60 protein-coding genes and 1 riboswitch (2 of these 61 running past the window's edge) are annotated in these 57671 nt (G+C 45.5%); of the genes, 48 read left to right on the top strand and 12 right to left on the bottom strand.

The window, feature by feature from the left end; translation table 11 throughout:
- Positions 1–8: 8 nt before the first annotated feature.
- Both SC79_RS15545 and SC79_RS15540 read left to right on the top strand, forming a co-directional pair.
- Positions 9–2093, top strand: coding sequence for a BglG family transcription antiterminator (locus SC79_RS15545; protein WP_039075827.1), 2085 nt, complete (start codon positions 9–11; stop codon positions 2091–2093).
- Between the two features lie 211 nt (positions 2094–2304).
- Complete coding sequence (locus SC79_RS15540; protein ID WP_039075826.1) at positions 2305–3816, top strand: class I adenylate-forming enzyme family protein; 1512 nt, start codon at positions 2305–2307, stop codon at positions 3814–3816.
- Between the two features lie 17 nt (positions 3817–3833).
- On the opposite strand, the gene SC79_RS15535 is transcribed toward SC79_RS15540, so the two are convergent.
- Positions 3834–4430 (bottom strand): class I SAM-dependent methyltransferase, encoded by a 597-nt coding sequence (locus tag SC79_RS15535; protein WP_039075825.1) that lies wholly within the window; start codon positions 4428–4430, stop codon positions 3834–3836.
- Positions 4431–4580: 150 nt separating this feature from the next.
- Here SC79_RS15535 and SC79_RS15530 point away from each other — a divergent pair, with 150 nt between their 5' ends.
- The 6 genes from SC79_RS15530 (at position 4581) to amj (ending at position 10226) form a co-directional block, all read left to right on the top strand.
- Positions 4581–5441, top strand: coding sequence for an SDR family oxidoreductase (locus tag SC79_RS15530; protein WP_039075824.1), 861 nt, complete (start codon positions 4581–4583; stop codon positions 5439–5441).
- Between the two features lie 14 nt (positions 5442–5455).
- Positions 5456–5959: a D-lyxose ketol-isomerase gene (gene lyxE, locus SC79_RS15525; protein WP_039075823.1), complete on the top strand. Its 504-nt coding sequence runs from the start codon at positions 5456–5458 to the stop codon at positions 5957–5959.
- 996 nt (positions 5960–6955) lie between these two features.
- Positions 6956–7735, top strand: a complete 780-nt coding sequence (locus SC79_RS15520) for a sulfite exporter TauE/SafE family protein (RefSeq protein WP_039075822.1) — start codon at positions 6956–6958, stop codon at positions 7733–7735.
- A 131-nt stretch (positions 7736–7866) separates the two neighbouring features.
- Positions 7867–8418, top strand: a complete 552-nt coding sequence (locus SC79_RS15515) for a GNAT family N-acetyltransferase (protein WP_039075821.1) — start codon at positions 7867–7869, stop codon at positions 8416–8418.
- A gap of 77 nt (positions 8419–8495) precedes the next feature.
- Positions 8496–8918 carry a pyridoxamine 5'-phosphate oxidase family protein gene (locus tag SC79_RS15510; RefSeq protein ID WP_039075820.1) on the top strand — a complete coding sequence of 141 codons (423 nt, stop codon included), beginning with the start codon at positions 8496–8498 and terminating at the stop codon, positions 8916–8918.
- A 498-nt stretch (positions 8919–9416) separates the two neighbouring features.
- On the top strand, positions 9417–10226 hold the full coding sequence (amj, locus tag SC79_RS15505) for a lipid II flippase Amj (RefSeq protein WP_039075819.1): 810 nt from the start codon (positions 9417–9419) through the stop codon (positions 10224–10226).
- A gap of 35 nt (positions 10227–10261) precedes the next feature.
- Here amj and SC79_RS15500 read toward each other — a convergent pair whose 3' ends face one another.
- Positions 10262–10552 (bottom strand): DUF3817 domain-containing protein, encoded by a 291-nt coding sequence (locus tag SC79_RS15500; protein ID WP_019257503.1) that lies wholly within the window; start codon positions 10550–10552, stop codon positions 10262–10264.
- Positions 10553–10735: 183 nt separating this feature from the next.
- On the opposite strand from SC79_RS15500, the gene lrpC reads away from it, so the two are divergent.
- From lrpC to SC79_RS15450, 10 genes are all read left to right on the top strand, one after another.
- Positions 10736–11170: a transcriptional regulator LrpC gene (gene lrpC / locus SC79_RS15495; RefSeq protein ID WP_039075818.1), complete on the top strand. Its 435-nt coding sequence runs from the start codon at positions 10736–10738 to the stop codon at positions 11168–11170.
- Positions 11171–11234: 64 nt separating this feature from the next.
- Positions 11235–13421 carry a DNA topoisomerase III gene (locus SC79_RS15490; RefSeq protein ID WP_039075817.1) on the top strand — a complete coding sequence of 729 codons (2187 nt, stop codon included), beginning with the start codon at positions 11235–11237 and terminating at the stop codon, positions 13419–13421.
- A gap of 403 nt (positions 13422–13824) precedes the next feature.
- On the top strand, positions 13825–14913 hold the full coding sequence (locus tag SC79_RS15485) for a glycosyl hydrolase family 8 (RefSeq protein WP_039075816.1): 1089 nt from the start codon (positions 13825–13827) through the stop codon (positions 14911–14913).
- On the top strand, positions 14894–15745 hold the full coding sequence (locus SC79_RS15480; RefSeq protein WP_039075815.1) for a diguanylate cyclase domain-containing protein: 852 nt from the start codon (positions 14894–14896) through the stop codon (positions 15743–15745). Before SC79_RS15485 ends, SC79_RS15480 begins: the two co-directional genes overlap by 20 nt.
- Before the next feature lie 10 nt (positions 15746–15755).
- Positions 15756–17465 carry a DUF2334 domain-containing protein gene (locus tag SC79_RS15475; protein ID WP_082022785.1) on the top strand — a complete coding sequence of 570 codons (1710 nt, stop codon included), beginning with the start codon at positions 15756–15758 and terminating at the stop codon, positions 17463–17465.
- Entirely contained in the window at positions 17458–18720 is a 1263-nt protein-coding gene (locus SC79_RS15470) for a glycosyltransferase family 2 protein (protein WP_039075813.1), read from the top strand. Before SC79_RS15475 ends, SC79_RS15470 begins: the two co-directional genes overlap by 8 nt.
- A 5-nt stretch (positions 18721–18725) precedes the next feature.
- Positions 18726–20837, top strand: coding sequence for a cellulose biosynthesis cyclic di-GMP-binding regulatory protein BcsB (locus SC79_RS15465; RefSeq protein ID WP_039075812.1), 2112 nt, complete (start codon positions 18726–18728; stop codon positions 20835–20837).
- A 138-nt stretch (positions 20838–20975) separates the two neighbouring features.
- Positions 20976–21818 (top strand): manganese catalase family protein, encoded by an 843-nt coding sequence (locus SC79_RS15460; protein WP_039075811.1) that lies wholly within the window; start codon positions 20976–20978, stop codon positions 21816–21818.
- A 233-nt stretch (positions 21819–22051) separates the two neighbouring features.
- Positions 22052–22501, top strand: a complete 450-nt coding sequence (locus tag SC79_RS15455; protein WP_039075810.1) for an NUDIX hydrolase — start codon at positions 22052–22054, stop codon at positions 22499–22501.
- 66 nt (positions 22502–22567) lie between these two features.
- On the top strand, positions 22568–24292 hold the full coding sequence (locus SC79_RS15450) for a pyruvate oxidase (protein ID WP_039075809.1): 1725 nt from the start codon (positions 22568–22570) through the stop codon (positions 24290–24292).
- Between the two features lie 299 nt (positions 24293–24591).
- Here SC79_RS15450 and SC79_RS15440 read toward each other — a convergent pair whose 3' ends face one another.
- The 4 genes from SC79_RS15440 to SC79_RS15425 all read right to left on the bottom strand — a co-directional run bounded on the left by SC79_RS15440 (position 24592) and on the right by SC79_RS15425 (position 27257).
- The gene (locus SC79_RS15440; RefSeq protein ID WP_039075808.1) at positions 24592–24858 is read right to left on the bottom strand and encodes a hypothetical protein; all 267 of its coding nucleotides are present in this window, start codon (positions 24856–24858) and stop codon (positions 24592–24594) included.
- 105 nt (positions 24859–24963) lie between these two features.
- The gene (locus SC79_RS15435; protein WP_039075807.1) at positions 24964–26241 is read right to left on the bottom strand and encodes an Nramp family divalent metal transporter; all 1278 of its coding nucleotides are present in this window, start codon (positions 26239–26241) and stop codon (positions 24964–24966) included.
- Between the two features lie 228 nt (positions 26242–26469).
- Positions 26470–26727, bottom strand: coding sequence for a GlsB/YeaQ/YmgE family stress response membrane protein (locus SC79_RS15430; RefSeq protein ID WP_039075806.1), 258 nt, complete (start codon positions 26725–26727; stop codon positions 26470–26472).
- A gap of 77 nt (positions 26728–26804) precedes the next feature.
- On the bottom strand, positions 26805–27257 hold the full coding sequence (locus SC79_RS15425; RefSeq protein WP_039075805.1) for a DUF2188 domain-containing protein: 453 nt from the start codon (positions 27255–27257) through the stop codon (positions 26805–26807).
- A 117-nt stretch (positions 27258–27374) separates the two neighbouring features.
- Here SC79_RS15425 and SC79_RS15420 point away from each other — a divergent pair, with 117 nt between their 5' ends.
- The 3 genes from SC79_RS15420 to SC79_RS15410 all read left to right on the top strand — a co-directional run bounded on the left by SC79_RS15420 (position 27375) and on the right by SC79_RS15410 (position 29234).
- Positions 27375–28193, top strand: a complete 819-nt coding sequence (locus SC79_RS15420) for an EcsC family protein (protein WP_039075804.1) — start codon at positions 27375–27377, stop codon at positions 28191–28193.
- A gap of 128 nt (positions 28194–28321) precedes the next feature.
- A complete protein-coding gene (gene gsiB, locus SC79_RS15415) occupies positions 28322–28693 on the top strand; it encodes a glucose starvation-inducible protein GsiB (RefSeq protein WP_039075803.1) in 372 nt (123 codons plus the stop codon).
- A 181-nt stretch (positions 28694–28874) separates the two neighbouring features.
- Positions 28875–29234 carry a DUF4937 domain-containing protein gene (locus SC79_RS15410; protein ID WP_039075802.1) on the top strand — a complete coding sequence of 120 codons (360 nt, stop codon included), beginning with the start codon at positions 28875–28877 and terminating at the stop codon, positions 29232–29234.
- 36 nt (positions 29235–29270) lie between these two features.
- On the opposite strand, the gene SC79_RS15405 is transcribed toward SC79_RS15410, so the two are convergent.
- Together SC79_RS15405 and SC79_RS15400 are read right to left on the bottom strand one after the other, a co-directional pair.
- Complete coding sequence (locus SC79_RS15405; protein WP_039075801.1) at positions 29271–30092, bottom strand: manganese catalase family protein; 822 nt, start codon at positions 30090–30092, stop codon at positions 29271–29273.
- 84 nt (positions 30093–30176) lie between these two features.
- Entirely contained in the window at positions 30177–31229 is a 1053-nt protein-coding gene (locus SC79_RS15400; RefSeq protein WP_039075800.1) for a TRAP transporter substrate-binding protein, read from the bottom strand.
- A gap of 71 nt (positions 31230–31300) precedes the next feature.
- On the opposite strand from SC79_RS15400, the gene dctS reads away from it, so the two are divergent.
- The 9 genes from dctS (at position 31301) to SC79_RS15355 (ending at position 41137) form a co-directional block, all read left to right on the top strand.
- Positions 31301–32908: a two-component system sensor histidine kinase DctS gene (dctS, locus tag SC79_RS15395; protein ID WP_039075799.1), complete on the top strand. Its 1608-nt coding sequence runs from the start codon at positions 31301–31303 to the stop codon at positions 32906–32908.
- Complete coding sequence (gene dctR, locus SC79_RS15390) at positions 32898–33578, top strand: two-component system response regulator DctR (protein ID WP_039075798.1); 681 nt, start codon at positions 32898–32900, stop codon at positions 33576–33578. The genes dctS and dctR overlap by 11 nt, the downstream gene beginning before the upstream one ends.
- A gap of 119 nt (positions 33579–33697) precedes the next feature.
- Positions 33698–34963, top strand: a complete 1266-nt coding sequence (dctP, locus tag SC79_RS15385) for a C4-dicarboxylate transporter DctP (protein ID WP_082022760.1) — start codon at positions 33698–33700, stop codon at positions 34961–34963.
- A 148-nt stretch (positions 34964–35111) separates the two neighbouring features.
- On the top strand, positions 35112–36164 hold the full coding sequence (locus SC79_RS15380; protein WP_039075796.1) for an AI-2E family transporter: 1053 nt from the start codon (positions 35112–35114) through the stop codon (positions 36162–36164).
- 46 nt (positions 36165–36210) lie between these two features.
- A riboswitch (cyclic di-AMP (ydaO/yuaA leader) is annotated at positions 36211–36342 on the top strand.
- Positions 36343–36413: 71 nt separating this feature from the next.
- Positions 36414–37652: a dicarboxylate/amino acid:cation symporter gene (locus tag SC79_RS15375; protein ID WP_039075795.1), complete on the top strand. Its 1239-nt coding sequence runs from the start codon at positions 36414–36416 to the stop codon at positions 37650–37652.
- Positions 37653–37744: 92 nt separating this feature from the next.
- Positions 37745–38671 carry an ABC transporter ATP-binding protein gene (locus SC79_RS15370; protein WP_039075794.1) on the top strand — a complete coding sequence of 309 codons (927 nt, stop codon included), beginning with the start codon at positions 37745–37747 and terminating at the stop codon, positions 38669–38671.
- Positions 38664–39431 carry an ABC transporter permease gene (locus tag SC79_RS15365; protein ID WP_039075793.1) on the top strand — a complete coding sequence of 256 codons (768 nt, stop codon included), beginning with the start codon at positions 38664–38666 and terminating at the stop codon, positions 39429–39431. Before SC79_RS15370 ends, SC79_RS15365 begins: the two co-directional genes overlap by 8 nt.
- A 94-nt stretch (positions 39432–39525) precedes the next feature.
- The gene (locus SC79_RS15360; protein WP_019257527.1) at positions 39526–39861 is read left to right on the top strand and encodes a hypothetical protein; all 336 of its coding nucleotides are present in this window, start codon (positions 39526–39528) and stop codon (positions 39859–39861) included.
- Positions 39862–39991: 130 nt separating this feature from the next.
- Positions 39992–41137: an acyl-CoA dehydrogenase family protein gene (locus SC79_RS15355; protein ID WP_039075792.1), complete on the top strand. Its 1146-nt coding sequence runs from the start codon at positions 39992–39994 to the stop codon at positions 41135–41137.
- Between the two features lie 228 nt (positions 41138–41365).
- On the opposite strand, the gene fbpB is transcribed toward SC79_RS15355, so the two are convergent.
- Positions 41366–41512 (bottom strand): Fur-regulated basic protein FbpB, encoded by a 147-nt coding sequence (fbpB, locus tag SC79_RS20175; protein WP_003225154.1) that lies wholly within the window; start codon positions 41510–41512, stop codon positions 41366–41368.
- Complete coding sequence (locus SC79_RS20170; RefSeq protein ID WP_052245616.1) at positions 41499–41663, bottom strand: Fur-regulated basic protein FbpA; 165 nt, start codon at positions 41661–41663, stop codon at positions 41499–41501. Before SC79_RS20170 ends, fbpB begins: the two co-directional genes overlap by 14 nt.
- Positions 41664–41907: 244 nt before the next feature.
- Between SC79_RS20170 and SC79_RS15350 the strand changes: the two genes are divergently transcribed.
- Positions 41908–42780: a cation diffusion facilitator family transporter gene (locus tag SC79_RS15350; protein WP_010331260.1), complete on the top strand. Its 873-nt coding sequence runs from the start codon at positions 41908–41910 to the stop codon at positions 42778–42780.
- 14 nt (positions 42781–42794) lie between these two features.
- Here SC79_RS15350 and SC79_RS15345 read toward each other — a convergent pair whose 3' ends face one another.
- Entirely contained in the window at positions 42795–43115 is a 321-nt protein-coding gene (locus SC79_RS15345) for a thioredoxin family protein (protein ID WP_039075791.1), read from the bottom strand.
- 153 nt (positions 43116–43268) lie between these two features.
- On the opposite strand from SC79_RS15345, the gene SC79_RS15340 reads away from it, so the two are divergent.
- From SC79_RS15340 to SC79_RS15320, 5 genes are all read left to right on the top strand, one after another.
- Positions 43269–44354, top strand: coding sequence for a D-alanine--D-alanine ligase (locus SC79_RS15340; RefSeq protein ID WP_039075790.1), 1086 nt, complete (start codon positions 43269–43271; stop codon positions 44352–44354).
- A 71-nt stretch (positions 44355–44425) separates the two neighbouring features.
- Positions 44426–45799, top strand: a complete 1374-nt coding sequence (locus tag SC79_RS15335) for a UDP-N-acetylmuramoyl-tripeptide--D-alanyl-D-alanine ligase (protein ID WP_039075789.1) — start codon at positions 44426–44428, stop codon at positions 45797–45799.
- A gap of 400 nt (positions 45800–46199) precedes the next feature.
- The gene (gene cshA / locus SC79_RS15330) at positions 46200–47684 is read left to right on the top strand and encodes a degradosome RNA helicase CshA (RefSeq protein ID WP_010331257.1); all 1485 of its coding nucleotides are present in this window, start codon (positions 46200–46202) and stop codon (positions 47682–47684) included.
- A gap of 172 nt (positions 47685–47856) precedes the next feature.
- Positions 47857–48336, top strand: a complete 480-nt coding sequence (locus SC79_RS15325) for a PH domain-containing protein (RefSeq protein ID WP_010331256.1) — start codon at positions 47857–47859, stop codon at positions 48334–48336.
- Positions 48326–49807: a PH domain-containing protein gene (locus SC79_RS15320; protein ID WP_039075788.1), complete on the top strand. Its 1482-nt coding sequence runs from the start codon at positions 48326–48328 to the stop codon at positions 49805–49807. Before SC79_RS15325 ends, SC79_RS15320 begins: the two co-directional genes overlap by 11 nt.
- Here SC79_RS15320 and SC79_RS15315 read toward each other — a convergent pair.
- Entirely contained in the window at positions 49804–50403 is a 600-nt protein-coding gene (locus SC79_RS15315) for a rhomboid family intramembrane serine protease (protein WP_039075787.1), read from the bottom strand. The two genes, SC79_RS15320 and SC79_RS15315, sit on opposite strands and share 4 nt — an antisense overlap.
- Before the next feature lie 94 nt (positions 50404–50497).
- Here SC79_RS15315 and acpS point away from each other — a divergent pair, with 94 nt between their 5' ends.
- On the top strand, positions 50498–50863 hold the full coding sequence (gene acpS / locus SC79_RS15310; RefSeq protein ID WP_039075786.1) for a holo-ACP synthase: 366 nt from the start codon (positions 50498–50500) through the stop codon (positions 50861–50863).
- 164 nt (positions 50864–51027) lie between these two features.
- Positions 51028–52044 (top strand): LolA family protein, encoded by a 1017-nt coding sequence (locus SC79_RS15305; RefSeq protein WP_082022756.1) that lies wholly within the window; start codon positions 51028–51030, stop codon positions 52042–52044.
- A 114-nt stretch (positions 52045–52158) separates the two neighbouring features.
- On the top strand, positions 52159–53328 hold the full coding sequence (gene alr / locus SC79_RS15300) for an alanine racemase (protein ID WP_039075785.1): 1170 nt from the start codon (positions 52159–52161) through the stop codon (positions 53326–53328).
- A gap of 117 nt (positions 53329–53445) precedes the next feature.
- The gene (endB, locus tag SC79_RS15295) at positions 53446–53727 is read left to right on the top strand and encodes a type II toxin-antitoxin system antitoxin EndoAI (protein ID WP_003225183.1); all 282 of its coding nucleotides are present in this window, start codon (positions 53446–53448) and stop codon (positions 53725–53727) included.
- A gap of 4 nt (positions 53728–53731) precedes the next feature.
- Positions 53732–54082, top strand: a complete 351-nt coding sequence (gene ndoA / locus SC79_RS15290) for a type II toxin-antitoxin system endoribonuclease NdoA (protein ID WP_003156187.1) — start codon at positions 53732–53734, stop codon at positions 54080–54082.
- Positions 54083–54197: 115 nt separating this feature from the next.
- Positions 54198–55022, top strand: coding sequence for an RsbT co-antagonist protein RsbRA (gene rsbRA / locus SC79_RS15285; RefSeq protein ID WP_082022754.1), 825 nt, complete (start codon positions 54198–54200; stop codon positions 55020–55022).
- A 4-nt stretch (positions 55023–55026) separates the two neighbouring features.
- Positions 55027–55392 carry an RsbT antagonist protein RsbS gene (gene rsbS / locus SC79_RS15280; RefSeq protein WP_003225190.1) on the top strand — a complete coding sequence of 122 codons (366 nt, stop codon included), beginning with the start codon at positions 55027–55029 and terminating at the stop codon, positions 55390–55392.
- Positions 55393–55395: 3 nt separating this feature from the next.
- Entirely contained in the window at positions 55396–55797 is a 402-nt protein-coding gene (gene rsbT / locus SC79_RS15275) for a serine/threonine-protein kinase RsbT (protein WP_003240352.1), read from the top strand.
- Positions 55798–55808: 11 nt separating this feature from the next.
- Positions 55809–56816: a phosphoserine phosphatase RsbU gene (gene rsbU / locus SC79_RS15270; RefSeq protein ID WP_039075784.1), complete on the top strand. Its 1008-nt coding sequence runs from the start codon at positions 55809–55811 to the stop codon at positions 56814–56816.
- A gap of 61 nt (positions 56817–56877) precedes the next feature.
- The gene (gene rsbV, locus SC79_RS15265) at positions 56878–57207 is read left to right on the top strand and encodes an anti-sigma factor antagonist RsbV (protein WP_010331248.1); all 330 of its coding nucleotides are present in this window, start codon (positions 56878–56880) and stop codon (positions 57205–57207) included.
- Positions 57204–57671: the 5' portion of an anti-sigma B factor RsbW gene (gene rsbW / locus SC79_RS15260; protein WP_039075783.1), read on the top strand. The gene runs 15 nt beyond the window's last position; the window shows 468 of its 483 coding nt (coding positions 1–468); the start codon lies at positions 57204–57206; its stop codon lies off the right edge, out of view. The genes rsbV and rsbW overlap by 4 nt, the downstream gene beginning before the upstream one ends.
- Positions 57652–57671: the beginning of an RNA polymerase sigma factor SigB gene (gene sigB, locus SC79_RS15255; RefSeq protein ID WP_010331247.1), read on the top strand. Its footprint extends 769 nt past the window's final position; 20 of the gene's 789 nt are visible here — the first part of the coding sequence; it begins with the start codon at positions 57652–57654; its stop codon lies off the right edge, out of view. Before rsbW ends, sigB begins: the two co-directional genes overlap by 35 nt.

Raw genomic sequence — 57671 nt, 5'->3', positions numbered from 1 at the left:
GCCTTTTTATGTATATGACTGCCAGAGAACAAAAGCTTTTAAAGCACTTATTATTACAAAACCGATATGTAACCGTAACTGAACTTGCCGAGCTGATGGAAGTCAGCACGAGAACCATCCACAGGGAGCTCAAATCAATTAAGCCGCTGATGGAAACCGTCGGGCTTACGCTCGATAAACAGCCCGGCAAAGGATTGAAGGCAGTGGGAAGCCCCGAGGATAAACAAAAGCTGCTTACCGATTTATCTTATGAACAGCATGAATATAGCGCGGACGAACGGAAACTGCTCATTCTCTGTTCGTTATTAGAGTCTCAGGAACCCGTCAAGCTGTACACGCTTGCACATGATCTGCAGGTGACGAATGCCACGGTCAGCTATGACTTAGACGAGCTGGAGAAATGGATTTCTCCCTTTGGATTGACACTGATCCGAAAAAGAGGCTTTGGCATCCAGCTCATAGGACCGGAGAATGCGAAACGTAAAATTGTCGGCAACTTGATTGTGAACCGCCTTGACATCCAAATGTTTTTGGAAGCGGTTGAATTAAATATCAAAGGAAAGGCTGATTCTTCAGAGAAAATGTTCGGGGTTGTCAGCAAAGGCGAGCTGTTAAAAGTGGAGCGTATGCTATTTCAGCTGAAAGAAGAAATCGCCTTTTCATTGTCCGACAGCTCCTATATCGCGCTTATCGTGCATTTGACGTTTGCGATCGAACGGATCAAGCTTGGAGAAACCATCACCATGGAGGCAAATGAGCTTGAGGAATTGAAGAAGGCGAAGGAATACAGCTCCGCTCTTGAAATCGCTGGCGAGCTTGAACGTGCCTTCGGTGTAACAATCCCTGAGGCGGAGGTCGGCTATATCACAATCCATCTTCGAAGCGCCAACCGCAAATACAAAACAGAATACAAAGCACAGGAAATCGAACTGGAAACGGCGCTGCAAACCAAGCGGCTCATTGCTTTTATTTCAGGCAAAATCAGAATGGATCTCACGAAAAACTATTCTTTATATGAAGGGCTAATCGCCCATTTGGAGCCCGCCGTCAGCCGCATAAAAGAAAATATCGACATATACAATCCGATGAAGGAACAGATTAAGCGCGATTATTTTCTCCTTTATATGGCGATTGAAGAAGGTGTGGAAAAGTATTTTCCGGGCATGTCCTTTTCTGATGATGAGATCGCTTTTATCGTCCTTCACTTCGGCTCTGCCCTTGAAATCAAAAAAGAAGAAGCGAAAGTGAAAGCGCTTGTCGTTTGCTCAAGCGGGATCGGCTCTTCGAAAATGCTTGCTTCCAGACTGAAGAAAGAGCTGCCTGAGATTCAATCGTTTGATATGTCATCTTTGATCGAGCTGAAGGGCAAGGACGTCCAAGCCTATGATATGATCGTTTCCACCGTTCCGATTCCTTACGAAAACATTGATTATATGATGGTCAGCCCGCTTTTAAATGAGGAAGACGCAAACCAGGTAAAGCAATATATTAAGCGGAAAATTCCGCTCATACTTGAGAAAAAAAGAAGCCTGAGGGAAGAGACGCAGCAAGCTGACACACCTGACATGCTGGAAGCGGCGGAAAGCATGGGGAGGTATATGGCGGTCATTCAAGATGTGCTGCGCCACTTTTCACTTACTCACATCAAAACGAAATCCAATCATGACATGCTCTTGTTAAAGTTATTTCAGCAGCTGAAGAAGGAGGGCTTGATTCGTGATCCTAAAAAAGCCGCGGTTTGCTTAGCCGAGCGGGAGAAACAGGGGGGATTGGGAATCCCGGGGACCAACATGGCGCTTTATCATCTCAAAAATGATGAAATCGTCCTGCCTTTTTTCAAAATATATGATCTCAGCACCTCTTATGAAGTGAATGGCATGGACGGAAATACCCTCAGCATGACACGCATTCTCGTGATGATGGCGCCTGGGTCAATATCCGCTGAAGGATCGGAGATATTAAGCGCGATCAGCTCCGCCATTATCGAGAGCGGAGAGAGTATGGCGGGGTTTCAGGAAGATGGGGAGCAAGAGCTGTACCAGCGGTTAAACCGCATATTTTTCACATGGATGAAAGAAAAAAACATACTGTAATCCTGCATGGCACACGTCAAAACATTGGCGTGTGTTTTCATGTGGACGAGGCACAAAATAACAAAATGCGGGACTATTTTATCATTCATCAATGGAATAGTTCCAAATTGAAATAGTTTTACAAGTTATCTTTTTTGGGTTAAAATGGGTGAGGCAAGGAAGAAAATCTAACAAATTATTGAAGATTAAAGAGTATATAGGAGATGACGATATGGAAACATTACAGCATCTGATTCTGCATGACATGCCAGATAGCGAAGACATAGAGGCTGTAAAAAGCGGGAACCATACATTGACATATGCAGGTTACCGTAAACGGATGAATCAGCTGGCGAATGCCTTGCTGCAAAAAGGAATTCAAAAGGGCGACCGTGTTGCGTTGCTTTGCAAAAACGGACATCCCGCATCAACTATTATGTTCGCCGCGCTTGAAATAGGTGCTGTTGTCGTACCTGTCAGCTGGCAGCTGAAGCCATATGAAATGACAGGCATTTTAAAAGCAAGTGAACCGAAAGCGCTGTTTTACGGAGCGGAGTTTAAAGAGAAACTGGATGAAGTTCTTCCTGAACTATCCTCATTGCGTATCACGATGGAAACAGGAACAGCTTACGAAACGTCTGCTGAATTTGAAGCTCTATTTGCCGGTGCTGATCATTTGCCCGAAACTGAAATGGTTTCCCCTGATGATACAGCGCTTTTGATGTTTACGTCAGGTACAACAGGAAACCCGAAAAGATGCATGATCACACATGGCGGCATATATAGATACGTAACGAGATCCAAAAGTTCAACCGAACGTATGAAGGGCCTGCGTTTTCTCGCGTGCCATCCGATTTATCATACGAGTGCGCTCATTTGCATCATGCTGGGAACTTTCGCAGGAACAACCTTCTTTTTTACGAAGGATCAAGACCCAGTTCATATGCTGAAGCTCATTGAGGAAGAAAAGATTCAAACCGTGATGGCCCTTCCCGTGTTTTACACCTATTTGCTAGAAGCATGGGAAACGCACCAAACCGACTTATCTTCGCTTGTTATTTTAATGACAGGCGGAACAAAAGTGCCGAGCAGCCTGATCCGCCGCTATCTTGATATCGGCATTCCGCTCGCTCACGGCTATGGAAGCACTGAGGCTTGGGGAATCAGCACATGGATGCCTGATATGGGGATGGATAAAGCGGCGTCTGCGGGGAAACCTGTGGCAGGTGTTAAAGTCAAAGTCGAAGATCCTCAGACGGGAGAAGAACTCCCTCAAGGAGAAATCGGTGAAATCGTTGTTCATACCCCATTCTTATTTAAAGGCTATGAAGATAATCCTGAAGCGACAGCAAAAGTACTGCAAAACGGCTGGTTCAAAACCGGAGATTCAGGCTATGTAGATGAAGATGGTTTTATTTTCATCACTGGACGCTACAAGGATGTCATTATTTACGGAGGAGACAACGTCTATCCGGATCAGGTTGAGGAAGTCATTCAGCAGATCCCGGGAATCCTTGAAACAGCGGTGGTCGGTATACCAGACCCGCTGTACGGGGAAAAACCAAAAGCGTTTGTCGTAACAAACGGCGGCCGGCGTGTAACAGAAGAGGACGTCATCGCATATTGTAAAGAACGCCTGTCCGCTTACAAAATACCTGAAGTTGAGTTTGTGAACGAACTGCCGAAAAATAACCTCGGCAAGGTGAAAAAAGACGTTTTGCGCAAGCAGGCCGTTCATTCGTGATAGAAGAAGTCCGCCACTTATGTGGCGGGCTTCTTTGCAGTTGCACAGACGGAAAGCTCAGGCTTAATGTTTTTAAATTGAATATCAATGTCTTCGAAGCCGGCTGCTTTGAAATCAGCAATCATCTGTTTTCCAAATGATTTGGTTTTCTTGGGACTCGCATCCGCTTCCCGCGGCTGCATCGTAATCGCTGCTTTGCCGCCGGGCTTTAGCGCCCGATAAATCTGTTTTACGCCTTTTGTCTGGTCATTCCAGATGGTGTAGTTGTTAACGGAAATCACTTTATCATAAAACGAGTCGGTAAGAGGAAATGTCTCGATGTTTCCTTGCATCAAGCGCACACCCTTCGATTTTACGCTGCGGGCGGCCAGCTTCATCATCGTTTCTGACACATCAATGCCATCAAGCCGGATGTCCTTTTCACGTTTTAGCATCTGCTGCATGCAGTATCCAGGCCCAAACCCCACTTCCAAAATGCTGTCCCCGCGTGTAATCTCCAGCTGATTTATTGTCCACTGATTCAGTGTTTGGTTTTCCGCAGCCATAATGTACCCGGCAATCATGCCGAATATGCCCTTTGGCTTGCTGAATGTTTTAGAAAGCATGTTCATCATACCGAAACCTCCTTTGCAAGTTATTTCCTCCTGGCGTTTCATGTGAAACATTTTTCTGATAAAGCAATGTGAAGGTGCTAATCCATGTTTATCCAATGAACGGGCGAGGTACACAACAAATAGACATGAAAACAAAGGAGGAGAATTATCATGGCCAATTATCCAAAAGAACTTCCGGCCCAAACCCAAAATCGCCAGCCGGGAATCGAAAGCGAAATGAATCCCAGTCCGGTGCATGAGTACGAGAATTATAAAGGAGCGGACAAATTAAAAGGAAAAGTTGCGCTCATTACAGGCGGCGACAGCGGAATTGGACGCGCGGTATCCGTTGCTTACGCAAAGGAAGGCGCTCACATTGCCATTGTGTATAAGGATGAGCATGGGGATGCTGAAGAGACGAAGAAACGTGTAGAGCAAGAGGGCGTAAAATGCCTGCTGATCGCTGGTGACGTAGGCGAAGAGGAATTTTGCAATGAAGCGGTTGAACAAACGGTCAAGGAACTTGGCGGTCTTGATATCCTTGTCAACAATGCCGGTGAACAGCATCCGAAGGAAAGCATCAAAGACATTACAAGCGAACAGCTTCACCGCACATTCAAAACCAACTTTTATTCTCAATTTTATTTGACTAAAAAAGCAATTGACTACTTGAAACCGGGCAGCACCATCATCAATACGACATCCATCAATCCATATCGCGGAAACCCGACGCTGATTGATTATACAGCGACAAAAGGGGCGATCAATGCTTTCACGAGATCAATGGCGCAGGCCCTTGTCAAAGACGGCATCCGCGTCAACGCAGTCGCGCCGGGGCCAATCTGGACACCGTTAATCCCATCTACGTTCTCTGAAGATACAGTCGCCCAATTTGGGCAAAATACGCCGATGGGCCGTCCGGGTCAGCCTGTTGAGCACGTCGGCTGTTATGTGCTGCTGGCATCAGATGAGTCATCTTACATGACAGGCCAGACGCTGCATGTGAACGGCGGAGACTTTGTAACGACGTAAGAGGGAGTGAACACATGGGCATTACGAAAGAGGAAGTCAACAGCTATTATCAAAAAGCCGGCATTGTATTAACCGATGAAGAAGTTGACCAAATCCAGCTGATGGACTACGGCTTAGGAAAAGAAAGAAAAGTCGGGCTCCAGCTCTTCGTCTACGTCAATACAGATCGTTATTGCTCAAAGGAACTGGTGCTGTTTCCGGGACAGACTTGCCCGGAACACCGCCATCCGCCGGTTGACGGCCAGAAAGGCAAGCAGGAGACATTCCGCTGCCGCTACGGAAAAGTGTATCTTTACGTAGAAGGCGAAAAAACGCAGCTTCCAAAGGTTCTCCCGCCGCAGGAGGATAGAGAACACTATACGGTCTGGCACGAAATAGAGCTTGAACCGGGCGGGCAATACACAATTCCACCGGACACAAAGCATTGGTTCCAGGCCGGAGAAGAAGGAGCCGTGGTAACGGAAATGTCATCGACAAGCACAGATAAGCATGATATCTTTACCGATCCAAGAATATAAGGATGTGGCTTAACAGCCCATCCTTTTTTTATGGAAAAAAGGATCAGGCTAATGGGGAAAACGCAGATTTTGCTGATAGAGAGAATAGAGGAAAGGTCTACTTTTGGTGGGATCTGGGGTGCGGTAAGAAGAGCGCCTGGCAATCATAAAGTCATGATGGATAAACACCGGCAGGACAGCACTTCGTAGTGAGGAAGGCTGGCCTGACCTCAAACATATAATGAGATGCTAAGAGGCCAAACTGGGGCCTTTTTTAATTGTAATAGGGAATGGCCACAGAAACTTTATATTTAGAATAGTAGTTTACGTATCCGTCACGAGTAAGCTTTATTTACTGTACATGTAAAAAAATCAAAAAACATTTTGTTTATTACTAAAATGGTGTAATATGTAAAATAAAAAACGGATAAAAAGGATATTTGATTGAAGATGTCAATAAGTTTGGAAAAAACTATGACCCTATTCATCGCCGGATTAGAGGATTTTAATGGTGAAAGGAGAAAATAAAAACAATTATTATGAGACTAAAACTCCAATATTTAAAGAATTAGTCGAAGACCTCTCTAAAATAAAATCAAAGAAATGAAAAGGTTTATTCATGAAGTACCTGACGATTGTGAAGGAAATGATTTCAGACAGAAAGTAGGAACAAGTCAGGTTGGGGCTTTGATCATGAACTGGTTTAAAGGATCAGACATTCATATTCATGATGATTCTGTGCTGTCAGGACATTAAATGAATAGGAAATATCAGATTATGAATAAAAGTTTATTAGTTAAGGAGTGCCAAAGAGGCATGTATTCCATCAAATCATGAAGAGATAGTAAGCATTCAAGAAAATGTATTTTTTGACACAAATTTCTCGTTGTTCAATAAATGATTCCGTGAGCAAACCATCGCTTCTTCATTATGACGAATAATCGGAAGAACAAATGTTGTTTTTAACATTTGTTCTTTTATATAAATTGATACAAATATAGGAGGAGAAAAATCAATATGGATGGAATCAGCACAGAGGTTTTACTATTCCTTATTGCAGCTGGATTTGCTGCGGCTTTTATTGATTCTGTGGTAGGCGGAGGAGGACTTATATCCATTCCCGCATTGTTATTTGTCGGGCTTCCGCCGTCTGTAGCATTAGGTACCAACAAGTTAGCAGCTACGATGGGGGCTTTAACAAGTACGATCAACTTCCTGCGTTCGGGACAAATAAACAAAAGGCTTGTTTTTAAATTATTACCTCTGTCTATTGTAGGATCGGGAGCCGGGGTTTATGTGGTTCAGTTAATACCATCAGCGTTTTTAAAACCCATCATTCTTGTCTTATTAATTCTTGTAACGATCTATACACTTTTTAAAAAAGGCTGGGGAATGGAGTCCAGCTTTAAAGAATTGACGAAAAAAATGACTTTTTTTATTGTGTCAGCCGCTTTATTACTCGGTTTTTATGATGGATTTTTAGGAGCAGGAACAGGTTCTTTTCTCATCTTTTCATTTTTACTTTTAGGGTTTAATTTTGTAGAATCCGCCGGAAATGCTAAGGTTTTAAATTTAGGAAGCAACATCGCAGCACTTATCACTTTTATGTTGTTCAGTTCTGTTGACTTTCGCTATGGAATCCCTATGGGGATTGCGATGATAATAGGCGCGCTTGTGGGGACGAGAGTGGCCATTAAAAATGGTGCTGCGTACGTAAAGGTTTTATTCGTAGGGATAACTGTTGTACTGATCGGAAAAAGCATCTGGGATTATGTGCAAAAATATATTTTTTTATAGAAACTGTAAATGGAACATCTATATTTAAGGCTGAACGAGACTCCCGTTCAATCAACATATTGGGCTCTGTCTATTTGATTGAATTGGATTGATTTTAGTTTGTGCATCTCAAAAAGGAAAGAGGCGAAACAATGTTCACTTGCAGGGTAAATGAACACATCACCATCCGGTTATTGGAGCCAAAGGATGCGGAACGGATTGCCCAACTCATTATTGAAAATCAGCAGCGGCTCGGCGAGTGGCTGTTTTTTGCGGAAAACCCAAGCAGCGCTGAGACGTACAGAGAAACGATCATTCCAGATTGGCGGCGGGAATATGCGGATATGAACAGCATCGAATCCGGGCTCCTTTATGACGGCAGCCTATGCGGCATGATCGGCTTGCATCATCTAGACCAGATCAATCGAAAAGCGGAAATCGGCTACTGGATTGCCCAAGAATACGAAGGCAAAGGCATCATGACCGCCGCTTGCCGAACAATTATCACGTACGCTTTTAAAGAGCTTGAGCTGAATCGCGTCGCTCTCTGTGCGGCTGTCGGGAACCACAAAAGCAGAGCGATTCCGGAGCGCCTCGGCTTTCAAGAAGAAGGGATCGCGCGGGACGGCTTATTCGTTAACGGCAAATATCATGACCTTGTCTATTACAGCTTGCTGAAGCATGAATGGAAAGAATCAAAATAAAACGCGCATTTTCTTGTTTAAATCTTCCCCTGATGTGGAAAAGTAACAGCGGAGACGTTAAAAAGGAGTGATTCGCAATGAAACAGCAAGACATGAAACAAAAAGTGCTTGACGTACTAGATCACCATAAAGTAGGCTCGCTCGCAACGGTTCAAAAAGGCAAGCCGCATTCCCGCTACATGACTTTTTTCCATGACGGTTTGACGATTTACACACCGACAAGCAAGGAAACTCATAAAGCGGAAGAAATAGAGAACAATCCTAATGTCCATATTTTATTAGGTTATGATTGTGAAGGCTTTGGCGACGCGTATGTCGAGGTTGCCGGAAAAGCCAAAATCAACAATTCGGCAGAACTGAAGGATAAAATATGGAATCCTAAGTTGGAGCGTTGGTTTGACGGCAAGGATGACCCGAACCTGGTGATTCTTGAAATTGAGCCGGAGGATATTAGATTAATGAATGCCGGAGAGAAAACGCCAGTCTCACTTGATTTGTAAAAAAGTTGCAACTGCAGGGGCGATATGTTATCATGAATAGCTAAGCAAGAAATAAGCAAATAAAAAGAAAGTAAACTTCTTTTTTCTGTTTGAGAGAGAAGCTTTACCGCTTCCCAAGCAGCACACCAGCTGCCCTTATTCTTTTCCTTCATAACAAATCGCCCCTAACGATGAGATGGAAAAAAGACTTTTTTGTTTTACAATTCACACCGGCGCGGCTTCGGAGCCGCAGTGACGATTGAGAGGTAGGGCTTTCGTTGTCTTGTGTTCAAGAAATTTCCATGGTGTTTACTTTCCAGAATGATTCTTCGGAACAATGCTTTTTGAATCGAACCGCCCGACTTGGCGGATGATATAATCTTTATTTGCCTATAGAAAAGAATAAGACAAACCGCTCGGCGTATGCCGGCGGTTTTTTATTGTGAAAACATATCGCGTTGAAACCTCTTTGTCTTCTTTCCAGTCTTATCTCTAGGATGAAATTGGAGGAAGAATAACGTGCATGTCATGACAACTCAAGTACTGCTTATTTTCTGTTTTTTATTACTGATTCACTCGATAGAAACCTTAGCCTACGCCACCAGGCTTTCCGGAGCCCGCGTGGGATTTATTGCGTCCGCGCTTTCCCTGTTTAACGTCATGGTCATCGTATCCAGAATGTCGAACATGGTGCAGCAGCCCTTTACCGGACATTTAATTGATGATGCGGGAAAAAATGCACTGGCGATTGTCGCCGGACAGTTCCGCTTCTTGATTTTCGGATCGACAGTCGGCACCATTCTGGGCATCGTCCTGCTCCCGTCTTTTGTCGCTCTTTTCTCTCGGGCGATTATTCATTTGGCGAGCGGCGGCGGCTCCGTTTTACAAGTGTTTCGAAAGGGATTCTCGAAACAAGGATTCAAAAATGCCCTTTCCTATTTGCGTCTGCCGTCTCTTTCGTATGTAAAAGGATTTCATATCCGCTTCATTCCGAAGCGTTTGTTTGTCATTAACATGCTGATCACATCCATTTATACGATCGGCGTGCTTTCGGCTTTGTACGCAGGGCTTCTGGCACCGGAGCGCAGCACGACAGCCGTCATGGCATCGGGCTTAATCAACGGAATTGCGACGATGCTGCTGGCGATTTTTGTTGATCCTAAGGTTTCCGTCCTTGCCGATGAAGTGGCAAAGGGAAAACGAAGCTATTTATATTTAAAATGGACCTCTGTCACGATGGTCACATCAAGGGTAGCAGGGACACTCCTCGCCCAGCTGATGTTTATTCCTGGCGCCTACTATATCGCGTGGCTGACAAAGTGGTTGTAATAAGAAAGGCTGGACCATATAGATCCAGCCTTTTGTTATTTATATTTTCTTAACCCGCGGTCGTACAAAAAGTTTCCGAATGGGACAAAAGCGGCGATAAAGCCGGCGGCTGACCATTTCAGCGGCCATTTGACAGAGAAGGCCGCATATGCCAAGACAAGCAAATACAAAATGAACAATCCGCCGTGAACCGAACCGACAATGGTTACCGCAAGCGGAAGGCCTGCCCAATATTTAAGCGGCATGGCGATAAACAGCAGGATTAAGAGTGACATTCCTTCAATAAAACCCATCGTGCGAAGTCTTCCGATCGGTGTTTGCAGCATAAATCGCCCTCCTTGTGGCACGTTTTCATACTATATAATAAACAATCCGGAGAGCCATATGACGACTTTCAGAAAATGTTCGGAAAACTTTCATTTTTATATGCTTTTTCTTGGGAACTGGTCTTGTCATTTACAAAAATACCCGAGATAATGTGAACAAAATCATAAAAGAAGGATGTTGAAATGAAACTTGATCAGATTGATCTGAATATCATTGAGGAGCTGAAAAAGGACAGCCGTTTGTCAATGAGGGAATTAGGCAGAAAAATTAAGCTGTCGCCGCCATCCGTGACAGAACGGGTGAGGCAGCTTGAATCGTTCGGCATCATTAAGCAATACACACTGGAGGTCGATCAGAAAAAACTGGGGCTGCCCGTTTCCTGCATTGTGGAAGCAACCGTCAAAAACGCGGATTACGAGCGGTTCAAAAGCTATATTCAAACATTGCCGAATATCGAATTTTGTTACCGGATTGCCGGCGCGGCTTGTTATATGCTGAAAATCAACACAGAAAGCCTTGAAGCGGTAGAAGATTTCATTAACAAAACATCGCCATACGCGCAAACCGTCACTCACGTGATTTTCTCAGAAATTGACACGAAAAACGGGCGCGGTTAGAGAGTGCTTGTTCAAGTCTGTTATAATAAAAGGATGAGCGTGAAAGAAAGAGAAGTGATCAAGCATGTCAAAAACAGTTGTATTAGCTGAAAAACCTTCAGTCGGACGGGATTTAGCCCGGGTACTGAAGTGCCATAAAAAAGGAAATGGTTATCTCGAAGGTGATCAATATATTGTTACATGGGCTTTAGGCCATTTGGTGACACTTGCTGATCCGGAAGGCTATGGGAAAGAATTTCAATCATGGCGTCTGGAGGACCTGCCGATTATTCCTGAGCCCTTAAAGCTTGTGGTGATAAAGAAAACCGGAAAACAGTTCAACGCGGTCAAATCGCAGCTTACCCGTAAAGATGTCAATCAGATTGTCATCGCGACCGATGCAGGCCGAGAAGGGGAACTTGTCGCGCGCTGGATCATTGAAAAAGCGAATGTCAAAAAGCCGATCAAGCGGCTGTGGATTTCATCAGTGACGGATAAAGCGATCAAGGAAGGCTTTCAAAAGCTGCAGAGCGGCAAAGAATATGAAAACCTGTATCATTCTGCCGTCGCCAGAGCGGAAGCCGATTGGATTGTGGGCATTAACGCGACCCGCGCGCTCACCACAAAATTCAATGCCCAGCTCTCATGCGGCCGTGTGCAGACGCCGACGCTTGCCATGATTGCGAAGCGCGAGGCGGATATTCAAGCATTTACGCCGGTTCCATATTACGGACTCCGCGCGGCGGTCGATGGCATGACGCTGACGTGGCAGGATCAAAAGTCAAAGCAAACGAGAACGTTTAATCAAGATGTAACAAGCCGTTTGCTAAAAGGCCTCCATGGAAAGCAAGCAGTTATTGCTGAATTGAAAAAAACAGCGAAAAAAAGCTTTGCGCCTGCGCTATATGATTTAACGGAGCTGCAGCGCGACGCCCACAAGCGCTTCGGATTTTCTGCCAAAGACACGCTTTCCGTGCTGCAGAAGCTGTATGAGCAGCATAAGCTCGTCACATATCCGCGGACGGACTCAAGGTTTTTATCCAGTGATATCGTTCCGACGTTAAAAGACCGTCTGGAAGGCATGGAAGTAAAACCGTATGCCCAATATGTCAATCAAATTAAAAAACGCGGCATCAAATCTCATAAAGGCTACGTTAATGACGCGAAGGTGTCAGATCACCACGCGATTATCCCGACCGAGGAGCCGCTCGTGCTCAGCAGTCTGAGCGATAAAGAACGAAAGCTGTATGACCTGATTGCGAAACGTTTTCTTGCTGTATTAATGCCGGCATTCGAATATGAGGAAACAAAGGTCATCGCAGAAATCGGCGGAGAAACCTTTACGGCGAAAGGCAAAACCGTACAGTCGCAAGGGTGGAAAGCTGTTTATGATATGGCGGATGAGGATGACGAGCAGGAGGGTGACAAAGATCAGACACTCCCTGCGCTTCAAAAAGGCGATACTCTTGCCGTCCGCGCCTTAACTGAAACAAACGGCCAAACGAAGCCGCCCGCCCGCTTTAACGAAGGGACCCTGCTGTCAGCGATGGAAAACCCAAGCGCCTTTATGCAGGGAGAAGAAAAAGGCCTCGTCAAAACGCTTGGCGAAACAGGCGGCCTTGGCACGGTGGCAACGCGTGCCGATATTATTGAAAAGCTGTTCAACAGCTTTTTAATAGAGAAAAAAGAAAAAGATATTTTTATTACTTCTAAAGGGAAACAGCTCCTGCAGCTTGTTCCTGAGGATTTGAAATCACCTGCCTTAACGGCGGAATGGGAGCAAAAACTGTCAGCGATCGCCGCTGGGAAATTGAAATCGGCTGTCTTTATTAAAGACATGAAGGCTTACGCTAACCAAACGGTAAAAGAAATCAAAAACAGCAGCCAGACTTTCAGACACGACAACATTACGGGAACCGCATGTCCGGAATGCGGAAAAATGATGCTGAAGGTAAATGGCAAACGCGGCACGATGCTTGTGTGCCAAGACCGTGAATGCGGAAGCAGAAAAACGGTTGCCCGAAAAACAAACGCGCGCTGCCCGAACTGCCATAAAAAAATGGAACTTCGCGGCCAAGGCGAGGGCCAGACCTTCGCGTGTGTCTGCGGTCACCGAGAGAAGCTGTCCGTATTCGAAAAACGAAAAAACAAAGATAAAGGGCGCGCTTCAAAACGGGACGTTTCCTCTTATATGAAAAAACAACATAATAAAGATGAGCCGATTAACAACGCGCTGGCAGAACAGCTGAAAAAACTCGGCTTGGACAAATAACAGAAAAACCTGTGCATATCGCACAGGTTTCAGATTGTTGACAAAGTCATAAAACGGTTTTTGTTTTATGACTTTGTCATCTTTTCAGTGTGATTGAAAACCCTTGAAGTCTAGGAAGGACGAGCATTGGAGCACAGCGAATGTAGCAATTCGTGAGCACCAACGCGCAGGACTGACAACGAATGCGAGGGTTTGTCGACACGCTGAAACCTGTGCATATCGCACAGGTTTTTTTATTAGACTTAGGTCCCGTTTTTAAAATGTTCAAAAAGGGAAAAAAAAGCTAGCATTCCGCAATTTTTTCTTTTATAGTAAATGTAATTTGTAACATGGCAGTCGTGCTTTCGTCTATATATATTTGTGAGCGTCTGATTCGCTTCAGGCGACAAAGGGGGATTTGCCTGTGAGACATGTGTTAATTGCTGTCATCTTATTCTTCTTATCTATCGGACTTTCCGCAGGGTGTATTGAAGCTGGGAATAAGACCCAAAATCAGTCGGTGTCAGACGTGAATGCAAGCCCGCTTCAGCCGGCGGAATACTTCATTTATCACAATCTAATGAATGATCAAGGGCTGATCAAAACGGATTTGTCTGACCAGCCTACGTATTTATCAGAATCTCTCGGCCTATGGATGGAGTTTCTGGTCAGCAAAAATGACGCCCCGCATTTTCAGGATCAATATCAGCACCTGACTGATTCCTTTCTGATGAGCAATCACTTAGTGACGTGGAAGATTCAAAACGGCCAGGCGAGCGGGACGAATGCGCTGATAGATGATATGAGAATTATGCTGTCTCTTGACCAAGCCGCCGCAAAATGGGGGCGGAGCGACTACGCGCAAACAGCACGGGATATTGGTACGGCGCTGAAGACATATAATATGAACAACGGTTTTTTTACAGACTTTTACGACTCACAGGCCGCTTCAAAGGATGTGACGCTTTCATACGTCATGCCTGATGCGTTAGCTGTCTTAAAGAAGAATGGAATCATAGACGAAGAAACAGAACAGCGGAATGCCAATGTTCTTTATTCAGCTCCTTTAAAAAATGGCTATCTGCCAAAGACATACCACTCCGAGACAAAGCAATACACATATGATCGTGAAATCAATCTGATAGATCAGCTGTACGCAGCTTGGCACTTGCCGGAAGGGGATGAAAAAGCCGCTGTTTTAGCGGACTGGATCAAGCAGGAATTTCAGGAGCACGGAAAGCTGTACGGACGATATTCGGCAGATACGAAGGAGCCTGCCGTTCAATACGAATCGCCATCCGTATACGCATTAGCCGTATTGTTTTTAACAAAACAATATGAAGACAGTTCAGTCACCAAAGCCATATATGACAGAATGAATGACTTTGAAATTCTTGATCCGGTGAAATCGTATTATGGAGGCTATATGAGCGGCACTCAGACGCACTCTTTTGACAATCTGCTGCCGCTGTTAGCCGAAAGGAAGCTTTTTAATGAAAATATCATTCAATGAATCACAAAAATTATGTGTTTATCTTTCAGGGCTCATCGCAGCCCTGTCTCTGTTTATTTATTATGTGTCAGCCCAGCAATCGGAAGGCGCTCTGATCCTTTGCATCACGTTTATCGTCATCGCCGCAGGCATATGGTTCGGCCCGATTTACGCGCTGGCAGTGACCTTAATCGTACTTTTTGTTCTCGGCACTTTAATGATGTTTTTCCAGACTGGTCAGGCTGCGCTGTTTCCAGCTGAGGAAGGGCTGCGAATTCTTGTCGTGTGGGGAATTGCCCTTTTGCTGTTTTCATTTATAGCGGGAAGAATTCATGATATTGCCGCAGAGCTAATGCGTTCAGTTACACGGCTGCAATCCGAAATCAAAAGCTTTGTCGCTGTTGACAGATTGACCGGCTTTGATAATAAGCACCGGATGAAGCTGGAACTTTCAGAAGAAATCAAGCGGGCGGAACGGTACGGCGATTCCTTTGTGTTTTTGCTGCTCCATATGCATTACTTCAAAGAGTTTACATCTTTGTACGGTGAAAAAGAAACAGACCGTCTCTTCCAATATGTCGGCCAGCAAATCAGGACAAGCGTTCGGGAAACGGATAAGAAGTTCCGTCCCTCTGACGAGCGTATCGGGATTGTGCTGACGCACACGCCCGCTGAACATATGCCGGCCGTTCTGACAAAGCTGAAAAAACAATTGGACACGTATCAGCTGGAAAATGGGAAGTATGTATCGCTCACGTTCCACGTCTGCCATTTGCCCTACCGCGAAGATATCAAAACAGCTGATCACTTTTTAGAAGAACTGGAAAACGAGATGATGATGAATGAATTATAAAGGAATCACACTGCTCTGCATCACAATGCTTCTGCTTTCCGCTATTGCGTCTATTCCAGTTCCCGCACAAGCGAAGGAGCGTGATGCCGGCATTCTCATCATCTATTCAACCTTGGACGGCAAAGAGTCGTCACACGTCAAAATGCTTGATTTGCTTGCGGGCCACTTTACATCCCATGTGACTGTCAAAAAAGATTCAGACGTGGAAGCGTCCGATTTCAAAGGCAAGGGCCATGTGATGTATTACGGCCAAACGAAAAGAAAGCTCAGCAAAAAACTGGTGTCCCTGATCAGCAGCGTCAAAACACCTGTTGTCGCCATCGGCTATAACGCAAGCCAAATCAGCCAATTTTCCGGGCTTTCATTGACCAGCAAAGAAAATGTGTATCAGGTCCACAGCAGGTCGGAAAAGGCCGATGTGTCTCTGGAGAGCGGGCTTAATGTGCTGAGCGTATCAGGCCTGAAAGGAAAACCGCTTTATACCTTCAAAGCTGGTGACGGCGAAACACATTCTTTTATATGGAAAACAAAAAAAGCGAATGTGTACATTGGATTAACGAATTTGTTAAATGACAATTTGATCGTGGCAAAGCAGCTCAGAGAAGCTTTCGGAGAGAAGGCGGGGACAACGTTATTGTATTTGCGTCTCGAGGATATCAGTCCCATGTCTGATGAAAAATTGCTGCTTCAAGCGGGTGCATATCTGCATAAGAGGCATGTTCCTTTTGTTCTGGCGGTGATTCCGGTTTACTTGAATCCCGAAACTGGCGACAAAGTGTATTTGGCTGATAAACCGGAGATGGTCAAGGTGCTGAAAAAGCTGCAAAGCATGGGCGGCAGCATCATTGTTCACGGCTATACACACGCCTATCGCTACAGTGAAACAGGCGAGGGCTTTGAATTTTGGGATGCAAAGGCGGATCAGCCGATAACATCCGGAAATGCCGAAGACAACCCGTCTATTTTGGAAAAAGAACAAGATTTTCCGAACGAACAAGCCTATAACAGTTATCTAGAACCATTTCATGAAAAGGAAGAAACATATACAAAGCAAAAACTGACGCGTGCGATTGAGGATTTGACATCATCGGGTCTCTACCCGCTGGGGTTTGAAGCACCGCATTACACGATGTCCGAATATGGCTATCAAATCGCCTCACAGTATTTTACAAGCATTTTCGGCCAGGTCCAGCTCAGCGGCACAACATGGAAAACATCCGGCGCACCACCATTTGTAACCGCCCCCTCCATGCTGCACGGCATGACACTGTATCCGGAAACGATTGGCTTTGTCGATACATCAAAACAAAACCCGCTCGGCGATATGGAGGAACGCATCGCACAGATGATTGATTTTGAAGGCGGAGTAGCCGGGGGATTTTATCACCCGTATCTTGGAATGAAATATCTGCCGGAGCTGGTTGACCAGATGGAACGCATTCCGGATAGTGAATGGCTGGATTTAAAGAAAACGAAACAAACCGTCAAAACAGACAAAGTGGAAATTCACACAAGCGGTGACGGAACGATTCAGGTGAAAAACGGCGTAAGCGCCATCGGCGAGTTTTTCGATCATCATCGCCAGACCCCTCTGGAAAAGGCGTTGTGGATTCTCTCCGCGGTCGTGCTCTTATTTGTTGTCATGTTTGTCAGTTATACGTTTTACTTGAGAGCCACATTGAAAAAACGAATGTTTAAGGAGAGAAGAAGCCTTGGGTAATACACTGTTCTTTATCTCGCTCAGTTTAATATGGGTCATGCTTCTCTACCACATGTTTCTCATGCAGGGCGGGTTCCGCCACTATATGACCTTTGAACGGAATATCCCGAAGTGGAGAGAAAACGTGAAGGAGCTGCCAAAGGTCAGTGTCCTGATCCCGGCGCATAACGAAGAGGTTGTGATTCGGCAGACGCTGAAGGCGATGGTCAACCTTTATTATCCGAAGGACCGGCTGGAGATTATCGTCGTGAATGACAATTCATCAGACCGGACGGGTGACATCGTCAATGAATTTTCCGAGACATACGATTTCATCAAAATGGTGATCACGAAGCCGCCACACGCAGGAAAAGGAAAATCCTCCGCCCTTAATTCTGGTTTTGCCGAATCGAACGGCGATGTGATCTGTGTATATGACGCAGACAACACGCCTGAGAAAATGGCCGTGTATTACCTCGTGCTCGGCCTGATGAACGACGAAAAAGCTGGTGCCGTTGTTGGGAAATTCCGCGTCATTAATGCGGCGAAAACGCTCTTGACGAAGTTTATTAATATCGAAACGATCTGTTTTCAGTGGATGGCACAGGGAGGCAGATGGAAGTGGTTCAAAATCGCCACGATCCCAGGCACCAACTTCGCGATCCGCAGAAGCATTATCGAAAAGCTCGGGGGCTGGGATGACAAAGCGCTTGCTGAGGATACCGAGCTGACCATCCGGGTGTATAACCTTGGCTATCACATCCGCTTTTTCCCCGCCGCCATCACTTGGGAGCAGGAGCCGGAAACATGGAAGGTGTGGTGGCGCCAGCGCACCAGATGGGCGCGCGGCAACCAATATGTAGTGCTGAAATTTTTGGCGCAGTTTTTCAAACTCAAACGAAAACGGATCATTTTTGATTTGTTTTATTTTTTCTTTACGTACTTCCTGTTTTTCTTTGGCGTGATCATGTCAAATACGATATTTGTCGTGAATCTGTTTTATGATTTGCATTTATCGGTCGGATTTTTGGCCATGGTCCTTTGGATATTGGCGTTCTTCTTATTTTTGACAGAGGTCATGATTACGCTAAGCATTGAGAAAACAGAAATGAACAGGCAAAACTTTTTTATCGTATTTCTCATGTACTTTACATACTCGCAGGCATGGATTGTGCTGGTGATCTATTCTTTATTCGTAGAAATCAAGCACCGTTTATTCAAGCAGGAGGTCAAATGGTACAAAACAGAACGATACAATCAACATAAAAGCGGGTGACCTTTTTGAAACAAATCATGATTTTTCTCACAAGCTTCATGCTACTGGCGATGACCGGACAAGCGGCTTTTGCCAAAGAAGTGCAGGTCAGCGGTTCGCTTCTCGGGAAAAGCAGCCAAGAACAAGCCAAACAGCAGGTGCTGACAAGCGATTTGATGACACTGTACGGAGCAAAAGACAGCGCGGAGCTGACGTATCAGATTCCGGCAGGCGCCTCTTCCGGCAATCAGCAATTGGTGATTGAATACGAGGCTTCAAATCTTTTAATCTCTCCATCATCGTTAACGGCTGTCATTGACGATGAACCGGTCAAAACGGTAAAACTTAATGGTGATTCAAAACGGAAGACATTGAAGCTGAACCTGAACAAAAGTCAATCTGCCCAAGGCTATCACAACGTTTCGCTGACATTTTACGGGGTGATGAAAGAGGGCGTCTGCGTCAGACAGGATACGTCCGGCAACTGGATCAAAATATATCCGGACAGCCGCCTGACGCTGGCGGAGAGCAGTGAAGCAAAGGGAACGACGCTTGACCATTATCCTTATCCTTTCGCCCAATCGGGAAATACAGCGGAAGAAACAGCGATCGTCATCCCGGATGACCCAAGTTCGGCGGAAATTGAAGCAGCAGTAAAAACAGAAGGCTATTTGAAAACGGCGGACGGCAGTGTCACCATTTCGTATGTCACGGAATCCGAACTGAAGAAAATCGACAAGCCGACGATTTTCATCGGAGTGGACAAGCATTGGAACGGAAAGGTGAAAAAGCTGATGAAACAAGCCGGCCTACAGGCAAAAGGAGAAAAACTCCTGCTTGCGGAGCGGGTGTTAAAAGCAGAGGCTAAGGAGCAGCCGGTCCTTTTTGCGCAAGCCGCATCTGATGACGTACTCACTGAAAAAATCAGTGTCATGACGGATCAGACTTACACAGGCCAGCTCAGCGGCGATACACTCTCAATCAGCAAGCTAAAACAGGCTGAAAAAAAAGAAAGCAATAAGCTGACCCTCAAGAATTTTGGAGCGGATGACATCACAATTGGAGCTGACAAAACATCTTCGGCACATTATTTTTATCCCGCATCGGCGGTTTTAGATGAAAACCAATCCGCGAGGCTATCGCTTAAGCTGAAAAAATCCGAAACGATTCAAGCTTCCACGGCCGAAAACGAATCCGCTTCCCAGGCGGCAGAGCTGAAGATCATGATCAACGGCCAGCCGCACTCAGTCCGGCTTGATGATATAGGAAAAGAAGATAAAAACGGATTTTATCATGCCATGGTAAAAGTAGATCCTAAGCTGCTGCAAAAAAACCGCTATATTGATATTCAGTTCGTCACAACTGGGCTAAAGGAAAACAATCCTTGCAACAGCACTGATGAAGAAAAGTGGGTCTTTATCGATAAAAGCAGTACATTGTCTTACACCGTCAAAGACATGTCTCCGTCAGCGGATTTTCAAAAATGGCCGCTTCCATACGCCGGAAATCAGGACAAGGCAGCGCTGATCGTGATTCCTGACGCCGTAAGTCAATCGAAGCTAGAGGAGCTTTCTCTCGTAACAGAGTCCTTTGGCAGCGAAGCGCAGCATTCATATTCGGTGAAGAAATCTTCCGAGGTAACAGCGAATGACACAAAAGGACGGAATCTTATTTTCATCGGAAGCATCAATCAATTTTCTCTTCTGAAGGAGAAATCTTCAGAACTGCTTGTGCCGCAAGTGAAGAACGGCTCGTTTGATGTATCAGGCTTTGAGATGCTGAATGAGACAACAAAACAAGTGGCGTTTACCCAAGCATCTCTTTGGGATTCGGGCTATACAATGGCAGTCTTTGCGCCGTCAAAAGGTGAAGGCGCGGCCGTCACGAAAGAGGTCATCAATTATCTCAACAGCACTGATGACTCGGCAACCGTCGTCAATGAAACAACGAGCCAGCAGGTGTTTACCAATCACCAGCAGCTCAAATTAGAAGCAAACAGTGCCAGTGAAGAACAGCCATCACAAGAGAATGGCCAGAAATGGCTGTATATTGGTGTGCTGGCACTCATTATGGTGATTGCGGCAGTGTTCATTTGGATTGCCGTACGACGCAGAAAAAGAAAGACAGACAGGGGATAGCACATGAAGAATGATGTCCCGAATAGTCATTCATTTGGATACAACACTCATAGAGAGTGTTGTATTTTTTTAGGGCTTATACATGAAAACAGAAAATAGCGCCATCCTAAAGCGTAAAGATGAATTGGAGGGATATAGATGTTTTTCCATGTGAAAGAGTTACAATATAATGCCAAACCTGACCGGCCAGACCCCGTTTACGCGAAAAAATTGCAAGAAATATTAGGCGGACAGTTCGGTGAAATCTCTGTCATGATGCAGTATTTATTTCAAGGCTGGAACTGCAGAGCTGATCAAAAATACCGTGACATGCTTCTTGATATCGGCACAGAGGAAATTGCCCATGTGGAAATGCTCGCAACGATGATTGCTCAGCTGCTCGATAAAGCGCCAATTGAAGAACAAGAGCAAATGGCGAAAGATCCTGTCATTGGAGCTGTAATGGGAGGAATGAATCCCCAGCATGCGATCGTAGGAGGCCTGGGGGCCAAGCCGGATGATAGTGTAGGATATCCTTGGACAGCCCGATATACCATTGCAAGCGGAAATTTGCTTGCCGACTTCCGTGCAAACCTTAATGCTGAATCACAAGGCAGGCTGCAAGCTGTCCGCCTATATGAAATGACAGATGATAAAGGTGTGAGGGACATGCTGTCCTTCTTGATCGCGAGGGACACCATGCATCAAAATCAATGGCTGGCGGCCATCCAAGAATTGGAGGAACGTGAAGGCGTGGTCGTTCCAAGTACATTTAACCGTGAGTATGAAAAACAAGAAGTTTCCTATTCATTCATGGACTGCTCTAAAGGAACTGAAAGCCAAAGCGGGCGCTGGGCTTCAGGGACTAGTATGGATGGAAAAGGGAATTTTGAATATGTTGGGGAGCCTGAGGCTATGGGGCAAAAACCAGTGCTCAAGCCGGCGCCTCCGTATGTTCACAGCACAATGCCGGCCGACGGTGCATCATCGCTGGAACAGTAATGAAACGTTACGGGCTGCAACCATGTCTTGGCCGCTTGTTATTTAACGTGATGATTGAAAAAACGGGCAGGCATACCATCCTTTACAGCAATCGGCCTTCTTTATAGGAGTCCGGCTGATCAGGAAAAAGGACATAATGATGGCCACGCTTCCGTATCATTTAAAAAGGCAAGGCGACTAGACCAAGGGGAAACGACCTTGGTCTTTTTTTGCGGGAAAAAGGAGAGTTGGCAATGCATACGCAAGGTTCATTTGTCATTATATTGAATGAAAAACAGCAGATTTTGCTGGTAAAACGAAACGACGTTCCTTTATGGGATTTGCCGGGCGGCAGGGCTGATACCGGTGAAACGGCTGAGGAAGCGGCAGTCCGGGAGGTATTGGAGGAAACGGGCTACAACGCAGCGCTTTCAGCCAAAGTAGGTGTCTATCAAAGGCCGAAGTTTCAAGATGAACAGCATGTGTTTGCCGGACACATAACAGGCGGACAAGGAATAGCCCACGGGACAGAGACAGCGGAAGTAAGGTGGTTTTCTCCGCAGCGTTTGCCGTTTTTTATGGTGCCGAACCGAAAAAGGCAAATTAAAGATTTCACGAATGGCGCTCTGGATACAGCTATCACCCTCAAGGACAGGGGCATGCTTGCGGCGATTGGCCTGTTGAAAAGAAGACTGGGCAAGTGATAAAGGTCTCCGGGTTTTAAAGAAGCTCTCCTGTGGTATTGAAAATAGGAAAAAGGAGGATACGACATGGCACACAAAACCGCAGGACAAGCAATGACAGAACTCCTTGAACAATGGGGAGTTGATCATGTTTACGGCATCCCCGGAGACAGTATCAATGAGTTTATCGAAGAATTAAGACAAGAAAGAAACCAATTGAAATTCATTCAAACCCGCCATGAAGAGGTGGCTGCACTGGCGGCCGCGGCTGAGGCAAAACTCACCGGCAAAATCGGTGTCTGCCTGTCGATCGCAGGGCCGGGGGCGGTGCACTTACTAAATGGTTTATATGATGCGAAAGCGGACGGCGCCCCTGTGCTGGCGATCGCAGGACAGGTCTCATCAGGCGAAGTCGGCCGTGATTATTTTCAGGAGATCAAGCTTGAGCAAATGTTTGAGGATGTGGCGGTATTCAACAGAGAGGTACATAGCGCGGAATCACTGCCGGATCTCTTGAATCAGGCCATTCGCGCCGCCTACAGCAAAAAAGGCGTTGCGGTATTGAGCGTCTCTGATGATTTGTTTGCTGAGAAAATCAAACGCGAGCCCGTGTACACTTCACCAGTGTATATTGAAGGGAATCTTGAACCGAAAAAAGAACAGCTCGTCACTTGCGCGCAATATATAAATAACGCCAAAAAACCGATTATCTTAGCGGGGCAGGGAATGAAAAAGGCGAAACGGGAGCTGCTGGAGTTTGCGGACAAAGCCGCGGCCCCGATCGTTGTCACGCTCCCGGCAAAAGGCGTTGTACCCGATAAGCACCCGCATTTTCTCGGCAACCTCGGACAGATCGGCACAAAGCCGGCTTACGAGGCCATGGAGGAATGCGATTTGTTAATCATGCTCGGGACCTCATTCCCGTATCGCGATTATTTGCCTGATGACACGCCGGCGATCCAGCTTGATTCAGATCCGGCGAAAATCGGAAAACGCTATCCGGTGACAGCGGGACTGGTGTGTGATTCAGCTCTCGGCCTGCGTGAATTGACGGAGTATATTGAACGGAAGGAAGATAGAAGGTTTCTGGAAGCATGTACTGAACATATGCAGCATTGGTGGAACGAAATTGAAAAAGATGAGACAGAGGCGGAAACACCGCTCAGACCCCAGCAGGTCGTGGCGCGTCTTGAGGAAGCGGCAGCCGATGATGCGGTGCTCTCTGTAGATGTCGGCACTGTGACAGTCTGGATGGCGCGTCATTTCAACATGAAAGCAAACCAGGATTTCATCGTTTCCAGCTGGCTTGCGACAATGGGCTGCGGCCTGCCGGGAGCGATCGCGTCAAGCTTGTCGGAACCGGAGCGCCAGGCGATCGCTGTCTGCGGTGACGGTGGCTTTTCCATGGTCATGCAGGATCTCCCGACCGCCGTCAAATACAAGCTACCGGTTACCGTCGTCATTTTAAACAATGAAAATCTCGGCATGATCGAGTACGAGCAGCAGGTCAAAGGCAATATTGACTATGTCACAAAGCTTCAAAATGTCGACTACGCCGCATTTGCAGAAAGCTGCGGAGCAAAGGGCATCAAGGTGACCAGGGCGGAAGAGCTTGCGCCTGCTTTCCATGAGGCGCTGCACGCAGATCAGCCGGTCGTCGTAGACGTCATGATTGGAAACGAACCGCCGCTGCCCGGCAAAATCACCTATGGGCAGGCAAAAGGCTTCAGCAAATATATGCTGAAAAATTTCTTCGAAAACCAAAAAATCGAAATGCCGCCATTGAAGAAAAGTTTAAAGCGGTTGTTCTAGCAAAACAGGGGCCTAATCAGACCCCTGTTTTTTAGAGGTTGGAAACAAATGGATTATGCGTTATCATAGCCGTATATGAAATCAAAGGAGGAAAGCATGTTTGAATCCATAAAAGCAGCGGTGTATTTATTAGGGTCTGTAGGAATGATCTATGCAGCGTGTCACGATGTTCGCCATGCTCAAAACGGACAAAAGGACAAATGCATCTTCTTTCAAAACAAAAAGATCAGCGCATTTGTCCTTGTGTGTTTCATATGTTTATTTTTATCACATCTTACAACGTTCATGTCTCTATGAGTTTAGTTCTCTTTCTTCTTAAGCCCAAAAAAGAAAGGAAAAGCAGAACCGACCAGCAAGGTGCCGAATAAAAACATGCCGCCGATAAACACGTGGAAATTTGTGTGTCCGGCCGTAAACGCGGTGATCAAGGAAATGATACTGAGCACGATCATGGCAATGCCGGGCGCGACTCTCATTTTCCCCTTGGATTTATAGGCAACAGCAGAACATAAAATGCCGATTACAATAGGTACAATCCACAAATAAAACAGAATAAATAATGACATCATCAAGACTCCGATTTTTTTTCTTCTATCATAACAAATTTCTGGCAAAAAGGATATCAATGAGCTTTTCGAATCATAAAGAACCGGCTTTAGCAGCCGGTTCTTTTAACGAAACGTATCAACAATTAAAAATACATTCAACGCGACGATCAATACAGCGATCAGCCAAGACACCACAGTGACCCATTTGGCGTTGATTAAGGCTCCCATAATCCGTTTATTGCTTGTAAACATAATAAGCGGGATTAAGGCGAAGGCGATTCCGAAGGACAGAACGACCTGGCTCATGACGAGAGCGGTTGTCGGATTGACCCCTGACGCGATAATCAAGATCGGCGGAATGATCGTGATAAAACGCCGCACATACAGCGGGATGCGGTAGTTGATAAAACCTTGCATAATCACGTCACCTGAAAGTGTGCCGACTGACGAACTGGATAGTCCGGCCACGAGCAGTCCGATTCCGAATAAAACGGCTGACACAGGACTGACAAGATGTCCGAATTGCTGAAACGCGACATCGAGATCCTCGACAAACAGCCCGTTTTTGAAGAATAACGCGGCAGCCACAATCAGCATACTCGCATTAATCGCACCCGCAATCAGCATCGCTATTAAAATATCAATAAATTCAAATCTGAAGATTTTTTTCCGTTCAGTATCAGTTTTGCCTACAACCCGCCGCTGTGTAAGGGCTGAGTGTAAATAAATGGCGTGCGGCATAACGGTTGCACCGAGAATACCCGCTGCGAGAAGCACACTGTCAGTGCCTTGAAACGCCGGGACAAAAAGCCCCTTCATCACTGACACGGCATCAGGCTTTGCGAAAAAGGTCTGCAGCGCAAAGGCGATTACCACCACAAACAGCATGCCGGTAATGCCAGCTTCAAGGGAACGATATCCGCGGCGCTGAAGCTCTAATATCGCGAAAGAGCCGATCGCCGCTATAATAGACGCTTCAAGCATCGGGATGCCGAACAGCAAATACAGTCCCAGAGCCGCTCCGATAAATTCGGCCAGATCGGTTGCGATAATGACGAGCTCGCCCTGAATCCATAATCCGATGGAGACAGGCTTTGGGAATTCTTCACGGGCAACTTCGGGCAGGTTTTTGCCTGTCGCGATGCCGAGTTTGGCGGAGAGTGATTGAATTAAAAGCGCCATAATATTAGAAAATAAAATCACCCATAGCAGCATATATCCGTATTTAGAACCCGCTGATATATTCGTTGCGAAGTTGCCGGGATCAATATAGGCGATGGCTGCGATAAATGCAGGGCCCAGAAAAGGGAGCAGCCCTCTGAACCCTCTGGTTTTCCCGTCAAGCGCCTCTTGGACTGCTTTGGAACGGGGAGATTGTGCTGTGATGTCCTTGTTCATCATGTCTCACCTGAATTCTGATTGTTTTTGCCTAACAACAAAGAGTTTCCTTGAGGCAAATTATTTTATCTACATCATATGACCATCCCGGTTTCTTGTCAACCGAAAATGTTTAAAGTACATTCCTGAATTTTTCCCTGTTATGTCACATGATATGTAGGAATTCGGATAATGTCCCATATAAAAAGGCATCGTTTCAGTACGAAACGATGCCTCCTGTATGAAATGAGACTAAGCTTCCTTACGCAGCCCGCGGAACACGAGGCTCAGCAAGAATACCAGAATGGCGGCCCCGATAATCGCCGGGATAATGGCAAAGCCGCCGAGGCTGGGTCCCCAAGTGCCAAAGAGTCCATGTCCGATCCAAGCGCCGGCCATCCCGGCAATCATAGATCCGAAAATTCCTCCCGGCATCCGATTCCCCGCAATAGCGCTTCCGATTAATCCAATTAGAATAGCAACAACTAATGAAACCAAAAAGCTAAGCATGATGCTCACCTCTCATAAAAGATTTATCAATCAATAACCTCTCACGCTACACTCGAAACACCGAATAGCATATTGCATTAGGTTCCTGTTTTGATTTTTCTTTGCACGCTGCCGTCAGCTAAATGAACAACCACTTCAGTGCCTTTATGCGCAGCGATCTCCTTTGCCCGATCAACAGCTTCTTCCTTTGTATCCTTGACCTCAGACACACGCTTGGCATCCTCGGCTTTGACTGCCCAGCCGTTTTTATGCTTCATGACATGCTCTGCTTTATCCATGAGCTCATGGCCGTTGCCGCTCCTTGAATCTTCATCGCGTTCTGTCACGTCATCATGCTTGAGGAAATCATCAATTTCCTCTTTAGAGGCGTTTTCCGCCCATTCCTTCGCTTTGCTAGTCGCTATTGGAATCGCGCGTCCGTCCTCATAGCCCTCATCAATCATCGCATTCGCAATGTCAATCGCTTTTTTCTTCACCGGCTTCTCGAGATTTTTGTATGAAGCGGGATAATCCTTCATCGACCAAGGCATGTCCATCACTCCTTTTCCTTTTATAAAAATGGTACCCGCAGATGAAAAATAAAAACGTTTCCGAGAAAATGAAGGTATACTATATAGGAGAAAAAACGGAAGGGAAGTGCGGGTTGAGTGACAACAGAACGAAAAGAAGACTTACACCAGCAATTAAAAGAAATAGAGAAATGGGAAAAAGATCAGCAAAAAGTCTGGTTTTGGGAAAAACTCGGCCGTCTCCCGTTTCAGCTGCTGGACAAGCTGACGCCGGAATTCATTCAGAAAAAGATTGGCAAGCTTTTGGATGAGGTCGGCACCTTCGTTCAAACAGGAGGGCAGTACCTGACATCGGAAAAACAAATTATGAAGATGTTTCAAAAGAAACTGCCGGGGAATACCTTCGAGTCACTGGAGGACGTGCAAAAAGCGCCTCTGCCTGTCATGGATGACATTGCGGAAGGAATGGGCAAAAACAGAATCAACGCCGCAACCGTACAAGGCGCGACAACGGGAGTGGGCGGCGTGTTTACGCTGGCGGCAGACATTCCGGCCGTGCTTGGCCTGTCGTTAAAAACGTTGCAGGATATCGCGGTTGCTTACGGCTATGACCCAAAGGAGAAAAAAGAGCGGGTCTTCATCGTAAAATGCTTACAGCTGACATCGGCTGATGTTGTCGGCAAAAAATCAATTCTGCAAGAATTAAAAGACTATGATGAAGATCGTACATATAAGAATGTCGCTTCTCAAATACAAGGCTGGCGTGAAGTCGTTTTAGGCTATCGCGACACGTTTGGGTGGAAAAAGCTTTTTCAACTGGTCCCGGTCGCGGGAATGATCTTTGGCGCGGCAGCCAACCGCTCAACATTAAATGATATTACCGAAACAGGCATGATGCTGTATAAAAAGCGGCGCGTTCTTGAGCGGCTGAAAGAAACAGAACGAGAGATGGAATAGAAGAAAGCAGTCGGACACCGCGCTCCGCCTGCTTTTTTTAGTGGAAACACACCAAATGTGTTTTGTTTGTTTAAATGAATGGATAGCGGGAATACAACAACCAACACCAATTAAAGGAGGAATTCAAAATGGCAGACGATAACAAAATGAGCAGAGAAGAAGCAGGTAGAAAAGGCGGAGAAACAACAAGCAAAAACCATGATAAAGAATTCTATCAAGAGATTGGTCAAAAAGGCGGAGAAGCCACTAGCGAAAACCATAACAAAGAATTCTATCAAGAAATCGGCGAAAAAGGCGGAGAAGCCACTAGCCGAAACCATGATAAAGAGTTCTATCAAGAAATCGGTGAAAAAGGCGGAGAAGCCACTAGCGAAAATCATGATAAAGAATTCTATCAAGAAATCGGCCGTAAAGGCGGAGAGGCAACAAGCAAAAATCACGATAAAGAATTCTACCAAGAGATTGGCTCAAAAGGCGGAAACGCCCGCAACAACGACTAATCAAAAGCATAAAGGCAGACAACCTGCAGATAAAAAGCGATCCGGCGCATCAGCTGGATCGCTTTTTGTTGTGGAAAATTCTTGATGTATTCCGTTGTTCCGATACAATGAGTAAAAAAGGAGCTTTTCGCTACTGTGTGAGATGTGCATCTCTTACATGTATCCCTGAGGAGGATTTATCATGCTAATCAAAAAGATTGTATGTAAAGTAGACGCGGCAAACGCTGAAGCATTTGCAAAAGCGCAGTCACAGTGGGGAGCACTGTCACGTGTAAATGGCTTCATCAAACAGGCCGGCGGCTGGCGGAAAACAGCAGATGGGCTGTTCACCGCAGAAATCATCAGCGTTTGGGAGAACAGAGAGGTTTATGAAGCTTTTATGGAGAACGAACATGACAGCATATACGAAGCTAATGAACAGAAGACTGTAATTCATTCGATAGAAGTAGAGCTGTGCGAAGGGGATGAACAGTCCCTTCACGATCTGTTACATCATCCTGATATCCGGTACGAACTGGGCTGGACGGTTCTGAAAGCATAATGAAAGCCCAAAACATCATGTTTTGGGCTTGTGTCTTTACTCGCGTCCGGGAAGTGTATCATGAACAAAAGGCGGAGCTGGTTTTAACTCTGGTTTTTCTCCAAACGCTTTCGCTTCTTTCACATATTCAAAGGCTTCTCCATCCGGCGCTTTTTCGTTCAGCCAATTTTGCTGGGCGCTTTCTTCGCCTTCAGAGAAATTGATAAGCTGATGCGAGAATTCTTGCTTTTCGAGTGCTTTCGGGAATGTCCCCGGCACAATCGGGCCTTCCTGTGCTTCTAATTCTTTAATGGCGGCGAGCCATTGATTTTGGTGCATCGTGTCACGCGCCAGCAGGAAGCTAAGCATATCTTTCACGCCTTTGTCATCCGTCATTTCAAACAGGCGTGCGACCTGCAGACGGCCTTGTGATTCCGCATTCAGATTGGCGCGGAAGTCTGCGAGCAGGTTTCCGCTTGCTACGATATAGCCGCCGCTCCAAGGGACGCCTGTACTGTTTTCCGGCATGGCGCCAAGTCCTGAAACAATCGCGTGGTGAGGGTTCATGCCGCCCAGAATGGAGCCGATGACCGGATCTTCAGCGGCTTTTTCCTTTTGGTCAAGCGGGGCATCCTCAAGAAGTCTGGCGATCATCGTAGCGATCATTTCAACATGCCCAAGTTCCTCAGTTGCCGTATCCATCAGCAAATCCTTGTATTTTTCATTTCCTCTTGTATTCCAGCCTTGAAATAAGTACTGCATGGCAACAGAGATCTCTCCGAATTGCCCGCCTAGGATTTCTTGCAATTTTTTCGCGAATAATGGATCTGGACGATCTGGTTTAGCAGGATGCTGCAGCATTTTCGTATGCTTAAACATGTTCCCATCTCCTTTTTTCGTTTTCTCTTTCTATATTTCCGGTCAATTGAAAGATAAACGAAAACCAGCGTATCAAGTTTGGGACTACGAATCTCCTCGCAGCTCTAAAAGCTCCTGAATCAGCTTCCGGCCGAAGATAGGCTCGTACTGCTGATAAACAGGATCAAGGCGCTTGATCCATTCTTTCTTCTCTTTGTCTGACAGCTCGTAGATCTGTATGTCAGATTTCTTTTTGATTTCCTCCAGCTGTTCTTTGTTCATTTGTTCGGCATGCGCTTCATTCCAATCTGTCGTTTCCTTCATCGCTTCAGTCAAAATACGCCTTGTTTCCGGCGTTTGCGCGTTCCAGAAGTGCTCATCCGTCATGACGGCATAGCCGAGATAACCGTGGCTGCTTATTGTCAAATAGTCCTGAACATTATAAAATTTTTTAGAATAGATGTTTGAGATCGTATTTTCTTCACCATCAACTACATTGTTTTCTAGCAGCTGAAAGGTAGAATTGAAGGATTCCTGATGAGGTGTTGCGCCAAGCAGCTTGAACTGATCCTCTATCACATCGCTTTGCATAATGCGGAGATTCTGCCCTTTTAAATCATCCGGGGTTTTGATCGGCCCTTGATTTGTCGTAATTTGTTTAAAACCGTTTGTCCAATAGGCGAGGCCTTTTAATTGATTTTTCTTTAGGGAATCAAACAGCTGTGTGCCGATGCTGCCGTGCAGCCCTTTTTTGACGGCATCGTAATCTGTAAATGCATACGGCAGATCCAGCACTCCCCATTCAGGCGAGAGCATGCCGAGCTTAGATGTGGAGGGGGCGATAAATTGAACATCGCCGTTTTGCAATGCTTCAATTTCTTCAATGTCTGAATATAGGCTTCCATTTGGAAACACTTCAATTTTCATTTTCCCGCCTGACTTTTTATTTACCAGCTCGGCGAATTTATTGGCAGCCAGCCCTTTCGGCGTATTTTCGGCAACCACATGGCTGAATGTAAACACAATTTGATCCTGTAAGCCTTCCTGATCGTCATCATAAACGATCTCTTCACCGCCGGAACGATCATGGAATCCGATAAAAAAAGCGGTTGCAATTCCGGCGATCATCAGTGCGAGACATGCAAGCAAACTTTTCATGACAAGCCCTCCCCTATATTTTAAGAATAATGGGGGCCATGCCATTCGTAAAGACCTGAAAGGAGAAGCTGATGAATAAAAAGAAGCTCTCAATCCGTTGGAAAATCACGATCCTATCCTATATCCTCGTCATTTTCTCCTTTTTGATCGGCGGCATTGTGCTCATCGGCAATATCCAGCATACAGAGGAGCGGGAGCTGAAAAAGCGGCTGATGAATACGGCCCGGACGGTGTCGGAGATGACAGAAGTGAAAGAGGCATTGACGCGAAAAAAACAGACAGAAGCTGTTCGCCATGCAGTCGAAGAGATCAGAATGATTAATGAAGCAGACTATATTGTCGTTATGGATATGAATCACATTCGCTACACACATCCTGTCAGCACAAGCATCGGCAAGAAATCAGAGGGTGCAGACGAGGAGGCGGCGTTTGCGGAGCATATTTATTTCTCAGAAGCAAAGGGCGAGATCGGCACGGCTGTCCGCGCATTTTATCCGGTGAAGGATCATGATCTGAACCAGATCGGCGTGGTGCTTGTCGGGAAAACACTGCCGGGGATCACTGACATATTGCGTCAGTTAAAGCACGATATCGCATTCATCGTTTTATTGACACTCGGCTTCGGGCTTGCAGGCTCCTTTCTGCTGGCCCGTCATATCAAAAAACAAATGTTTCAGCTTGAGCCACATGAGATTGTCCGAATGTATGAAGAACGGACAGCGACGTTTCATTCCATGAACGAAGGCGTAATTGCCATTGACAACCGGCTCATTATTACCATTTTCAATGAAAAAGCGAAACAGATCTTTGAGGTGCAGGGGGATCTGGTCGGGAAGGTAATCTGGGAGGTTCTCAAGGATTCACGCCTGCCTGAAATCGTGGAGCGGAACAAAGCGGTTTATAATGAAGAAATTCGTGTCAGCGGAAAGGTGATCATGAGCAGCAGAATTCCGATTGTTATGAAGAAAAAAGTGATCGGCGCCGTCGCGATTTTTCAGGACAGAACGGAAGCGGCTAAGATGGCAGAGGAGTTGACTGGCGTCAAAAACTTTGTAGAGGCGCTCCGCGTCCAAAACCATGAGCATATGAATAAGCTGCACACGATTGCCGGTCTCATCCAGCTTGGGAAATCTGAAAAAGCCATGCAGCTTGCATTCCGGGCGTCAACTGAGCAGGAAAATGTGTCTGAATTTCTGCATCGCTCGATTCAAAATGACGCTGCGGCAGGCCTCCTATTAAGTAAAATCAGAAGAGGAAGGGAGCTCGGCATTGCTGTTCATGTTGATGAAAACAGCAGCCTTCGGCAATTTCCCGAACATGTTGATCAGCATGATATCGTCGTGCTTCTCGGCAACCTGATTGAAAACGCCTTTGGTTCATTTGAAACCGTTCATTCTGGTGAGAAACGGATTGATGTCAGCATCGAACAAACGGATGATATCTTGGCCATCTTAATAGAAGATAACGGCTGCGGGATAGAACCGGCACATATGCCGCGCCTTTACGACAAAGGATTTACGGTCAATAAAACAGGCGGCACAGGCTATGGCTTGTATCTAGTCAAACAAATAATAGACAAAGGATCGGGCACGGTAGAAGTGGATTCACACGCAGGGCAAGGAACAGCATTTTCTATCGTTTTTCCAATGAAGGGGGAGGAAGCACAGCATGGCTCATAAAGAATGGAAGGTTCTGCTCATTGAAGATGATCCGATGGTTCAAGAGGTAAATAAGGATTTCATCACAACTGTCAAAGGTTTTACGGTCTGCGCAACAGCGGGAAACGGAGAAGAAGGCATCAAGCTGATAAAAGAAAAACAGCCCGACCTCGTCATTCTCGATGTGTACATGCCGAAAAAAGACGGAATCAAAACGCTGCAGGAGATCAGAAAGCAAAAGCTTGAAGTGGATATCATTGTCGTTTCCGCTGCAAAGGACAAAGAAACGATCTCCCTTATGCTGCAAAATGGCGCAACTGACTATATCTTAAAACCATTTAAGCTTGAGCGAATGAGACAGGCACTTGAAAAGTACAAGCAATATAAACAAAAAATAGAAGCGAACGATACGCTGTCCCAGGAACAGCTCGATGCGATCCTGAATATTCCGCAGCAGGTCGTACAGGATCTGCCAAAAGGATTGAATCATTTTACGATGAATGAAGTCAATGCATTTTTGAAGCGGCAAACCGCATCTCTTTCTGCAGAAGAGGTCGCCAAGGCGCTCGGCATCGCCAGAGTGACAGCCAGACGATACCTTGATTATCTAGAAAAAAACGGAACCATTAAGCTGGACGTTCAATACGGCGGAGTCGGCCGGCCCGTCAACCGCTACGTGTTTAAAGGATAAATCCGAGACCAAAAAGACCAAAATGTCCGTTATGATCATAAACTTCCTTCTCTCCTATGAAAACGCTATCATTTTAGTAAGAAAGACACAAAGGTGAATAGAACAGGGGGATGCGGCATATGAAACTGTTTAAAAATTTAACAGTTCAGGTCATAACCGCGGTCATCATCGGGGTCATTGTCGGGCTCGTCTGGCCTGATGTCGGCAAAGAAATGAAACCGCTCGGCGATACATTTATCAATGCTGTTAAAATGGTAATCGCTCCAATCATTTTCTTCACTATCGTTCTCGGCATTGCAAAAATGGGCGATATGAAGAAGGTTGGAAAAGTAGGGGGAAAAGCGTTTATATATTTCGAGGTTGTCACAACTCTCGCACTCATGATCGGTTTGTTTGTCGTGAATATACTGAAGCCGGGAGCGGGTCTTGATTACAGCAAGCTTGAAAAAGGAGATGTATCACAATACACGCAAAATGGCGGTGAGGGAATCGACTGGATTGAATTTGTCACACACATTGTTCCGTCCAACATGGTTGATGCCTTCGCAAAAGGGGACATTTTGCAGGTCTTATTCTTTTCTATTCTTTTCGGAGTCGGTCTTGCGGCTTTAGGTGAAAAAGGGAAAAGCGTCATTGATTTCTTTGATAAGATTTCTCACGTCTTTTTCAAAATCATCGGCTATATCATGCGTGCCGCGCCAATCGGGGCATTCGGGGCGATGGCGTATACGATAGGGCACTTCGGGCTCGATTCCATCAAGCCCTTGGCAAGCTTAATGATGTCTGTTTATATTACAATGTTTCTGTTCGTGTTTGTTGCGTTAAATATCATCTGCAAGCTTTACGGATTCAGCCTGTGGAATTACCTGCGCTTCATTAAAGATGAACTTCTGATCGTGCTTGGCACTAGTTCTTCAGAGTCAGTGCTTCCGCGTATGATGGATAAAATGGAGCGTTACGGCTGTTCGAAATCCGTTGTCGGGCTTGTCATTCCGACGGGATACTCGTTCAACCTTGACGGCACATCCATTTATTTATCAATGGCGACGGTTTTTCTTGCACAAGTATTTGGAGTCGACCTCAGCATCGGTCAGCAAGTTACAATCATCCTCGTTTTGATGCTGACATCGAAGGGAGCGGCCGGTGTGACGGGAAGCGGATTTATCGTTCTTGCCTCAACATTGTCAGCGCTTCAGGTTATTCCGCTGGAGGGCCTTGCGCTTCTGCTCGGGGTTGACCGTTTCATGAGTGAAGGAAGGGCGATTGTGAACCTGATCGGAAACGGAATCGCCACGATCATTGTTGCAAAAAGTGAAAATGAATTCGATGAAGCAAAAAGCATAGAGGCTGTTGAAGGCATGAAAAACATGAAAACAGCAGTCTGAAAAAGAACGGCCCATCAAACGGGCCGTTTTTTTACATTGTTTAAGAATTATTAAGGTAATGACAGAGACCTCAGCATTTTTTTGTTATATAATTTACAGATGGATACTATATTGAATTAAGGACGTTTGTCCTAACAGGGGTGTATAAATGGCCGCTTTAGTTAAATTTTTTCAGCACCCGGGAGTAAGGCGTTTCTCCGTCTTTGTCGTGTTAACTGGTGTGTTATATCTATTTAAGAGCATGATCAACTTAATATTGCTTACCTTCATTTTCACATTTCTAATGGATCGCTTGGAGTTTGTCGTACGGCGGTTCGTAAGCCGGTTCTTCCGCGTAAGCCAGCGGGTTGTCATTACATTTCTTTACGTGTTGCTGGCTGTTCTGCTTACAGTTGGGGGATTTGTTTTTTATCCGATCGTCGCGGCGCAGATTCAGCAGCTGGCTAAGCAGATTAAACATATCGCGTATCACCCGGACACCATCCCTTTCTTTGATGAGATCACAAGTGTTTTCGGAGACATTAATATCAGTTCGTATGTCAAAGAAGGTTTCAATGTGGTGTATACGTATCTGGCAGATATCAGCACATTCGGCTTGCAGATCGTAATGGCGCTCGTTCTCAGCATGTTTTTCTTATTCGAGAAAAAACGGCTCTCGGAATTCATGGAGAAATTTAAAACAAGCAAATTGTCAGTCTTTTATGAGGAAATTGCTTTTTTCGGAAGCAAATTTGCTAGAACGTTCGGCAAGGTGCTTGAAGCTCAATTTATCATTGCGCTCGTCAACTGTATTCTGACATTGATCGCGCTTTGGATTATGCATTTCCCGCAGCTGTTTGGGCTTTCTATCATGGTGTTTTTCCTTGGGTTGATTCCTGTAGCAGGCGTCGTTATTTCTTTGATTCCTCTCAGTATTATCGCTTACAGCACAGGCGGCGGAATGTTTGTGATCTACATTGTGCTTGTCATATTCGCCATACATGCGATTGAAACCTATTTCCTAAATCCGAAGCTGATGTCTGCGAAAACAGAACTGCCGATCTTTTTCACTTTCATCGTCCTCATTTTCTCTGAGCACTTTTTCGGCATTTGGGGTTTAATCATCGGGATTCCGATCTTTGTATTTCTCCTTGATATTCTTGGTGTGACCAATAAGGAAGAAGGACCCAAAAGATTCCAAGAGGAAAGTAACGAAAAATAGTTTACAAAATTGGTTCTTTTCTGTATAAATAAATTATCATACAATAGTAAGCCACACGCTTAATCCTTTAACCAAGGAGTGGGGGACCCGATCTTTTGGGGTTAATTTTTCATCAGAAAAACGGACATCTCTTCGTCCGAACCCGTCAGCTAACCTCATCAGCGTGAAGAGAGAGTCCTGTGGTTTGATGTTACAGCCAAAGCCCACGGGAGTCTCTCGCGGGCTTTTTTCAAAAAGGGAGGAAAGCTAATGAAACTGGCCACAAAGATCATCATTGCATTGGTGCTGGGTGCGGTGACGGGAATTATTCTTAACCTAACATCACCTGAATTATTCGAAAATTTAAATAAGTTTGTATTCGGTCCGTTGGGCACGATCTTTTTAAATCTTATTAAAATGCTTGTCGTTCCGATTGTCTTTTTCTCACTGACACTGGGCGTAGCCGGACTGGGCGATCCTAAGAAGCTTGGCAGAATCGGTGTAAAGGCGATTTCTTATTTTCTCGTCACAACTGCAGTGGCGATTACCATTGCCATCGTTTTAGCCCTTGTCATCAAACCGGGAGAGTTCGGAACATATGATACATCATCTGCCGAATTCACTGCTGAAAAAGCCCCAAGTATTGCGGACACTCTGTTAAACATTATTCCGACCAATCCTGTTCAAGCGATGACGGAAGGAAATATGCTGCAGATTATTGCGTTTGCCATCTTTGTCGGGCTTGGGATTACTATGCTGGGCAAAAAAGCGGATATGCTTCTCAAAGTTGTTGAGCAAGGAAATGAATTAATGATGTACCTTGTCAATCTGGTTATGAAGTTTGCTCCGTATGGCACATTCGGTTTGATTGCGACAGCCGTGGGAAGCCAAGGGTTCAGTGCAATGAAAGCGATGGGCTTGTACATGTTAGTGGTAACCATTGCATTGCTGATACATGCAGTCGTTACGTACGGATCTACGGTAGCGCTTATCGCCAAAAGAAATCCGATTACGTTCTTCAAAGATTTCTCAGAGGTTATGGTCGTCGCGTTCAGTACATCCAGCAGCAGTGCGACTTTGCCGGTTTCCATGGGTGTGGCGCAGAGAAAATTAAAAGTGCCTGAGCCGATCAGCAGCTTCGTCCAGCCGCTGGGCGCTACAATTAATATGGACGGAACAGCGATCATGCAAGGGGTGGCCACGGTCTTCATTGCGCAGGTATTCGGGCATGATCTGACACTCACGCAGCTGCTGATGGTCGTACTGACGGCTGTGTTAGCAAGTATCGGAACCGCGGGTGTGCCGGGAGTCGGTTTGATTATGCTCGCTATGGTGCTTCAATCTGTCGGTCTGCCTGTCGAGGGAATCGGATTGATTCTTGGAATTGACCGCCTGCTTGATATGCTTCGCACAGTGGTAAACACAACAGGAGACGCGGCCTGCGCTGTCATTGTGACAGAAACAGAGAAGAACAAACAGCCAGAGCAAACGTCGACTCTATCGGTCTAACCAAACATTTGGAAGGAACAAATGCTATAATACAAACAGTGCCTCATTTTTGGGCACTGTTTATTTTTTTGCCGAAAAAGGAGGAAGGCTTTATGGCTGAGCCGATTTTACATATTAAAGACCTCGATAAAACGATTGGGTCTAAACCAATTTTAAAACAGATCAGTATGGACGTCATGGAGGGGGAAATCATCGGCCTGCTCGGTCCGAATGGTTCCGGGAAAACAACGCTCATCCGCATCATCGTCGGGCTGTTGAAACAAAACAGCGGAAGTGTGACAATCAGCGGATTCCAGCATGACACAGAGTTTGAACAAGCGATGGAAGCAGTGGGGGCGATCGTTGAAAACCCTGAGTTCTATCCATATTTGACAGGCTGGGAAAACCTGAAGCACTTTGCGAATATGCACAAAAAAATAGCGGATGAACGCCTTGATGAGGTGGTGGAACGTGTCGGGCTGACGTCAGCGATTCATGATAAGGTTAAGACCTATTCCCTTGGCATGCGCCAGCGCCTCGGCATTGCGCAGGCGATTCTTCACCGGCCGAAGCTTCTTATTTTAGATGAGCCGACAAACGGTCTCGATCCCGCGGGCATGAAGGATTTTCGCGATCATATTAAAGAGCTCGCGGAACAGGAAGAAACAGCAGTCTTATTCGCCACCCATTTATTGCGTGAGGTTGAAGATTTGTGCGACCGGGTCATCATCATTCAAAAAGGTGAGATCAAAGCGGAAGTCAACTTACATGGAGCAGGCCAACCAACAGAAAAAGCGATCATTGAAGTGCAGCCGGAAGAAAAAGCGTTCAATTGGCTGACAAGCAATCAATATCAAGCTGAGCTTCAAGACGGTGCGATCGTTGTTGAGGTAGCAAAAGAAAACATTCCAAAGCTGAACCGCGCACTTGTCGGACAAGACTTACATATATTTTCTATTATGCCTTACACGCAATCACTAGAGGACGAATTCATGAAAGCGACAACTGCTCATCAAGAGGAGGGAGAAGAGCTTGTCTAAATTAATTTGGAATGAACATATGAAACTTTTTAATCGGAAGGTCACATTGGTATCTCTTATCCTGATGGCGGTCTTTCAATTTTTCATGGCTTTGATCATTAAACGGATTGTGACAAGTGCCGGAACAGATGAAAACTTCATCGGCTATTTTTCGTATACACCGAGCCTGAACATCTTGCTGCAGGCGTTGACGATTGTGATCGCTGCCACAATTGTTTCGATGGAGTTTGATAAAAAGACGATCAAATTCCTGCTTATTCGTCCGGTTAAACGCCAAAAGGTGTTTTGGTCAAAATTAATCACAGTCGTGATGGTCAGCTTTTATTTGTATTTGGCATACTACATTTTGGCTTTATTATTCGGTCTCATCTTTTTTGGCACATCCGTGACCGCCGAATCAAAGACATTGCTAGTCAACACCTTGGGGCTAATTGGGTCAAACTGGCTTGAAGCCGTCATGATGGGCTTATTCGGGCTGCTTTGTTCTTCGCTGTTCCGCAACAGTGCGGTAGCCGTCGTCGTTTCTTTTGTCGTTTTATATGGAGCAAGTACACTTGTCCAGCTCATGAAGCTGTTTGAAAACAAATGGGGAAGCTTTTTGCTTTTTGCAAACACTGACTTCACCCAATACAGCAACGGACAAACCGCCTTGTTTTCAGGCATGACGCCATTGTTTTCAGCGGGGATCATCTTGATACATGCCATATTTTTCATCGCCGTTGGCTGGTGGTGCTTCTGCAAACGTGATGTTCGGGTGTAAAGGCAAGGAATGACATTTTTGTGAAAAAGCTCACGTAAATCAATATCAATTGATCGTTTGGTTTATACTAAAGGTACTGACGGAGGTGTCTCGATTGAGGAACTTTATTACCGCTTTACCGATCGTGTTGCTGCTTGGATTCTCATTTGTGTCATTCATGTTTCAGTTTGAACATCTTGTTTATTTCAGACTCGCGCTTGGATTATTTTCTCTCGCGGGGCTGTACATGATATATAAAATGAAGACGGGCATCCGTTATTTTATCATCTATCTGTATGCAAGCTGGATTGTGCTTGCGGCAGTAACCGCTTTTGAAGAGCCGATTTTCTCGAGCTTTTTCTTTGGCGGGCTGGTGATGACAATGGGTTACCTGACATATATGCTGATCTATCTCGGCATGAAACAAGACCGGGATGCAAATCCTGTCTAATCGCGCTGTTCCCTTGGGGAACGGCGTGTTTTTCTATACCGGGCAAAAGGGTTAACAGTTGCGGAATAATGGCAGGAAATCTATAATACATATTAAATTTATCGGAATTAAAACGTTGGGGGGCTGCCGGATGTCATTATTTATACAGAACGAGCAACAGCGGCGATGGATGGAGAAAATCGGACGGATTGCGGATGAATTTCAGCAAACGGCCGCTGAAGATGACGAACAGGGACGTTTTCCTGTAGAAAAAATACAGAAACTGCGTGATGCTGGATATACAGCCTTAACATTGCCGGTAACTTATGGAGGAGGGGGCATTTCTGTTTACGATATGCTCCTGTTTCAAGAACGGCTGGCACGGGGAGACGCTCCCGCAGCGCTTAGCATCGGCTGGCATTTGAGCGTAATCGGAGAGCTCGGCGAGGGAAATAGCTGGGATAAGGGCGTGTTTGCGTTTATTGCAAAGGAAGTCCAAAATGGAGCCGTCATCAATAGGGCGGCGACAGAAGCGAATACCGGCAGCCCGACAAGAGGAGGGCGTCCTGGTACAAACGCTGTGAAAAAGGATGGCAAATGGGCAGTGAACGGAAGAAAAACGTTTACGACAATGTCCCAAGCGCTGGATTATTTTTTAGTGACGGCATGGATTGAAGAAAAACAAACAACAGGTGTGTTTCTCATTCATAAGGATGATCCGGGATTGTCGATTGAAGAAACGTGGGATATGACGGCGATGCGGGCGACTGGGAGCCATGACCTAGTACTGAATGAGGTCATGCTTGATGAGGAGAAACTGGTGGAAGTGCTTCAAGGTCCTCGAGGGGCAAAACCGAATGGATGGCTTCTTCACATACCGGCGATTTATCTTGGCATTGCTCAAGCAGCACGAGACTATGCGGTGCGATTTGCAGCCGAGTATTCTCCAAACAGTTTGAAGGGGCCGATCAAGGATGTTCCGGCCGTCCAGCAAAGAACAGGCGAAATGGAGCTTGAACTGACTACTGCCAGACATTTTCTTTTCCATATTGCCCAATTGTATGACGATCCAGAGCGCCGCCCTCATTTGAGAAGCGAGCTCGGTGCGGCGAAACATATCGTCACAAACGCTGCGCTGTCTGTTGTTGATAAAGCGATGAGAATTGTCGGCGCCAAAAGCCTCGAACGAACCAGCCCGCTTCAGCGCTATTACCGTGATGCGCGCGCCGGTCTCCATAACCCGCCGATGGATGACGCGGTGATTCAAAAGCTTGCCGCAGAAGCGTTTGAGTCATGAAAAAAAGAGCCTTCCCGGCTCTTTTTTCAGATTGTTGACAAAGTCATAAAACGGTTTTCGTTTTATGACTTTGTCATCTTTTCAGCGTGATTGAAAACCCTTGAAGTCTAGGAAGGACGAGCATTGGAGCACAGCGAATGTAGCAATTCGTGAGCACCAACGCGCAGGACTGACAACGAATGCGAGGGTTTGTCGACACGCTGAAAAAAGAGCCTTCCCGGCTCTTTTTTATGTATTGCTTTGCTCTTGCAGGTTTTTTTGATGCTTGCGGTCGATTCTGTCATAAATGACGTTCATCAGCTTCGGATTGCCCATAATTGCCTCTTTGTTTTCCTGGATCAGCTGTTGGTAGGTTTTCACTTTACGTTTCGGCATGCTCTGGTGCCCTCCTGACATGTTTGTATTCGCTTTCTAACTCTGTCAGCGACAATTCATATAAATGACGCGTTGACTTTTTGTATATACCATTCTGTATTAACAGATGAATGAGTTGTTTTTTTCTGGTTTCTGCAGACTGAGGTGTCATAGGATCACCAACCTCCATCAAACGATATTGATAATCATTATCAATTAACTCCAGTATACAATGCTCCGAATCGCCTGTAAAGGTGAAAACAGTCCTATTCTTTCGGCAATCTGCAAATATTCAACAGATCGACAAAAAGTTTCCCGGGCAATAATTTGCTGTCGAAATGTCCCTTGTATTTGAATACTGCTGTATTTTTTACGTTTTGAACCATACTATGTAACAGAATGGAGGCTGGTACTCAATGGAGCGGACAAAAAATCTGAAAAAAGGAGAAAAAGGGGCGCTCCTTAATATTTTCGCATATCTCATCCTTGCTGTTGTGAAGCTGGTTGTTGGGATTCTCTATCATTCCGAAGCGCTGAGAGCAGACGGATTAAATAATGGAACCGATATTGTAGCATCGGTAGCAGTACTGATTGGATTGCGTATTTCTCAAAGGCCGGCTGACAACGATCATCCATATGGCCATTATCGGGCTGAAACGATTTCGTCCCTTGTTGCGTCTTTTATTATGATGGTTGTCGGCATTGAAGTGTTGATCGGCGGAGGAAGAGCGATTGCGGGCGGAACAACGGAAACGCCAAGTCTTATCGCTGCATGGACGGCGTTAGGCAGTGCTGTGTTTATGTATGGCATCTACTTATATAACAAAAGGCTGGCGGCATCCATTAAAAGCTCAGCGCTGATGGCAGCGGCAAAGGACAGCAGGTCAGACGCCTTTGTAAGTGCCGGAGCGTTTATCGGTGTGGTGTCATCGCAGCTGCAGCTGCCGTGGATCGATCCGGTAACGGCTTTTATCATCGGCATCATCATTTGCAAGACGGCGTGGGATATCTTTAAAGACGCTTCACATTCGTTAACAGACGGCTTTCACTTAAAAGATCTTGAGCCTTACAAACAGACCGTCGGCAGGATTGAGAATGTACATCGGCTAAAGGATGTGAAAGCGAGGTATTTAGGCAGCACAGTTCATATCGAGATGGTCATTACGGTTGATCCGAAGCTTACAGTAGAAGAAGGCCATGGAGTGGCGGATGAAGTAGAAGACAAAATAAAACATGAACACGATGTCACTCATGTTCATGTTCATGTAGAGCCCGACGACATAAAATAAGGCTGTTTAACGAATTAGCTTATATGTTCAGATAAAAATTCAGTCACTTCTTCAGGCGTTTTGGCATTAGCGCTATGAAGATGAGCTGTTTTTTCACCGTTTTTGAAGATTAGCAAGCTGGGAATGCCCATTACTTGGTATGTTTCGGCCGGCTCAGGAAGGTCGTCCCTATTCAGCTCATACCAATCGTTTTGATTGTACTCTTCCAAAATATCGCCGATAAACATATTCATGCGTGTGCAGTCTGGGCACCAATCTGCATAAAACTTCACAATAATTTCTTTATCAGATTGAATCAGTTCATTAAATTGTTCGATTGTCGTGATTTTTTTCATATGTCACATCTCCTTTTCAATGCCATTTTAATATAAAATAAAAAGGAATTACATACAAATGCATTCAGCATCAGCATGCCCAAAAATAATTAGATCATTTTCTCGTGAAAGTGATAAGATAGTAAAGATGAATTGTAGTGGGGGGAGTATCCATTGAAAACAAGTCTAGGATTAGTGTACGGAGGAAAGTCAGCTGAACATAATGTTTCACTGCAGACGGCTCTGGCTGTAATCAAAGCGCTTAATACTGAGAAGTTTGATATACATCCTATTTATATAACTGAAAAAGGCGAATGGGTAAGAGGCGCCCGTTTAACTGAACCTGTTTCAAACGTGAAAATGCTTCAATTTGAGCAAGGAGGCAGCGCTTTTTCTCCGGCTGCCCTGAATCAGGAGATGTTTCCGCAGGAAGCGTCACAGCAAAATGAAACCATCGACGTCGTATTCCCGCTCCTCCACGGACCGAACGGAGAAGACGGTACGATTCAAGGGATGCTTGAACTGTTGAATATTCCTTATGTCGGCAACGGTGTGCTTGCTTCTTCAGCCGGCATGGATAAAGTTGTCATGAAACATTTATTCGCGCAAGCCGGCCTTGCTCAGGCTAAATACGCAGCTTTTCTTAAGAAAGACTGGACTCGTTCTCCGGTAGAAAGCTGTGAGCAGGTCGAAGAGGAATTAGGGTACCCTTGCTTCGTAAAACCGGCGAACCTTGGCTCAAGTGTCGGAATCAGCAAATGCCGAAACCGTGAAGAACTGCAAAAAGCGTTCGAGCTTGCCTTCCAATATGACCGCAAAGTTGTCGTTGAAGAAGGAATTAACGGCCGTGAAATCGAAATCGGCGTACTCGGTAATGATGATCCTAAATGCTCTGTTGTGGGAGAAATCGCACCGAAGACAGATTTCTACGATTACAAAGCGAAATATGAGGACGGAGATACTGACCTAGTGATTCCGGCGAGTGTGACCGATGAGGAATACGCGAAAATCAGTGATATGGCGATTCAGGCGTTTAAAGCGATCGATGGTTCAGGACTTGTCAGAGCGGACTTTTTCTTGACAGCTGACGGCGAAGTTCTGATCAATGAAGTCAACACGATGCCCGGCTTCACTCCTTTCAGCATGTTTCCGCTGCTCTGGAAAGAGGCAGGGGTAGAGTACGCGGATCTTATTGAACAGCTTGTGGAGCTTGCAAAAGAACGCCACGCTGAAAAACAATTGATTAAGCATACATTCTAATGAAGATGGACACTGCCGGTAAGAGGGCAGTGTCTTTTCCCGTATATACAAAAGAAAGAGAGGGACCTCACTTGATTAAGCGAACTATAAAGAGCATTGCAGACATGGTCAAAGGCACATTGACAAATCCGCAATACGAACAAACAGTCATTCATGGAGTGGCAACTGATACAAGAAAACTGGAACAGCATCAACTTTTTATCCCGCTGAAAGGGGAGAATTTTAACGGGCACACTTTTGTGCAGCAGGCTTTTGAAGCCGGTGTAGCGGCTGTTCTTTGGGATCGGTCAGAACCAAATCCGCCCGAGAATCAAGCCGTCATTTTAGTTGACGATACCCTTTCCGCTCTTCAGCAGCTTGCAAAAGCATATTTGCAGGAGCTTGGCACGCATGTCATCGGGGTAACCGGAAGCAATGGCAAAACAACAACCAAAGATATGATTCACGCCGTCCTGGGAACCCGGTACCGCGTCCACAAAACAGGAGGAAACTTTAATAATCACATCGGCCTGCCGCTGACGGTTTTAGCCATGCCTGAAGATACGGAGATCGCCGTATTGGAGATGGGAATGAGCGCAAAAGGAGAAATTGATCTTCTGAGCCGCCTGGCAAACCCGAATGTGGCTGTGATTACGAATATTGGCGAATCCCACATGCAAGACCTTGGCTCAAGAGAGGGCATCGCGGAGGCGAAGCTTGAAATCATTAACGGGCTTAAAGAAGACGGAGTGCTGATTTATATCGGGGACGAACCGCTCCTTCAAAAAGCATACAGTTGCCAAACGACAACGTACGGATCGGGAGGGCAAAACGATTACCAGCTTCAGGATGTAGACCAGAGTGAAGCGGGAACCCATTTTACAATCAAAGGGATGGAAAAAACATTTTTTATTCCGGTGCTCGGGAAGCACAATGTCAAGAACGCTATGGCTGCGATCGCAGCAGGAGCTTATTTCGGCGTCACGGCTGAGGATGCGGCAAAAGGACTGAGCGGACTAAAGGTAACCGGCATGAGACTTGAACTCATCAAAACAGACAGCGGCCTTTCGATTATCAATGACGCTTACAATGCCAGCCCGACTTCCATGAAGGCTGCCATTCAATTGACAGAAAGCCTTGAAGGCTACGAAAAAAAAATGCTTGTGCTCGGCGATATGCTTGAGCTCGGTGATCTTGAAGAAACATTCCATAAAGAGTGCGGTGCTGTCATTAGCCCTGAAAAAATCGACCGCGTCTTTACGTACGGAAAGCTGGGCGCTTTTATTGCGAAAGGCGCACTGAACCGCTTTGAAAAAGAACGCGTCAGCCACTTCACCGAGAAGAAAGATCTTTTTCAAGCCCTGAAGGAAAGCGCGTCAAAAGGGGATTTGATTTTATTCAAAGCATCCAGAGGTATGAAGCTTGAAGAAATCGTTAAAGATTTAATAGACAGCCCGCTTTCATAAGAAAAAAATCTGCGAAAAAAACGCATATTGCATCATAAAATAGAATGATGTGCAAACACTAATATATGCCGGCCTGAAATAATGTATATCTGGCTGGCCGCGGCTATGATACAATAATGACAGGTTATTTTGCGATACGAAAATATTTGTCCGGACTTCCATTCGCCCGCCAGAAGTTCTCCCGCCGGACATTTGGGAGCGGATGGAACAGCAGCCGGCATATTGGAGAAGCCGATCTGCTTCTCATTTTATTGAAAAACAAATAGTGTAATGGTAAGATAAAACTTAGAAGTAATTCGGGCTTTGTATACGTACGGACCTGTCCTTTTTGTGGAAAGGGCAGTTTTTAGTGGTAAATCACGACATTACTGACACAGCAATTAGAAGGAGTTTGAATAATTTGACTATAACGTTTCAAGATTTTAATTTAAGTTCTGATCTCATGAAAGCAATTAATCGTATGGGATTCGAAGAAGCAACGCCGATCCAGGCACAAACGATTCCGCTCGGACTTTCAAATAAAGACGTCATTGGACAAGCGCAAACAGGTACAGGTAAAACAGCTGCGTTTGGTATACCCCTTGTTGAAAAAATTAACCCCGAGTCTCCTAATATTCAAGCAATCGTAATCGCGCCAACCCGTGAATTAGCCATTCAAGTATCTGAAGAATTATATAAAATCGGAAACGATAAGCGTGCGAAGGTTCTTCCTATTTACGGCGGCCAGGATATTGGACGGCAAATTCGGGCGTTGAAGAAAAATCCGCATATCATTGTGGGAACACCTGGGCGTCTTCTTGACCACATCAACCGCCGCACAATTCGTTTAAACAATGTAAACACTGTTGTAATGGATGAAGCGGATGAAATGCTGAACATGGGATTCATTGAAGACATTGAATCTATTCTTTCAAACGTGCCGAGCGAGCATCAGACACTTCTGTTCTCTGCTACTATGCCAGCGCCGATCAAACGTATTGCGGAGCGCTTCATGACTGAGCCGGAACACGTAAAAGTAAAAGCAAAAGAAATGACGGTTTCTAACATTCAGCAGTTCTATTTAGAAGTGCAAGAGCGCAAAAAATTCGACACACTGACTCGTCTTCTTGACATTCAGTCTCCTGAGCTTGCGATCGTATTCGGACGTACAAAACGCCGTGTCGATGAGCTGGCTGAAGCTCTGAACCTTCGCGGATATGCGGCTGAAGGCATTCACGGTGATTTAACGCAGGCGAAACGTATGGTTGCGCTTCGCAAATTTAAAGAAGGCGCAATCGAAGTTCTTGTTGCAACTGATGTTGCCGCTCGCGGACTTGATATCTCTGGTGTTACACACGTGTACAACTTCGACGTGCCACAAGATCCTGAAAGCTACGTTCACCGTATCGGAAGAACAGGCCGCGCAGGAAAAACAGGTATGGCGATGACGTTCATTACACCGCGTGAGAAAAGCATGCTTCGCGCAATTGAACAAACAACAAAACGCAAAATGGACCGCATGAAGGAGCCTACACTTGATGAAGCGTTGGAAGGCCAGCAACAGGTTACGGTTGAACGCCTTCGTACGGCAATCAGTGAAAACAACCTGAACTTCTACATGACAGCGGCAGCTGAGCTGCTTGAAGATCATGATGCAGTGACAGTGGTTGCGGCGGCTATCAAAATGTCTACAAAAGAGCCGGATGACACACCGGTTCGCTTAACAGACGAAGCGCCGATGGTCAGCAAACGCTACAAAAACCAGCGCTCTTCTAAACGCAGAGACGGTCAAGGCGGCGGCTATCGCGGCGGAAAAGGGAAAAACAACAACCGTTCTTCCTACGACAAAAAGCGTTCAAATGATCGCCGTTCTTCAGGTGACAGACGCCAGAAAAAATCTTACTAATCCTATTCGTTAGAAGCCCAAAACACGTCGTTTTGGGCTTTTTTTATGTCCATATTTTAACACTCAGCAAACTTTCAGCTGACGGAAGCCGTTTTTCTCTGTATGCTTAAGAATGAAACCTTTCTGTATAAGAGACGTATAAGTAACGAAGAAAAAACGGGAGGTAGTTATTTTGAGAGAGCAGCCTAAAAACCAAATCAGTCCTGACGGATTAAAGGTATGGCGACTTCAAGAGATCATCGTATCCGCTGTCTGCTTGCTCATCGTCATTGCAGTGGCAGTGTTAAGCTATTATTTTCATTGGCCGTACTGGATCAGCGGCGTGCTCGGCGGGATTTGGCTGCTGGGTTCGATTGTGACGGTCTTTATCATTCCGAAAATCCGTCATAAAGTATGGCGCTATGAAGTCCATGAACATGAAATCGATATTCAGTCAGGTATTTTTGTGGTGACGCGTGTGATTGTCCCTATGGTCAGGGTTCAGCACGTCGATACGTCACAAGGGCCGTTATTGAAAAAGTACAACCTGGCAACAGTGAAAATTTCCACGGCCGCGACCGTTCATTCGATCCCCGCTTTAGAGATGGGGGAAGCGGATCGGCTGAGAGACTCCATTTCCCGTCTGGCAAGGGTGACTGAAGATGATGTCTGAACCGAAACGCCTGCACCCTGCGGCAGTCATTTTGAATTTAGGCCATACCATTATTCAAACAATAAAAAATATCATTCTGCCTTTCTTTTTTGTATATATCGTCAATTCGAACAATACTGTCCGTTTTTACGGCGCCATTGCGCTCGGTGTGCTGTTTATCTGGCTTGTTGCCGCAAGCATTATCAAATGGAGAAGGTTTACCTATCGAATCGAAGATGACGAATTCAGAATTGAAGAAGGCTTGTTTGTCACGAAAAAGCGATACATATCGGTCGATCGGATTCAAACGATGAATACGAGCGCGGGCGTGATCCAGCAAATCTTTAAGCTTGTGAAACTGCAAATTGAAACGGCAGGCGGAGGCAAGGAGGCGGAAGCTGTACTTTCCGCTATTTCTGTAGAAGAAGCTGAACGCATCAAGGAAGCCGTCTTTAAGAAAAAAGCAAAAAGTCATGAAAGCGAACCCGATGAACAGTTGCTGGAAGCTGAGCAGAAGCAGACTCTTGAAGCTGAACCGCAAGAGCACTATCGCATGAGCATGAAAGAGTTGCTCATGGCCGCCTCTACCTCCGGCGGAATCGGAGTGATCATCTCCGCTCTATTTGCGCTTATCTCTCAGCTTGACGAAGTGCTTCCGATGGATTGGTTTTTTGATCAATTTTCCTTCCTTCAGCACGCCGGCATCGGCATTTATGCGGTGCTCATTTTTATCGGTTTGTTTATCGTCTGGATGTTCAGCATCGCCGGTATGATGTTTAAATACGCGAACTTTCAAATTATAAAAAAAGAGCAGGAGTTAGTGATTTCAAGAGGGATTATTGAAAAACATCAAGTCACGATTCCGCTCCGAAAAATACAAGCCATTAAAATCAAAGAAAACATCATCCGCCAGCTTTTCGGCTATGTGACGGTGTCCATCGTCAGCGCGGGAGGCGGTGATCGGGAAAAACAAGAAGGCGCTTTGACGATTCTTTTTCCGATGATTCATAAAAAGAAGCTTTCGCGCATGCTTCAGTCATTTACGCCTGAATACAGGCTGGAAGAAAACGTCCGCCGTCTGCCGCGGCGCGCGTTGAAACGCTATTTGTTCCGCTCCGTCATTTTTTCACTTTTTTTGATCATTCCATTATGTATCTTCTTTCAGCCATGGGGCTATCTGTCGATCATCCTGCTGCCGATTGAATTGTTCTTCGGCTACCTCGCCTATAAGGATGCAGCATGGACGATCAACGGGGAGCGTCTTCAGCTGACGTCAAGACTCATCGGCAGAACAACCGCGATCGTGCTGAAAAGGCGTATGCAAATTGGCAAATTGAGCCAGTCTTATTTTCAAAAGAAAGGCCGCCTGTATACCATTTCTACCGCGGTAAAATCATCGAGCCATATGGAAGAATTAGCGGTGAGGGATGTAAGTGAAGAGGATGCGGGCTTCATTTTAAATTGGTACTCCTATGAAAAAGCGGACGGTTAATACCGCCGCTCTTTTTTCTGCACACATAAAAACGAGAGAAGAAACCCGCCGCAAAGCCCAAACAAATGGGCCATGATGTTAATATTGGAGTTGATCAATGACATGAGAACGGCAAATGCGAGCAGTGTGAGAATCATTTTAGAATGCTCCTGCCCGATCAGCTCTTTGCGAAATACAACCATATACAGATACACGCCGAACAGCCCGAAAATCGCGCCTGAAGCCCCGACATGTACATAATCAAGCGGCTCTGTCACGTATGTGCCGATATTGCCGATGATGCCGGAGCCGGCATACACAAGAAGGAAACGCGCTTTTCCCAGCATACGCTCCAAAGCAGGAGCAAATAAAAAGATCGACATGGAATTAAACAGCAGATGGGTAAAGCCGGCGTGCAGCAAAACCGGTGTGATCAGCCGCCACCATTCACCGTTGGCTACGCCTAGATTATAGCCTGTGACGGTATCTCTCCATAACACGACTGAATGGATAGGAAGTGAAAAAAACAACCAGAGAACAGCTTGCAAAGCCAATATAAAGGTGACGACGGGGTAAAGCCTGATAAAGGTTTGGAAATTTTCTGTCCGTATAAACATTCCGAGCCCCTTTTCTTCATTTTGGTATTTCTATAGTAACACGTTTATGAGACAAACCATTCAAATAGTACGTACGCAAAGGAGGTTATCACCCATGATTTACGGCATAGGACTAGATATCACCGAGCTTAAACGGATCGCTTCCGCGGCCGGCCGCCAGAAACGATTTGCCGAGCGGATTTTGACGCGAAGCGAGCTTGAGCACTATGAGGGGCTTTCAGAGAAACGAAAAATCGAGTTTCTCGCGGGGAGATTTGCGGCAAAAGAAGCTTTTTCAAAAGCGTTTGGCACCGGTATAGGAAAGAAGCTCAGCTTCCAGGATATCGAATTGAAGAAAGACCAAAATGGCAAGCCATATATCATTTGCGCAAAGCTGAGCCAAGCCGCCGTTCACGTATCAATCACTCATACAAAGGAATACGCGGCTGCGCAGGTTGTGATTGAAAGGTTGTCAAGCTAGTCTGCATATTAGGGACACCCCGCTCATATATTTGATAGTGCATTAAGGGAGACGAGTTGTTTGAGGCTTTTATGGTACGCATCCGTTCTGCCTAACGTGTACCGAGCGTACCGTTAAAGTCAAACAAGCGATTTCTTCCTTTTACATCAATTGAGAAAAAGGGGTTGAAAAAGGTGAGAAAAAGCTTTGTTTTGCTTTTAACGGGACTGCTTGCTGTCCTTATTCTTTCTGCCTGCGGGCAAAAAACACAGCAAGATATTGTGACCGGGTTAGATGAAAAGGCGAAAGAATATACCTCGTACAAAGCAAAAGCGAAAATGACCATCGAGACAGGGAGTGAGCCTCAAGTATACAATGTGGAAATCTGGCACAAAAAGCCGTCTCTGTACAGGGTTTATCTGGAGAATCCGAAAAAGGACCAAAACCAAGTCATTTTACGAAACGAAAACGGAGTATTTGTTCTCACGCCGTCTTTAAATAAGAGCTTCAGATTTCAAAGCGACTGGCCGAACAACAGCAGCCAGGTCTATCTGTTTGAATCGCTCGTAAAGGATGTTCAAAACGATTCAGATGCGGTGTTCACTGCAAAGGAGAAGAACTACGTTTTTGAAACAAAAACGAACTATCAGCATAACAAAATGCTGCCAACGCAAGAAATCACGTTTAACAAAAAAGATATGAGCCCGTCATCTGTCAAAGTCATGGATACTGACCGAAAAGTGATGGTGAAAGTAGAATTCAGCAGCTTCGAATTCAATAAACATTTCGACAAAGAATCATTTGACGAGAAGAAAAATATGACGCTTTCGCAAATGGACGTTGCCACAAGCGCGAAGCCATCCGAAACATTCGCGGTCAAAACGCCGCTTGAACTTCCGCTTGGCGTAAAGCTGCTGGAAGAAAAAGATATTTCTACTGAAGACGGGAAGCGGATCATTATGACCTACGGAGGAGAAAAATCATTTACTTTAATTCAGGAAAAAGCCCAGATTGCCAAAGCCTCTTCTTCAGTTAAGATGAACGGCGAACCGGTGAATCTCGGCTACACCATCGGCGCCTTGTCAGATGCATCATTATCATGGACGTATGATGGCGTAGATTATCTTCTTTCATCTAAAGATCTTACAAAAGAGGAAATGGTGTCAGTCGCGAAAAGCATGCAAGGACAATCATCCAAATAACCGCCAAAGGCCAAACGAGATTTGGCCTTTTTTTCGTCTTGCATCGTTTCCCTTCGGCCTTTAATTTTAGTATGATATGTAGATGATATTGAATAAAAGCTAGGAAGTGTCATAATGAGCACAAAACCTTTTTACAGAAATACGTGGGCGGAAATCGACTTGTCCGCGATAAAGGAAAATGTCAGCAATATGAAGAAACATATCGGCGAACATGTCCACTTGATGGCAGTTGTGAAAGCAAACGCCTACGGACATGGTGATGCAGAAACAGCGAAGGCCGCGCTTGACGCAGGTGCTTCATGCTTGGCAGTGGCTATTCTCGATGAAGCGATTTCACTGCGCAACAAGGGCTTGAAAGCGCCTATTTTGGTGCTCGGCGCGGTTCCGCCGGAATATGTGTCAATCGCGGCAGAATATGACGTGACCATAACAGCTTATTCTGTTGAATGGCTTCAGGAAGCCGCCCGCCATATGAAAAAAGGTTCTCTTCATTTTCATTTAAAGGTTGATACGGGAATGAACAGGCTTGGCGTAAAAACAGAAGAAGAAGTTCATCACGTGATGGCAATTCTTGACCGCAACCCTCGTCTAAAATGCAAAGGGGTATTTACTCATTTTGCGACAGCGGATGAAAAAGAAAGAGGCTATTTTATCAAGCAGTTTGAGCGCTTTAAAGAACTGATTGCTCCGCTGCCGCTCAAGAAACTGATGGTGCACTGTGCGAACAGCGCAGCCGGCCTCCGGCTGAAAAAAGGCTTTTTCAACGCGGTCAGATTCGGCATTGGCATGTATGGCCTCCGTCCGTCTGCCGACATGATGGACGAAATGCCGTTTGAGCTGCGCCCAGCGTTCAACCTGCATTCAACGCTGTCGCATGTCAAACTGATCAAAAAGGGCGAGAGTGTCAGCTACGGAGCGGAATACACAGCGGAAAAAGACACATGGATCGGGACGGTGCCTGTCGGCTATGCGGATGGCTGGCTTCGAAAGTTGGAAGGGACCGAAATCCTTGTGAAGGGAAAACGGCTGAAGATTGCGGGTCGGATCTGCATGGACCAATTTATGGTGGAGCTGGATCAGGAATATCCGCCGGGCACAAAAGCCACATTAATCGGCCGGCAGGGAGATGAATATATTTCCATGGACGAGATTGCAGACAGGCTCGCAACCATTAACTATGAGGTGTCTTGTACAATAAGTTCCCGGGTTCCCCGTATGTTTTTGGAAAATGGGAGTATAATGGAAGTAAGAAATCCTTTAGTGCAGGAATATACAAGCAAATAGCTCCTCTCATAATGGAGAATTCATAAAACAGCTTTGCTTGAAGAGTGAATAATGGTATCATTATCACTGGATGGATAAAAGAGTCGTATCCGTAAGTTTGGTGGAGGTGTATGTTTTTTGTCTGAATCCAGCGCAAGAACCGAAATGAAAATCAGCTTGCCCGAAAACCTAGTAGCTGAATTGGATGGTGTAGCGATGCGGGAGAAACGAAGCAGAAACGAACTGATATCACAAGCAGTGAGAGCGTATGTCAGCGAACGAACAACTCGTCACAACCGTGATTTGATGAGACGCGGCTATATGGAAATGGCGAAAATCAACCTGAATATTTCTTCTGAGGCTCACTTTGCGGAGTGCGAGGCTGAAACGACAGTTGAGCGCTTAGTCAGCGGAGGATAATCATTTGATTGTGAAACGCGGCGATGTTTATTTTGCTGATTTATCTCCTGTTGTTGGCTCAGAGCAAGGCGGGGTGCGCCCGGTTTTAGTGATCCAAAATGACATCGGAAATCGCTTCAGCCCAACTGCTATTGTTGCAGCCATAACAGCGCAAATACAGAAAGCGAAATTACCAACCCACGTCGAAATCGATGCAAAACGCTACGGTTTTGAAAGAGATTCCGTTATTTTGCTGGAGCAAATTCGGACGATTGACAAGCAAAGGTTAACGGATAAGATTACTCATCTGGATGATGAAATGATGGATAAGGTTGATGAAGCCTTACAAATCAGTTTGGCACTCATTGATTTTTAGACATATGTACTGGTTGCTCAAATAGAGCAACTTTTTTTGTTTTCAAAAACCATAAACGATATAATGAGGTAATAACGAAAAAAATATGGTGTTTTTTATCGGGAGGTAAGTGAATTTGATGTCGAATCAGACTGTATACCAGTTCATTGCCGAAAATCAAAATGAACTGCTCCAACTGTGGACTGACACACTAAAGGAATTAAGCGAACAAGAGTCATATCAGCTGACTGACCAAGTGTATGAAAATATATCTAAAGATTATATCGACATTCTTTTGCTGTCTGTTAAGGACGATAGCGCTGCTGAAAGCCAAATCAGCGAACTGGCACTGAGAGCCGTCCAAATTGGACTTTCTCTGAAGTTTTTGGCTACGGCGCTTGCTGAATTCTGGAAGCGTCTCTACACAAAGATGAACGATAAGAGATTGCCAGATCAAGAGAGTACGGAATTAATCTGGCAGATTGACCGCTTTTTCAGCCCGATTAATACAGAAATCTTCAACCAATACTCAATCTCGTGGGAAAAAACAGTATCCTTGCAAAAAATCGCGCTGCAGGAGCTTTCTGCGCCGCTCATCCCTGTGTTTGAAAATATCACCGTGATGCCGCTTGTCGGAACGATTGATACCGAACGTGCAAAACGAATTATGGAAAATCTTCTTAACGGCGTCGTCAAACACCGCTCACAAGTCGTGCTGATTGACATTACAGGTGTTCCTGTCGTTGACACGATGGTTGCCCATCATATTATTCAGGCGTCTGAAGCGGTAAGGCTTGTCGGTGCGAAATGCCTGCTCGCCGGCATCCGTCCGGAAATTGCTCAGACCATCGTCAACCTGGGCATTGATTTATCCCAAGTTATTACTAAGAATACCCTGCAAAAAGGAATTCAAACAGCATTGGAAATGACGGATCGAAAAATCGTTTCATTGGGGGAATAATATTTTGAGACATCCGAAAATCCCGATCTTGAAACTGTATAATTGCTTATTAGTGTCCATTCAATGGGAACTGGATGACCAAACCGCATTAACCTTTCAAGAAGATTTGTTAAATAAAATATACGAAACAGGTGCCAATGGAGTCGTGATTGATCTGACATCTGTGGACATGATTGATTCATTTATCGCCAAAGTGCTGGGCGACGTCATCACAATGTCTAAGCTAATGGGCGCCAAAGTTGTTTTGACGGGCATTCAGCCCGCTGTGGCAGTGACGCTGATTGAACTTGGCATCGCGCTAGAGGAAATCGAAACAGCGCTCGATCTAGAGCAGGGGCTTGAGACATTGAAGCGGGAATTGGGGGAATAGCGTATGAACGACCAATCCTGTGTGAAAATCATGACAGAATGGGATATCGTGGCCGCCAGACAACTGGGACGAAATGTTGCAAAAGAACTGGGTTTCGGCACGGTAGACCAGGCTAGAATTACAACGGCTATTTCAGAATTAGCCAGGAACATTTATTTATATGCCGGCAAAGGCCAGATTGGCATTGAACAGGTCGCTGACAGAGGAAAAAAGGGCCTGAAAATCATAGCGGAAGACCAAGGGCCGGGAATTCCTGATATCCGTAAAGTCATGGAAGACGGATTCTCAACGTCTGGCGGACTCGGAGCGGGACTTCCAGGTGTCAAAAGGTTGATGGATGAATTCAGTTTAAATTCCGTATCGGGGGAAGGAACAGAGATACAAGCCATTAAATGGCTTCGGTAGGAGGTAAGAAAGTGGATTTTAGGGAGGTTATTGAGCAGCGGTATCACCAGCTGCTTAGTCGATATATAGCCGAATTAACAGAAACATCTTTATATCAAGCCCAAAAATTCAGCCGAAAAACAATCGAGCATCAAATTCCTCCGGAAGAAATCATCAGCATTCACCGAAAAGTGCTGAAGGAGCTGTATCCGAAACTCCCGGAAGATGTTTTTCATTCGCTGGATTTTTTAATAGAAGTCATGATTGGATATGGAATGGCTTATCAGGAGCATCAAACCCTCAGAGGGATACAGCAGGAAATCAAATCAGAAATTGAAATCGCCGCAAATGTTCAGCAAACGTTGCTCGGGACAAAGATTCCGCAGGAAGAAGCGCTGGATATCGGTGCCATCAGTGTGCCCGCTAAACAGATGAGCGGTGATTACTACCACTTTGTTAAAGACCAGGAATCTATTAATATCGCAATCGCGGACGTGATCGGAAAAGGCATTCCGGCGGCTCTTTGTATGTCGATGATTAAATATGCGATGGATTCTTTGCCGGAAACGGGCGTACACCCTTCTCAGGTGCTGAAAAATTTGAATCGGGTTGTTGAACAAAACGTTGATGCCAGTATGTTTATTACGATGTTTTATGCAAATTACAATATGGACAAGCATCATTTTACATATGCTTCAGCGGGGCATGAACCGGGATTCTATTATTCTCAAAAAGACAACACGTTTTACGATTTAGAGGCCAAAGGACTTGTTCTCGGCATCTCGCAGGATTATGATTACAAGCAATTCGATCAGCATCTTGATAAGGGCGATATGATTGTCTTATTTTCTGACGGCGTCACAGAATGCAGAACGGAAAACGGTTTCTTGGAGCGTCCTGATCTGCAGAAGCTCATTGAGGAACATATGTGTTCCTCCGCGCAGGATATGGTCAAAAACATTTATGACCGCCTCCTCAAATTGCAGGATTTTCAGCTGCACGATGATTTTACGTTAATTGTTTTGAGAAGAAAGGTTTAGCTTCGGCCAGCCGTGGGTATAAAACAATTAGTGAATTGAAGGATAATTTGAGGTGATACGAATGAATATAAATGTTGATGTGAAGCAAAACGAGAATGATATACAAGTAAACATTGCGGGAGAAATTGATGTATACTCAGCTCCAGTGCTCAGAGAGAAGCTCGTTCCTCTGGCAGAACAAGGCGCTGACTTAAGAATTTGCCTGAAAAATGTCAGCTACATGGACAGTACCGGACTCGGCGTCTTTGTAGGCATCTTTAAAACAGTGAAAAAACAAGGCGGGTCGCTGAAGCTTGAAAATCTTTCCGATCGCCTGATCCGTCTGTTTGAGATTACAGGCCTGAAGGACATTATTGATATTTCTGCAAAGTCAGAAGGTGGAGTGCAATGAAGAATAACGCTGATTACATCGAAATGAAAGTGCCGGCCCAGCCTGAATATGTAGGAATTATAAGGCTGACGCTGTCAGGCGTCGCGAGCAGAATGGGCTATACGTACGATGAAATTGAAGATTTGAAAATCGCAGTCAGTGAAGCGTGTACGAATGCGGTGCAGCATGCTTACAAAGAAGACAAAAATGGGGAAGTGTCAATACGATTCGGTGTGTTCGAAGACCGTTTAGAGGTCATTGTCGCGGATGAAGGAGACAGCTTTGATTTCAATCAAAAGCAGCAGGATCTAGGGCCGTACACACCTTCGCATACAGTTGATCAATTATCAGAAGGAGGGCTCGGTCTATATTTAATGGAAACGCTTATGGATGAAGTCAGAGTGCAAAACAACTCCGGCGTCACCGTAGCGATGACAAAGTATTTAAATGGGGAGCGAGTTGATCATGACACAACCATCAAAAAC

Origin of the sequence: Bacillus sp. MSP13, assembly GCF_000815295.1 — a bacterium.
GTDB lineage: Bacteria > Bacillota > Bacilli > Bacillales > Bacillaceae > Bacillus > Bacillus vallismortis.
The sequence above is the reverse complement of the archived record's forward strand: the minus strand, read 5'-3'. Positions and strand labels throughout refer to the sequence as shown.

What these genes read in the sequence shown, in the direction of transcription:
- acpS (WP_039075786.1), top strand. Translation starts at nt 50,498, where the DNA reads ATGATTTACGGCATAGGACTAGATATCACCGAGCTTAAACGGATCGCT.
- alr (WP_039075785.1), top strand. Translation starts at nt 52,159, where the DNA reads ATGAGCACAAAACCTTTTTACAGAAATACGTGGGCGGAAATCGACTTG.
- SC79_RS15315 (WP_039075787.1), bottom strand. Translation starts at nt 50,403, where the DNA reads ATGTTTATACGGACAGAAAATTTCCAAACCTTTATCAGGCTTTACCCC.
- SC79_RS15545 (WP_039075827.1), top strand. Translation starts at nt 9, where the DNA reads ATGTATATGACTGCCAGAGAACAAAAGCTTTTAAAGCACTTATTATTA.
- SC79_RS15450 (WP_039075809.1), top strand. Translation starts at nt 22,568, where the DNA reads ATGGCACACAAAACCGCAGGACAAGCAATGACAGAACTCCTTGAACAA.
- dctP (WP_082022760.1), top strand. Translation starts at nt 33,698, where the DNA reads ATGAAACTGTTTAAAAATTTAACAGTTCAGGTCATAACCGCGGTCATC.
- SC79_RS20170 (WP_052245616.1), bottom strand. Translation starts at nt 41,663, where the DNA reads ATGACACCTCAGTCTGCAGAAACCAGAAAAAAACAACTCATTCATCTG.
- SC79_RS15350 (WP_010331260.1), top strand. Translation starts at nt 41,908, where the DNA reads ATGGAGCGGACAAAAAATCTGAAAAAAGGAGAAAAAGGGGCGCTCCTT.
- SC79_RS15345 (WP_039075791.1), bottom strand. Translation starts at nt 43,115, where the DNA reads ATGAAAAAAATCACGACAATCGAACAATTTAATGAACTGATTCAATCT.
- lrpC (WP_039075818.1), top strand. Translation starts at nt 10,736, where the DNA reads ATGAAACTTGATCAGATTGATCTGAATATCATTGAGGAGCTGAAAAAG.
- SC79_RS15530 (WP_039075824.1), top strand. Translation starts at nt 4,581, where the DNA reads ATGGCCAATTATCCAAAAGAACTTCCGGCCCAAACCCAAAATCGCCAG.
- lyxE (WP_039075823.1), top strand. Translation starts at nt 5,456, where the DNA reads ATGGGCATTACGAAAGAGGAAGTCAACAGCTATTATCAAAAAGCCGGC.
- SC79_RS15375 (WP_039075795.1), top strand. Translation starts at nt 36,414, where the DNA reads ATGAAACTGGCCACAAAGATCATCATTGCATTGGTGCTGGGTGCGGTG.
- SC79_RS15440 (WP_039075808.1), bottom strand. Translation starts at nt 24,858, where the DNA reads ATGTCATTATTTATTCTGTTTTATTTGTGGATTGTACCTATTGTAATC.
- SC79_RS15320 (WP_039075788.1), top strand. Translation starts at nt 48,326, where the DNA reads ATGATGTCTGAACCGAAACGCCTGCACCCTGCGGCAGTCATTTTGAAT.
- SC79_RS15480 (WP_039075815.1), top strand. Translation starts at nt 14,894, where the DNA reads ATGAAAATATCATTCAATGAATCACAAAAATTATGTGTTTATCTTTCA.
- SC79_RS15490 (WP_039075817.1), top strand. Translation starts at nt 11,235, where the DNA reads ATGTCAAAAACAGTTGTATTAGCTGAAAAACCTTCAGTCGGACGGGAT.
- SC79_RS15405 (WP_039075801.1), bottom strand. Translation starts at nt 30,092, where the DNA reads ATGTTTAAGCATACGAAAATGCTGCAGCATCCTGCTAAACCAGATCGT.
- SC79_RS15370 (WP_039075794.1), top strand. Translation starts at nt 37,745, where the DNA reads ATGGCTGAGCCGATTTTACATATTAAAGACCTCGATAAAACGATTGGG.
- SC79_RS15380 (WP_039075796.1), top strand. Translation starts at nt 35,112, where the DNA reads ATGGCCGCTTTAGTTAAATTTTTTCAGCACCCGGGAGTAAGGCGTTTC.
- rsbV (WP_010331248.1), top strand. Translation starts at nt 56,878, where the DNA reads ATGAATATAAATGTTGATGTGAAGCAAAACGAGAATGATATACAAGTA.
- SC79_RS15455 (WP_039075810.1), top strand. Translation starts at nt 22,052, where the DNA reads ATGCATACGCAAGGTTCATTTGTCATTATATTGAATGAAAAACAGCAG.
- SC79_RS15515 (WP_039075821.1), top strand. Translation starts at nt 7,867, where the DNA reads ATGTTCACTTGCAGGGTAAATGAACACATCACCATCCGGTTATTGGAG.
- SC79_RS15425 (WP_039075805.1), bottom strand. Translation starts at nt 27,257, where the DNA reads ATGCCTTGGTCGATGAAGGATTATCCCGCTTCATACAAAAATCTCGAG.
- SC79_RS15430 (WP_039075806.1), bottom strand. Translation starts at nt 26,727, where the DNA reads ATGCTTAGCTTTTTGGTTTCATTAGTTGTTGCTATTCTAATTGGATTA.
- dctR (WP_039075798.1), top strand. Translation starts at nt 32,898, where the DNA reads ATGGCTCATAAAGAATGGAAGGTTCTGCTCATTGAAGATGATCCGATG.
- SC79_RS15435 (WP_039075807.1), bottom strand. Translation starts at nt 26,241, where the DNA reads ATGATGAACAAGGACATCACAGCACAATCTCCCCGTTCCAAAGCAGTC.
- SC79_RS15535 (WP_039075825.1), bottom strand. Translation starts at nt 4,430, where the DNA reads ATGATGAACATGCTTTCTAAAACATTCAGCAAGCCAAAGGGCATATTC.
- gsiB (WP_039075803.1), top strand. Translation starts at nt 28,322, where the DNA reads ATGGCAGACGATAACAAAATGAGCAGAGAAGAAGCAGGTAGAAAAGGC.
- fbpB (WP_003225154.1), bottom strand. Translation starts at nt 41,512, where the DNA reads ATGCCGAAACGTAAAGTGAAAACCTACCAACAGCTGATCCAGGAAAAC.
- SC79_RS15355 (WP_039075792.1), top strand. Translation starts at nt 39,992, where the DNA reads ATGTCATTATTTATACAGAACGAGCAACAGCGGCGATGGATGGAGAAA.
- SC79_RS15410 (WP_039075802.1), top strand. Translation starts at nt 28,875, where the DNA reads ATGCTAATCAAAAAGATTGTATGTAAAGTAGACGCGGCAAACGCTGAA.
- SC79_RS15520 (WP_039075822.1), top strand. Translation starts at nt 6,956, where the DNA reads ATGGATGGAATCAGCACAGAGGTTTTACTATTCCTTATTGCAGCTGGA.
- rsbT (WP_003240352.1), top strand. Translation starts at nt 55,396, where the DNA reads ATGAACGACCAATCCTGTGTGAAAATCATGACAGAATGGGATATCGTG.
- SC79_RS15510 (WP_039075820.1), top strand. Translation starts at nt 8,496, where the DNA reads ATGAAACAGCAAGACATGAAACAAAAAGTGCTTGACGTACTAGATCAC.
- SC79_RS15540 (WP_039075826.1), top strand. Translation starts at nt 2,305, where the DNA reads ATGGAAACATTACAGCATCTGATTCTGCATGACATGCCAGATAGCGAA.
- SC79_RS15400 (WP_039075800.1), bottom strand. Translation starts at nt 31,229, where the DNA reads ATGAAAAGTTTGCTTGCATGTCTCGCACTGATGATCGCCGGAATTGCA.
- SC79_RS15500 (WP_019257503.1), bottom strand. Translation starts at nt 10,552, where the DNA reads ATGCTGCAAACACCGATCGGAAGACTTCGCACGATGGGTTTTATTGAA.
- dctS (WP_039075799.1), top strand. Translation starts at nt 31,301, where the DNA reads ATGAATAAAAAGAAGCTCTCAATCCGTTGGAAAATCACGATCCTATCC.
- SC79_RS15460 (WP_039075811.1), top strand. Translation starts at nt 20,976, where the DNA reads ATGTTTTTCCATGTGAAAGAGTTACAATATAATGCCAAACCTGACCGG.